This window comes from Halohasta litchfieldiae, from assembly GCF_002788215.1.
GTDB lineage: Archaea > Halobacteriota > Halobacteria > Halobacteriales > Haloferacaceae > Halohasta > Halohasta litchfieldiae.
This window is the reverse complement of the sequence record NZ_CP024845.1, coordinates 3039243-3092536: the sequence shown is the minus strand read 5'-3', so window position 1 is coordinate 3092536 and position 53294 is coordinate 3039243. Positions and strand designations below refer to the sequence as shown.

The following is a 53294-nucleotide window of genomic DNA, read 5'->3' as shown; positions in this document are numbered from 1 at the left end:
TCTATACTCTTGGTATGACTACAACACACATGCATATTTCTCGGAATATCGGTATGTGATTGTCTCCCACCAAAACGGGTGTCTCAGGCTACACAATTTTCATCATGCGGCGTTCGAACCGGCCGACGCGGACCTTCCGCCATCCTCTCAGTTCGTCGTCGAGTTCGGGATCATCGGTGTCGACGCGCAGCACCGAAAGTCCATCAAGCTTCGAGCGCGAGGCAACAATCTCCACGTCACAGCGGCGGATGACGGCGGGCGAGAGCTGTGGATTCCCCCGTCCGAAAACGAATCCCTGCCCACCAATCGGCGAGACGACGATGACGTTGTCTTCGCCCAAGGAGTCGAGGATTTCGGATTCGCTGGCATCCAACGCCACTACCTCCCCACCTCGCCAGACGTCGACGCCGATGGGCGACCCCTCGAAGCCGAGGGCCGCTTTGATCGCGCCCACGGTCGACCCCGGCCCAAGCACGTAGGTTCGATTGGGGTCGATGTTGTCGGCGATCCCCGCGGCCAGTGAGTCGACCGTGCCGCCGCCGAGCTGTTTCGAGGACTGAAGCTCGTCGGTGACCGGCACCCATGCAACCGCGCGCAGTTCGGGGTTGACTTCCCCCTCGCGGTAGTCGTCCTCGTCGATATCCATCACTTCGCGTCGCTCGGTGCGGTCGAAGCTGACGACGATGTCGGCGGCGTCCTCGGGCGAGACGGCGAACACCGAAGAATAGACTTTGACGCCCGCCGGAACGCCGAGCATCGGGATTTCGGTCCTACTGAGTGCCTCGGCAACGTCGGCCGCGGTACCGTCGCCACCGACGAACAGCACGAGGTCGACGGCTTCGCGTATACATGCTGCAACCGCGGCGCTCGTATCGTCGACCGTCGTTTCGTCGGTGTCGCGGTCGACAGCTGGGTTGTAAACAACCGTTGGCTCAAGGCCAGCCTCGCGAGCCAGTGAGTCGCCCAGTGGCTCACCGGCAGTCAGGAGTTCGGTGTCGGGCGCAAGCTCGGCCAGCCGGTCGAGTGCTCGGCGGGCGCGGTCGGGGGCTCGCGGCGTTGCACCGCGGTCGCGGGCTTCTCTCACCTTCCCGTCGGTGCCTTTGAGACCGACACGACCACCCATTCCGGCAATCGGATTGACGACGAGACCGATTCGCATAGCTATACACCGGTTTTGTGGAAAGAAAAACACCGCGACCGCACAGTGTCGTCCCACGACCCTCACTGCGACTGCACTGCAACCGCACCGTGACGTCAGCGATGCTACGTTCGGCCGCCGTCAGTCAGTGCGCGTCGACGGCGAAGGATGCTGGCAGCAAGAGTATCGATCTTTTCAGGTGCTGGTCGGTTACCCGCCTGAATCTCTCCCGTAAGCAGGTCTGCGAGCCGGCTTACGTCCGCTCCAGTTCCCTCCGCCGCGACCCGGCGGAACGTCGGTCTGTACATCGGTGCAACTCGGACTCCCTCTTGGTCGAGCGAGGCATCGGTGACACACTGGATCTGTTTGACGGCTTCTTCTGGCTGCATACACAGCTATACAGGAGATGGGTATAAGTATTTACTCCAATTCGGAACTGAGTAAATTATGGCAGATGTTGCAGGTTTATTGTCGGCTACCCACCACGTCGACCGACGGTTATAGGTCACATCGAGAGAGTGTAGGCATGTGACTGATACCGACGATACGCGGGCAGTCGTCGCCGAGCGTGCCGCAACCGCCGGAGCCGAACTCGCCTACGAGCAGTTCCGGACGGGGATTGCCTCCGAGACCAAGCGTTCAGCAACTGATCTCGTCACCGAGGCCGACCGCGCCGCCCAACGGCGCGTAATCGAGGTTATCGAGGAATCGTACCCCGACGATACCATCGTCGGCGAAGAGGAAGACGCGTTAAAAACGGTGCCCGACGAGGGCGCAGTCTGGATCATCGACCCAATCGACGGCACCAACAACTTCGTCGACGGGATTCGGATCTGGGGGACCGCCGTGGCGGCAGTTGTCGACGGCGAGCCGGTTGCGGCCGCAATCGTGCTTCCCGCCCTCGGCGACAGCTACACCGCTGACGAGTCGACCGCCTACCGGAACGGCACCGAGCTGAGCGTGAACGAGACCAGCGACCCGGAACTGTCGACGGTCGCGCCGATGCTCTGGTGGGATACCGACAGTCGGGACGCCTACGCCGCGGCGACCCGTGAGATCGTCACGCGGTTCGACGACCTCCGGCGGTTCGGTTCCGCACAGGCCACCCTCGCACTGGTCGCCGACGGCGCTATCGAGGGCGGGATCACGGATCTGCAGGCCCATCCGTGGGACAGCGTCGCTGGCGTCCATCTGGTTCGACTGGCCGGAGGGACCGTGACTGACGTCGACGGCGAGCGATGGCAACACGATTCGACGGGGATGGTGATCTCTAACGGCGAGGTTCACGAGGCGATGCAGGCGGCGACCAATGCGGTTGTCGACAGTACAGCCGAATAGCCTCGCCGACAGCGCTGGCCAGCAGCGTCGACTGACGGTCGGGCGACTGCAATACAGGAGACCGGAACCCTCAATTTACTGACCGCCCCACGGATACCCAATGGCTGCAGTCTCCGAGCGACTCGACACCTCATCAGAACGGCTCTGGATCGGTACGGGTAGCGTGGTCGCCCTTGTCCTCCTCGTCGGATCGCTGCTGTTTCGAGAACTCGTCTACGGTCGCTTCCTCTGGCAGTACTTCTGGGGCCCGGTCGTCGCCGACGGCAACGGGGCGAACTGTGCGATCCGCTCCGGCGGGACCGTCGACTTCGGCGGCAGTGCCAGTGCGTGTACCCAAGCCGAGACCGCCGGACATATCGTCGCTTACCCGGGCTACACGCTGGTTTCGGAGATTGGCTACATGCTCATGTTGCTGTTTACGCTGTTCGGCGTGATCCTCCTGCTTCGCAGGCTCGACATCGGGACCGACCGGCGGTTCTTCTACGCGCTGTTCCCGTTCATGCTGTTGGGCGGTGCCCTGCGGACCATCGAAGACGCGGGCATCTCGGCGATGCGGTTCGGTGCTGAACCACTGATTGACTTCCCGTGGAGCGCCGTAATCATCAGCCCGTTCATCTATTTCACGATGTTCGTCCTCACGCTGGTGGCCGTGCTGGTGGCCATTCGTCTGGAATCGAGTGGCTACGTCGACGACTACGCCTATCCGCTTGCCGGGATCGGGACCACGCTGCTGGTCGGTTCGCTCGGCTATCTGACGTATCTCGGCGCGACCACGGAATACGCGACGATCCATCCGCAGGTCTTGCTCGTGACGCTCGTCGGGGCGACCCTTTCGGCGTGGCTGACGTGGAAACTCATCGGCACCAGCTATCCGGAACTCAACGCCGGAACCGGCTTTATCGGCTTTGTCGTCATCTGGGCCCACGCGGTCGACGGGATGGCCAACGTCGTCGGCCTCAACTGGATGCCCGCACTCGGCGCAGGAGCGAATCTCATCCCGAAACATCCGGTCAACGCAGCTATCGTCGAGTACACGAGCCTGCTGCTCCCTGACTCGATTCTTGCGGTCACTGGTGATGCGTGGCCGTTCCTGCTGGTCAAACTGGTTGCCGCAACGTTCCTCGTGTGGATCTTCAACGATGAGCTGTTTGAGGAGAGTCCGCGGTATGCGATCCTGCTGCTCGTCGCAGTAGTTGCGGTCGGTCTCGGCCCCGGAACCCGCGACATGCTCCGGGCGACGTTCGGTGTTTAACTGGTAGACGGAGGCTACTCGTCAGTGCGGCCGTCGGCGTCGACCGTGATCACGGTGCAGTCGAGTTTCTCTCGGAGGTAGGCACCGATATCCGGATCAGAAAGCAGTTTCCGGACCATCCGTTTCCATTGGCTGGCCTGTCCGGAGCCAATGACGACGACATCGGCCTTTTCGGCCGCGATCTCTTCGAGAATCGTCTCCTCGACCAGAAACCCGCGCCGGACAACGTAGCGGGCCTGTTGGAGGTCGCCGAACTCACGTTCGACCGCTGTTTTGAGTTCGGTTCGACTGACGTGATTGGTGTCCTGATAGAGGTCGACGTGGAGTATTGACAACTCTGCCCCACGGTCGTTGCTGATACGGATCGCCTCGGCGAGTGTCGCCGTTGAGTGGGCCGAGAGCGGATACCGGACTGGAACCACGACAAGCGTCATCTGGCTTCGACTCGCCGTGCGGGAGCAAAGAGGCTATCGTTCCGTCCAGCGATTGATCCAACAGAAAAAACGAACCCGGCCGTGAGGCTACCCTTCGAGCTGGAAGGCGACTTCCACTTCCGCCTGATACTCTCGATCCTCGACGGTTGCGAGTTCGACGCCCAGCTCCTCGACTTCGATCCAGTGGACGTTGTCGAGGGTATCTTGGGCGCGGTCGATTGCGTCGTCGACTGCGCGATCAAAGCTCTCGGGACTCTTGCCGATCAGTGTTACCTTCTTATGTACCATTGCGGCAGTCCGTTCAACGCACACCCTCAAAAAGTACCCGACGCTGACAGTATCCAGAGAGTCGGCCCAACCGGCCGATGACGCTACGCTGGTGCCAGCGAACTGTCGGGGTGGACGACTTCGAACTCCGCGTCGTCGTCTTCTTCGATCCCAATGATTGCCCAGTCGTACGGCGGTTTTGTTGTCCGCAGATACTCACGTAACTCCCCTGTACACTGCATCCATGTGACGAAACACCGAAGCCGCAGCCCGGTTTCGGATTCATCTCCGAGTACGGGATCTGGCTGGGTGGCATCATCTGCACAGAGTGGTGTCACACGGACGCGACGCCACTTTCGTTCCGCGACGAACTCGCTACCCTCCTCGCTAATAGCGTAGCCGAGCCGTCGGAACACGGTCCTGGCCTCTTCAGTCGGTGGTATGGTAACAGGGGCCATCCACGTGAGCCTACGATAGCCTGTATGATAAACTTTGTCACACATGCCCTAGACTACCGTTAGCCGTCGACTACTCGTGGGCAGCGTCCCACTCTTCGGGTTTGCGGACGTTTGGACACTCGTTGCAGACGATCCGCCCCATCGTATCCATCGCGTTGTCGACGCTCTCACACGAACTACAGAAGTACCCCCACCGGTCGGTCGCAGCCTCGGTGGTATACACTGCATAAAATGGGCCTTCGGAGCCGCGTTCGGTATCCTCACGGTCGACGTAGACAGTGCCTTCCGACTCGACAGTCAGCGCTTCGAGATCCATGCCGGGAGAAAGAACAGCAAACGGTTTAGCTGTGGCCCTACGTCCGGAAACTCTCGCCACAGCCGCATTCGGAGACGACATTGGGGTTTTCGACGTGGAATCCCGCGGCCTGCAGGCCGTCTTCGTACTCGAGTCGACTGCCGCCGATATAGTCGAGACTTGCGGGGTCGACGAAGACACGAAGCCCGTGGTGGACCGTGATCGTGTCGTCGTCTTCCGGTTCGTCGTCGAACCGCATCCCGTAGGAGAGCCCCGCACAGCCGCCCTGCTGGACGAACAGCCGGAGCCCACCGATATCCCGATCCATTCCCTCGCTGTCCATCAACGCGAGCGCCTTCTCGGCGGCCAGTTCAGAGACCGCCACTGCGGATTCCGAACTGCCGTCGACGGTTCCCGTGCTCATACCATTGTCTTTCTCTCCAAGCTTGTTAACTGTGACGACGGGATGCAATCAGAACCGGTTCCGTGCCGAGAGCGTCGGCACTGGTAGTCGACGACTACTGACTACTCGAACCGCCGCCGGACGCTCTCGGCGTGGCCCTCCAGCCCCTCGGCTTCGGCGAGCGTGGTAATCGTCTCCGAGAGACCGCTCAAACTCTCCTCGTCGAGTCGCTGGACCGTCGTCGACCGGAGGAAGGCGTCGACCGAGAGCCCACCGAACCGCTTGGCCCCGCCGTTAGTCGGCAGTACGTGATTGGTACCGGACGCATAATCGCCTGCGGCGACCGGGGTATACGGACCCAAAAAGACACTGCCGGCCGAATCGATCCGGTCGAGCAGGGCCTCGTCGTCGTCAGCCTGAATCGAAAGGTGTTCGGCGGCATACTCCTCAGCAAAGAGGACTGCTTCGGACATCGACCGCGCCAGCAGGACGCCGCTGGCCTCGTTAGCCAGTGCCTTCTCGATGGTCTCGCTTCGCTCGCGGTCGTCGACCTGCTGGTTGAGTTCCTCGCCGATTGCCGCGGCAGTCCCCTCGTCAGCAGTCACCGCGACGACCGAGGAGTTGGGGTCGTGTTCGGCCTGTGCGATGAGGTCGCTGGCGACGAACTCCGGGTCGGCGGTCTCGTCACAGACCACGAGCAGTTCGCTCGGTCCGGCGAGGAAATCGATCTCGACATCGCCCCGAACGGCGGCCTTGGCTGCTGTGACCCACTTGTTTCCGGGACCGACGATCTTGTCGACCGCGTTCACGGTCTCAGTTCCGTAGGCAAGCGCGCCGACAGCCTGCGCGCCGCCGACCGCATAGATTCGATCCGCGCCGGCTTCGTGGGCCGCCGCGAGCGTCACGGGGTTCATCGGATCGGCAGGTGGTGTGGCGACCGCGATGTGGTCGACGCCTGCGATTTTCGCGGGGATGACACCCATCAGGACGCTGGATGGGTAGGCTGCGGTGCCGCCGGGGGCGTAGACGCCGACCCCTTCGAGCGGGCGGTAGCAACGGCCTAACTCCCGGCCGTCGAAATCCTCGCGCCAGTCGTCTGGGACCTGTCGCTCGTGGAACTCACGGATGTTGTCGGCTGCGGTCGAAATCGCATCGAGAATCTCGTCGTCGACCTCCTCGTGTGCTCGCTCGGCGAGATCAGTCACGTCAATGTTGCCGACCTCGACATCGTCGTGTTCGGCCGACAGCTGGCGGAGTGCAACATCGCCCTCAGTGCTAACGCGGTCGATGATCTCCTCGACATCCCCTCGGACGGCATCGATACCGGCGTCGCGTTCGAAAAATGCGACGCGCTCGTCCGGCGAGAGATCCGCAATAACTCGGTGGCTCATACGGAGCGTTGGATTGGCTGCTGAAAAACCGTTTCCATCGGTGAACGGCCACGGCGTCGACCGCTTAGACCAGCAGTAACACAGTGAGTGCGACTGCGACGAGCGCGGTCAGCACGAAGATGCTCCGCCCGATACCCGCCCGGAGCGGGATCGGGTTTTCTGGGCTACCCACTCCGAGCCGCTGTACGACAGCCTGTGGGTTCGACCCAGCCTGTTTCAGTCGGGCAATCGTTCGCATGACGACGCGGTCGACGCCCGCCCAGAGTTCGGTGACGCCCACAACCAGCCCGCGGCCACCGTAGAACATCGCGGGATTGTAGATCGCGTCGACATCGGGTACGCGACCCAGTTTCGACAACGGCTTTTTGACCAGCGCGAAGCCGATCAGTCCGAGGACGCCGAGGATCACACCCTCGATGATGTGAGGCACGGTGTAGGTCGTGTACACCTCGTCGACGACGGCCGGATCTGTAACGTCGAACGGCAGCAGTGCGAAAAGCGAGGCATCGGAGACGCCGTAGAAAACACAGAGTACCGCGACAGTTACCATCGCCATGGACTGCCCACGGTTGGCGTCCTCGACCTCCCACCCGGAGTCGCCGTGGAAGAAGGCGTAGTAGCCGAACTTGATGAACGACATGAACGTCCCGATCCCGCCGAGCAGCAACAGCCATTCGAGCGTGTGGAACTCCCCGATTGGAAGCGGCCCTTCCCCGAAGGTGTAGTGGGCTCCGTCAATGATGATTCCCTTGCTCACGAAGCCGTTGAAGTAGGGGAAGCCAGCAATCGAGAGAGCGGCCACCGTGAAGGAAGCCGCGGTAATCGGCATCTGTCGGGCCAGCCCACCGAGTTTCTTGAGATTCTCCTCGCCAGTGCGGTAGATGATGACGCCCGCCGTCATGAACAGCAGTCCCTTGTAGAGGATGTGGTTAAAGACGTGGGCAAAGGCCCCTGCTTGGGAGAGCGCGGTCCCGATACCGACCCCGGCGATCATGTAACCGACCTGCGACTGGATGTGGTAGGAGAGCAGTCGACGCATATCGTTCTGGAACAACGCGTAGGTCGCGCCGAAGATGGCCATCCCGCCACCCATGTAGGCGATAGCGAGACTTCCCTCCGGGAACGCTCGATACATGCCATACACGCCGGTCTTCGTGGTGAACACACAGAGGAAGACGCTGGCGGCGATATGCGGCCGCGGGTAGGTATCCGGTAACCACGTGTGGAGCCCGATAAAGCCGACATTAACGCCGATACCGATTGCCGCAAGCGCGGCCGGGAGTCCGGCTGTGATGCCAGCGATCTCCGGGCCGCCGGGCACGGAGGCAAACAGGAAGGTGCCTTTGTCGACGTAGGTCTGCAAGATTGCGGCCATCAGCAGCGTGCCGCCGATGCCGTGGAAGATCGCATACCGGTAGCCTGCTCGGATCGCTTTCCCCTTGTAATGCCAGACTAACAGCGTGCTGGTGACCGCCATCAGCTCCCAGAAGAAGAGGAGCGTCAGCCAGTCACCGGCGAAGACCGCGCCAAAGCTCGTCGCTACGTAGGACAGCGCGATGCCGGTCTGGGTCGACTCGGCCTCGCTGGCATACGAGTAGCCCACTGCGACGATGCCGATCAGCGCGAAGATGATCCCCATCAGCCGCGAGAACTCGTCGACGTTGAACAGCACGGCCTCAAAGCCGAGGAACTGCGTCTGGAGATAGGCTCCGGACGGGATGGTCCACACCCATGCGAGGGTCACCGCCGATGCGGCGACGCCGAGGGCGTGGCCAGCGCGTCGCGGGAGCAGTGCGACGAGGATGGCAACCGCCAACAGGACGACTCCCGGCGGCACCATCGTCAGCGCGCCCGCTGACGCGGTCGTCAGTACAGTCGTCATCAGATCATCACCCCCGGCAGATTACCGACAATCGTCTCGACGATCCGCAGGAAGACGATTGTGTGCGGAACGATCCCGAGCAGGAGCGAGAGCACTGCTGCGGTCAAGATTGGCCCCAGCATGAACCATGTACTCTCGCCGCCGCGCCAGTTGCTCTTGGCCCAGCCGCTCGCTGGCGGCCCGCCGTGGTGGTCTTCTCCTCCATGGCGCTCGTCGAGATGGTCGACGTGTTCTGGCTCTGTAATCTCGTCGCTCTCGTGGCTATCGCCACCGTCGGCCCGCATTGCCTCTCGTCCACCGAATGGGCCTTCGATGAGCGGTTTCTCGTCGTGGTCCTCGGGAGACTCAAAGAACGCCTGGTAGACGATGGGCCAAAAGTAGGCAATGTTGAGTATTCCCGAGGCCAACAGTACCGCCGCGAAGATCGCGTTGCCGCCATCTAACGCGCCAATGACGATATACCACTTGCTGACGAAGCCAGCTACGAGCGGAATCCCGGCCATCCCGGCGGCGGCCACCCCGAAGGCGACCATCGTCAGCGGCATCCGTCGACCGATCCCGGCCATATCGCTGATGTCGTCGGTATGGGTCTCCACGTGGATGATCCCTGCACAGAAGAACAGAGTGAGCTTCATGAACGCGTGGGCCGGGATGTGGAGCAGTCCACCGATGAGGGCATTGCCCTCCAGTAGCGCGAGTCCGAGGACGATGTAGGAAAGCTGGCTTATCGTCGAGTAGGCCAGCCTGCGTTTGAGGTTGTCCTGCCGCAGAGCGATGATGCTGGCGACCGTCAGGGTGATCGCTGCGATGACCGCAAGCGGGAACGCGATGCCGAGGTCGCCAAAGAGGTTCGAGCCGAGATTCGAGAGCGTCTCGGGACCGAATACGTCGAGGACGACGCGTGCAATGCCGAACACACCGCTTTTGACGACGGCGACCGCGTGGAGCAGCCCGGAGACCGGCGTCGGCGCGACCATCGCGCTCGGGAGCCACTGGTGGAGCGGCATCAGTCCGGCTTTGACACCGAAGCCGAGTGCGAGAACAATGAACGCCAGTGACGCGGCGGTCGGCTCGGCGTTAGCGAGCGCGGCAATCCCGCCCGGCGTGAAGTCGACCGTTGCACTCCCAGCGGGCCCGGCAATACTCGTGAGCCAGTAGACCATCACGGTCCCAGCGAGTACCAACACACCGCCACCGAAGAAGGTGTAGGCGAGGTATTTCCGGCCTGCGGCGCGGGCCTCTGGCGTCTCGTCGTGGGCGACCAGTGGGTAGGTCGCCACCGACAGTACCTCGTAGAAGATGAAGATCGTCAGCAAGTTACCCGAAAAGGCGATCCCGACCGCCGAGGCGACCGAGATGGCGAACGATGCGAAGTAGCGCGTCTGGTTGTCCTCGTCGAGCCCACGCATGTAGCCAATACTGTAGAAACTCGTGACGACCCACAGCAGGCTGGCGAGTGAGGCGAAGAGGACGCCGAGAGGGTCCGCACGAAGGACGAAGTCGACGTACGGCAGGATCGTCCCGAGATTGGTAACGTACACTTCTCCGGCGAGGACGCCGGGTACCATGCTGGCGACGATGCCGAACATCGAAACCGAGGCGAGGATCGTCCACGCCTCGCGGAGGTTCGGTCTGCGGCCCGACGCGAGGATAAGCGCGGCGGCAACGAACGATACGGCGACGGCAGCGAGTGGGCGAATAGCTGTGATTTCGTTCATGCGAAGAACCTCCCGAGGACGGGATCGAGCAGTATCTCAAACAGGTCGACCGACGCGAACAACACGACCGTGGAGACGGCGAGCACGACGACGACTGCCAGTCGCTCGGTGGCAACCGGACTGGCCGCCCGACCACCGTCGGCCACCGGCGAATCACTGAGTGCTGCGGTCTCAACGGTCTCGTTTTCGGCTGCTTCCGTCGGCTCTGCTTCGCGTGGCGCGTTGAAGTAGAGCTTCTCGATGATCTGGGCCACGTAGCCCAGCGTCAGCAGCGTGCTGACGAAGATGACAATCGCAACGCCCCATGATCCCTGTTCGATTGCGCCGAGGGCGATAAACCACTTGCCGAGCAGGCCAATCGATGGCGGAATCCCGACCAGCGCGAGACCGGTGACCGCCATCGCCCCGCCTGTCAGCGGTGCGCGCTTGGCGAGGCCAGCGTACTCCGCAATGGTGGTTGCACCATACGCGGTCGACAGAATCCCCGCGCCCATGAACAGCGTTGCCTTCATGAGACCGTGGCCGATGAGGTGGATCACCGCACCGAAGAGCGCGGTTTCGCTATTCAATCCGATGGCAACGACGATCATGCCGAACTGGGCAACCGAGGAGTAGGCGAACACGCGTTTGATCTCGGTTTGCATCGCTGCCAGCAGACTCCCGACGACGATACTGATAGAAGCGACGAGCACGACGGCGTCGGTGATCAACGGGTTGGCCACAAAGAAGTCGACCGTAAACACGTCGTAGGAGATCCGGATCAGTGCATACGCGGCGGTTGTCGAGACGAGCGCCGAAATGTAGGCGCTCACCGTATCCGGCGCGTAGGTGTAGGCGTCGGGCTGCCACGTGTGCAGCGGGAAGACGGCGATCTTCAACAGGAGACCGACGAGAATGAAGCCAAAGGACGCCTGAACGAGCGGATCGGTGTAGCTTCCGGCGAGCGTCGACTGGAGATCCAGCATGTTCAGCGTCCCCGTGGCGACGAGCATGTAGCCGACACCGATCAGGTAGAGCGACGCGCCCACAGTTCCCAGGAACAGGTATTTGAGTGCGCCGTAGGCGGCCATCCCGCTGTCGCCGCTGGCGACCAGCGCGTAGGTGATGAGGCCAACGATTTCCAAAAAGACGAACAGGTTGAACAGGTCGCCGGTGAGCGCCATCCCGAGTAGCCCACCCATCAGCAGGAGGAAGCCGCTGTAGAAGGCGTTGGTCTGTGGGCCGGTCGTCCGTCCGTAGATCAGGACCGCGACCGAGATGACACCGATCAGGAGGGTGATCAGCGCCGAGAGCCCATCGCCGACGAGTTCGATCCCGTATGGGCCGGGGTAGCCCGCCATCTCGTGGACCAACCGTTGGCCAGCCGCGGTGTCGGCGCTGTAAATATCCCAGGCAAACAGGCTCGACATCCCGGTTACCGCCAGCGAGCCAGCCAGTGCGATTGGCCAGCCGACGTTCTTGAACCGAAGTCCAAGCAGGAGCGGGAACACCGCAAGTGTGAGCGGAATCGTCACCAGCAGTGCGAGCAGGACGTCACTCATCGGCGATCACCTCCCGCAGCGCATCGGCACGGAGCGTCCCGTACTCCTTATAAAGGCGGATCGTCAGCGCGAGGCCGACGGCGGTCAGACTGATGCCGACGACAATCGCCGTCAGGACGATTACCTGCGGCAGCGGGCTGACGTAGGGACCGCCGCCATCGGTAATAATCGGTGCCTTCCCGCCGACCCGGTAGGCCGACGTAATGAAAAACAGGAAGATACCAGTCTGGAACATATTGAGGCCGATAATCTTCTTCACGAGGTTTTCGTTGGCGATGAGCATGTAGAGTCCAATCGTCGACAGCAGCACGAACAGCACGTAGGCGTGGCGAGTCGTCGCAAGCCCGACGAGATCGGTTGTCAGTAGCCCGGCGAAATCGGTCATCAGCGGTGTCGCAACATTAGTCATTGGTTTGGCCCTCCGTGCTGGCAGTGTCGCTACCGTCGCGGAGCTCGCTGGACGGTTCGAGATCGTCGACGCTCGGGGTATAGCCCGCCGCGAGGACGAAAAACAGCCCCATCATGATGCCCGAGACGATGAAGGCGATGCCGACGATTTCGACGGCCTCCATCCCGTATTTGACGAACTCGTACTCCTTGAGGCCGAGCGTCGACCCAAACACCGGGTAGTAGGCAGTGTATTCGAGGAAGTTCTCGCCGAGCAGTACCGGCCCGAAGCCAATGGCCGCAAACAGCAGTACACCGAGCGTGCCGAGGCCGACAACGGTGCTGTTGGCCAGCCACTCACGGGTCGACTCGATGCCGAAGGCGAAAGCGATCATCAGGACGACCGAGGCGATGATCGCTCCGCCCTGGAAGCCGCCACCGGGCGAGTCCGCACCGTGGAAGGTGATGAACAGCCCGTAGGTCATCACGAACGGAATAACGACTTTGACGGTCGTCATGATGACCTGACTTTCGGAGTACGCCGAACGTTGACGGGCGACGCCGTCTTGATCCAGTCGACCGTCCGTTCGCTCGTCCGTTCGCTCGTCCGTTCGCTCGTCAGGTCGACTGGATGAATCATCGCTCATGCGGTGAACACCTCCCGGCCGAGGACGAGCAGGCTTGCGACGCCTGCGGCGAAGACGACGATTGCCTCGCCGAAGGTATCGAATCCACGGTAGGCCGCCAACACTGAGGTGACGGCATTGTGGACTCCCGTTTCGTCGTAGGCGTTTGCGAGGTAGTAGCCCGTCACGTCCGGATTCGTCAGGATCGGCGAGTTCGGATCGCCGACTGCGGGGAACGCAGTCAGCGTCGACCCGACAACGAGCGCGAAGATCCCACAGACGGCGACCGCTGGCCAGTGAATCGACTCGAAGAGGTCGTCGGTCGGTGGTCGGGTCGTCTTGGCAATCGTTAACAGCAGGAACACGGTCGTTATGCCAGCCCCGATTGCGGCTTCGGTCAGCCCCACGTCGGGTGCGCGGTAGAAGGTGTAGACGACCGCCAGCCCGAGGCTGTAGGCCGCGAAGATGACAATCGACGCGAGGACATCCCGGAACAGCGCAGTCAGTACTGCGGTAATCAGTACGAAGACGAAAAGCGAGAGCTCTACCGGCGTAATGCCGACGCTTTGGATCACGGTCGACGGAGCGTCGAGACCAATCATCGGCGATCATCTCCCGTGGTCCACGGCTCGATACCCTCTTCGTACGCCGCACGCGCGATGGCGTGGGCCGCGGTCGGGTTCGTCACGAAAATGAATACGAGCAGGAGTACCGTCTTGACGGTCACCGGCTCCCAGCCGAACGTCAGCGCGACCGCGGCCAGCGCGAAGCCAGCGCCGAGGGTATCGGCCTGCGATGCTGTGTGGGCCCGCGAGAACACGTCCGGGAGCCGAATCACGCCCGTTGCCGAGACAAACGTGAAAAACAGCCCCAACGCAATCGCAACGACGATGAGGCCGATCCGAACTTGCTCGATCATATGACTCCCCCTCGCTCGACAGTGAACTTCGAGATTGCGATTGACATCATGAAATTAAGCAGCGCGTAGACGAGCGCGATATCCAGAAACCACGGCTCGCCCAGCGCCGCACCGAGCAGCGCAAGAATGACGACCGTGTTGGTTCCAAGGACGTTGACCGCAAGCACGCGGTCCTGGTTGGTCGGCCCCAAAATCGCACGGTAGAGCATCATCACTGCGAGGGTCACGAACAACGCGGTGGCGACGAGCAGGAGGTCACCGACACTGAACCCGGTGACGACGGCGGTGTCGACAAACATCATTGGTCGTTACCTCCCTGTGGCTCGTGGCCATCGCCCATCACGGCCGGGTCGACGGCGGTCGGCTCCTGAAGGACCTCGGTATCACCGCGCTCTCGCGGCGAGGGGAACCGGGCGGCCTCCCGGCCGTAGAAGACGAATCGGACCCAGCGTTCGAGCGCACCGTCGAACAGCCCTTCACGGGCGAACGGAACCAGCGAGTGGACGTACAGCTCTTGGTCGACGGCGGTCACCGTCAGCGTCCCCGGCGTCAGCGTAATGCTGTTTGCGAGGGTCGTCAGCGGGAACCCCGAGCCGACGAAAAAGCGCACTTTGGTCATTCGCGGGTCGATATCGAGCCGTGGATCGAGGATGACCCGGGCGACCACCAGATTCGAGACGATGATCTCGTAGAGCAGATAGGGGATATAAATCAGCCCGCGAACCATTCGTTTCGGTGACTCTCGCAGCGACGGATCTCGATAAAAACTCACGCTATCCAGCGTGATCGCAACGACACCGGCGGTTGCGATGCCGGTGACGAGATCGAACGTGCCGCTGAAGCCGCCGAGTACCTGATAAAACAGAAACGAGAGGCCGAACAGGGTCACGAACCGCGCCGTGTTCGGTCGACTCACCAGCCGCCCACGCTGTGTGGGTCGGTCGACGGGAGCTTCCTCGACGACGAGTTCGGTCTGTTCGAGTTCGAATTCGAGCGGTTGGAGCAGGGTCGTGTGGCCGACGAGCTGGTACTCCGGGTCGACGATGACTCGGGTCAGACCATTGTCCTCAGCGTACTCCGTCAGGAGCGCGGCGTAATCCTCGGGACTAAACAGGTACTCGTCGAGGCCGAGGAGGGTGGTTTCGACCGCCACCGTCTCGGGGTCGACGTCGGCCTCCTCACACTCGTAGCGCACCCAGATTTCGATCTGTTCGAGTAGCTCCTCGGCACGTGCGCTGTCGGCGTCGGTGCCCGGATCACCGGCTCGCCACGTCGCCAGAAAGACGAAGTGGACCGTCGACTCGCCGTCGGTGTCGGCGTTGAGGAGCCGTTGGACCGCGTAGTCGACTGTCTGCCGGAGCGTCGAGGAGCGCTTTACGGGGACAAGCAGCCGCTCGGCGTCGTTATCCGCCATCTGTCTCCCACCTCGGCTGCCGGTTGGGTTCTCTGAATATCATGGCGTCTCTTAATCCTACGAAACAACGGACGCCTCAAAACAATTTGTATCTCGGCTGCTGTGGCGGTTCTATCTTTATACTACCGCTCTTAATCGGCGCATTCTTGGGCTGAAATTCGGAACAGCGTGTCCCCACATACAGACCCCGAGAATTATTACGCGTCTGTCGACCCCGAGAGTCGTTCGGCGAGCTGTCGGGCAACCCGGTCGCCCAGCTGCTGTTTCGACCCTTCGACCGTCTCGCAGTCCGCCGGGCTCTCGGCTCCCGGACCGACCAGCAGTGCCCGTGTCTCCTCGCTGCCCATCACGCTGGCGTCGTTGGCGACGACGAACGCGAGGTCGACGCGATCACGGAGCGCGGCGGCTTGGTCGACCATCGCCTCCTCGTTGCCCGTGGTTTCGGCCTTGAACCCGACCATCATCAGGTTGGGGTGGGCCTGCCGGATCGAATCTAAGATCTTGGGCGTGGGTTCGAGGTCGAGCGTTCGCGGCTCGCCGGATCGGAGCTTGGTGTCGGCCTTTTTTACTGTGTAATCCGAAATCGCTGCCGCCGAGATCAGGGCGTCGGCGTCGGGTGCGGCTCCCTCGACTGCTGCCAGCATCTCGGCGGCGCTCTCGACGCTGACGGTGTTGGCATAATGGACCTCCGGGCCATCGTGAACGAGGGTCACCTCGGCACCACGAACGTGACACGCGCGAGCGATAGCTCGGCCAGTCGACCCCGAGGCCCGGTTCGTCAGGACCCGAATCGGATCGATTGCTTCGCTGGTCGCGCCGCTGGTAATGATGACGTGGTTGCCAGCGAGGCTCTGTTCGGTTGTCGCGCGTGCGACCCCGGTGACGATGGCCGCCTCAGTGGCGATTTTGGCCTTGCCTTCCTCGATTCTGGGGTCGACGAAGTCGACGCCCCACTCCTCGACACGAGCAATCGAATCCAGCACGCCGGGATGGTCGTACATCGGCTCGTGCATTGCAGGGGCGATGACGACCGGCACGCCGGCTCCGAGCGCGGTGGTCGCGGTGGTTGTCACGGGAGTATCGTCGACCGCGCCCGCGATTTTGCCGACGGTATTGGCGGTTGCGGGGGCGATCAGGAACACGTCGGCCCAGCCGTCGCGGCCACAGAGGTCGACGTGTTCGACTTGGCCCGTGATTTCGGTGACAACGTCGTGTTTGGTGGCGAACTCGACGGCCCACGGGTGGATGATGCCGCTGGCGCTGGGGCTCATCACGGCGCGAACCGATGCGCCCTGTCGACGGAGTTCGTGGGCGAGTTCGACGGTTGTGACCGCGGCGATGCTTCCCGTGACGCCCAGTGCGACATTTACCCCCTCAAGCATTCATCTCAGTTGACGGGCGGCGTATAAATAGTCGTTCGGGCTTCGGTGGCGTACCGCGGCGATACAGAACTGGTAGGGGTTATATTACATCGTCCAGTGGGGACTCCGGCTTGGTTACATCATCGGTCGAAGAAACGATTATCCAGTCGCGTGAGAAAGTCCAGTATGTGACTGAGAACATCGTCTATCCTTCTGTCGAAACGATCCTCGATCTCCACGAACAGATCGTTGCGGAAGGCGATGTGACAGAATCAGGAGTCCGATCAGAGAAACCGATTGAATCTGCGCTTCAGTACGTTTCGGAGGGGTTCTTTGGCGAACTCCCAGAAACGCTTCATGAAAAAGCGGTCCATCTGATGCGACTCCTCGTTGCGGATCATCCCTTCGTCGACGGCAATAAGCGAACAGCACTTCGAACGGTGGTCGTGTTTTATATGCTGAACGGCTATATGTTCGAGTACGGCGATGAGATTCGGGCATTACTCCATCGATTCGCCACCGATGAAGCCGCAGTCGACGTTGAGACAGCAGTTATCTACTTCCGTGCCTGTGCTCGCCGCAACCCATAAACCGACACAACGAGTAGGTTGAGACCACTAATGGCGTCCAGCACCGATTCCTCGACGGCGGTCGACGAAGAAGTCCGTCGGCTCTACGAGCGGTATCAGTCGGCCGACAGTGACAAAGAACGCCGCGAGATCGCCCTCGAAATGGGGCAACTGGATGGACGCCGTCACGCCGACATCTACGCGGCGCTTGAAGACGAGTAACTGTTATTTCTCCCAGTCGACCCGCCCTTTCTCGTCCTCAACAAGACTCGGATGGGTGCGCTGACGCTCCTCGTGGACTTCACTGAAGTACTCCTGCATGGCCGCCCGTGAAGCCGCCTGTCGGGCCTGCTGCTCGGCGGCATCGATCTCCTCGCAGCCCGGCGGGACCTCCCGACCACGATCAGTGAAATAGCCCTCGGGGACGACCCAGTCGTTATAAAAAGGCGTCTCGCTGTCGTGGATCAGCGTGATCGCGGCCTCCGCGCCGTTGCCCGCCGCGATGACCGCTTGGTGGTAGCGTTCGGCAGTCCGCCCCGCCGCGTAGATCCCTTTTATATTCGTTCGTCCGAGGCCGTCGTCCTCAATGTACTGCTTGCTCCCGGCATCGCGGCTGTCGACGCCGAGGTCGTCGAGATACGAAACGTCGCTCCACGAGGAAATCAGTACGCGCTCGGCGTGGATCTCGCGGCGCTCGGTTGCGTCGTCGACCGCCCCAACGGTGGCGACGAACCCCTCGTCGAGGCTCCCGAAGAGGCCATCCACCAAACCCTGCTGGTAGCCCGCGCCGTTGCGTGTCGCCTGCGCGTGGAGCATATCGGCGAACAGTCGAGGATTGACACCGGCCGGGAAGCCGGGGAAATTCTCCAGATGGGCATTCCGGCGGAGGATCGACTCGCCGTGGTCGACGACGAGCGTGGTGAGCCCTGCCCGTGCGGTGAACGTCGCCGCGGTGAGTCCGGCGACCCCGCCGCCGATAACGAGTAGTTCGTAGCTGTCACGGTCGCCGTCGGTTGCCGAATCGCTCATACGAGGCGTCGTTTCGGGGACTCCTTGGCTGTCGCGGTTCGATGATCCTGAAGTTCATAGGTGAGGACGACCTACGGCTCTGCAATGGCTCAGGCAGGGAATCAGGAACTCACTGATCGGTTTATTCAGTTCTACCGTAACTACTACCGCGACGACATCGGGACGCTCGCCCAGAAGTATCCCAACGAACAGCGTTCGCTGTACGTCGACTACGACGACCTCTACCAGTTCGACCGCGATCTCGCCGACGACTATCTCTCCCAACCCGACCAGATCCAGGAGTACGCCGAGGAGGCCCTCCGACTCTACGATCTGCCCGCCGACGTCAAACTCGGCAACGCCCACGTCCGACTACAGAACCTTCCAGACTCCGTGGACATCCGCGGCATCCGGGTCCACGACAACCACATCGGCAAACTCGTCTCCGTACAGGGAATCATCCGCAAAGCCACCGATGTCCGACCCAAAATAACGGATTCGGCGTTCGAATGCCAGCGCTGTGGGACGATGAACTACATTCCACAGGAGGACGGCGACTTCCAGGAACCCCACGACTGTCAGGGCTGCGAGCGCGAAGGCCCATTCAAGATCAACTTCGACCAGTCGGAGTTCGTCGACGCCCAGAAACTCCGCATTCAGGAGAGTCCCGAAGGACTCCGCGGGGGCGAAACCCCACAGAGCATCGATATCAATATCGAAGACGACGTGACCGGGAAAGTCACCGCGGGCGACCACGTCACCGTTGTCGGCGTCCTCCACATCGAGCAGATGGACGGCAACGACGGCAAATCCTCGCTGTTCGACCTCTATATGGACGGCGTCTCGGTCACCATCGAGGACGAGGTGTTCGAGGATATGGACATCACGCAGGAGGACAAAACCGAGATCATCGAACTCTCGAACTCACCGGATATCTACGAGAAGATGGTCGCCTCGGTCGCACCGTCGATCTACGGCTACGACGAAGAGAAACTAGCGATGATTTTGCAGTTGTTTTCGGGTGTGACGAAAAACCTCCCCGATGGCTCTCGGATTCGTGGCGATCTTCATATGCTGCTTATTGGTGACCCTGGTACTGGTAAGTGCGTTTCCGGGGAGACGCGGGTTACGCTCGCTGACGGCTCGGAAACGGAAATCGAGGAGCTTGTCGAATCGAATTTGGACGATCCAAAACCGGTCGACGACGGTGTGTGGGACGAAGTCGACATTACGATCCCGACACTCCAGCAGGACGGGACACTCGGGACTGGCCACGCAACGAAAGTCTGGAAACGTGAGGCCCCCGAGCAATTGTACCGGATCACGACTCAGACGGGGTCATCAGTAACGGTTACTCCATCACATCCGCTGTTCGTCCAGCAGAACGCCCAGTTCACACCAATCCGTGCTGAAGACCTTTCTGTCGGTGATTTTATTGGAGTTCCACAGACGATTCCAAGCGACGGTTCCGATGGACTCGAAGCTACGTATCGAGCATCCCAGTCATACAACGCAGTCGAATTATCATTGCCGGACAGATGGACCCCCGAGTTAGCCCGCTTGCTCGGATACATTGTCGCAGAGGGATACGTTGAGCAGCGCGAGGATAATACTGGCTTCGTCTCGATTACAAATAATGACGAGAAAGTCTTAGCCGATGCTACACAGACGCTTTCGGATCTTGGATTGAACACTACGATTCGAGAACCACACGATGGAAAGGATGCCGAGGAACTCATGTGCTCGTCAGGGGAGTTCGTAAGCTTCCTTGAGCACTGTGACAGCAAACTGCTCACTGGCTCGGACACACAGCGAGTACCACCCGCAATTCAGAGCGCGTCAGTCGAAATCAAAGCCGCATTCCTCAAAGCGTATATCGAGGGCGAAGGACACGTTTCAGCGACGCAACGAGAGATTTCAGTTGCCTCGATGAGTCGTGAGCTGTTGGCAAACGTCCGAAGCCTGCTGCTCTCGCTCGGTATCTCTTCGCAGCTTGCAGAACGACAGAACGGCAGTTACCGACTCCGAATCAGTGGAGACCAATTCAAACGGTACGTCGACGAGGTCGGATTTGTTACGGAACGGAAAACACAGGCTACACTGAAACACGGTAGTACAGCAAGCAATACAAACCGCGATGTAGTGCCGAATATCGGGGCCGAGCTCAAACGAATTCGGGAGGCGCTTGAGCTCCCACAGGCTTCGTGCAACCTTCCACGAAGCACGTATCAGCATTATGAGCGAAACCGACGAAATCCAAGCCGTGACGCGCTCTCACGCGTCGTATCTGCATTCGAAGATGCGATGACAGACACAACCGCTGAACAGACAGTCATTGCTTCTGACGGTGGTGTCGACAGCCTCACGCGAGATGTTGACGCGCTCCGACAGTTGGCTGATGGCGACGTTGGATGGGAGAAAATCGAGACGATTGAGACAGTCACCCCCGACGACGACTGGGTCTACGATCTGGAAGTCGAGGGAACTCACAACTACCTCACGAACAACGTCATCTCCCACAACTCCCAAATGCTATCATATATCGAGAATATTGCCCCGAGATCGGTGTACACCTCCGGGAAGGGCAGCAGTTCGGCCGGGCTTACTGCGGCAGCTGTAAGAGATGACTTCGGCGACGGCCAGCAGTGGACCCTCGAAGCCGGTGCGCTCGTGTTGGCCGACCAAGGGATCGCAGCGGTTGACGAGCTAGATAAAATGCGACCGGAAGACCGGTCGGCTATGCATGAAGCTCTTGAGCAGCAACAGATCAGTATCTCGAAAGCAGGGATCAACGCCACGCTCAAATCTCGGTGTTCACTGCTCGGCGCGGCGAATCCGAAGTACGGCCGGTTCGACCAGTACGAACCAATCGGCGAGCAGATCGATCTCGAACCCGCACTCGTCTCGCGGTTCGATCTCATCTTTACGGTTACTGACAAGCCCGACCCCGAACACGACGGCATGCTGGCCGACCACATCCTCAAGACAAACTACGCGGGTGAGTTGAACACGCAACGCGCCAACGTGCCGACCTCGGAGTTCACCCAGGAGCAGGTCGACGAGGTAACCGAACAGGTCGCCCCCGAGATCGACGCCGAACTCCTTCGGAAGTATATCGCCCACGCCAAACGCTCCTGTTTCCCGACGATGACCGACGAGGCCAAAGCCGCAATTCGGGAGTTCTACGTCGACCTGCGCTCGAAAGGGGCCGATGAGGACGCGCCGATTCCGGTCACGGCCCGAAAGCTGGAGGCACTCGTCAGGCTGGCGGAGGCCAGCGCACGGGTACGGCTCTCGGATACCGTCGACGAGGAGGACGCGACCCGATCCGTTGATATCGTTCGCTCCTGTCTGAAGGATATCGGTGTCGACCCCGAGACTGGCCAGTTCGATGCCGACGTGGTCGAGACGGGGACCTCGAAAACCCAACGGGACCGGATCAAGAACATCAAGCAGCTGATCGCCGAGATCGAAGACGAGTTCGAGGAGGGCGCACCGGTCGACGAAGTGCTTGAACGGGCTAGCGAGATCGGCATGGAGGCCACCAAAGCCGAAAAAGAAATCGAGAACCTCCGCCGGAAAGGCGAACTGTACGAACCGACCCAAGGTCACCTTCGGACGACATAGCTCGCAGGCTTCTTTTCAGTATCAAAAAGCCCCACCACGGAGCTGTCGACCCCAGTGGTTGGTCCCCTGAGGTCGTCAGGTCGTCGGGGTCGGTCGACACTGGCTATCCCGTGCCAGCTTAGGTCGAACACATATCGAGGGTATACTCGACGTGGTCGACGACTGCGGCAAGCGACTCACGATCACGAGCTGGGGCTGTGTCGTCATCCAGCCGCTGTTGACAGAGGTCAGCGAGCAGCGAGAGCTGATCTCGGGTCAGCCGCCCGTCCGTTTCAAGCCGTGACAGGAGCCGCGAGCCGACACGCAGCCGGTCGATACTGGTGTCGGAGTCGGGCGCTGATTCGGCGCGAAGCCAGCCTTCGACAGTCGCGTGGGCTGCCCACGCATCCGCACGTGGGAGCTCCAGACTGTCACACAGGCGTTTGATATGTGTTGACATGGATCACCCCTCCATTTGTGAGTACGTATCATGGGGTACTAATAGTTTCCTTGTTAGTATCAAATTGCGAGAATTAGCTTCTGCAGCCAGTCTCAGTTGTGGGCCGGGATGCCGTACTGGGCGAGTGTCCGGGCGAAGGTGTCGTCGGTCTGGCCAGCGCGGGTTGCCGCCTGCTTGAACGTGAGGGTTCCACAGCGGTACAGTGTCAATGCGGTCATGAGGCCGTTCGTTGCCATACTCTGTATACAGACACCAAGTATCTAAACCTTCTGTGAGTCTTAGTGCCACACCACTTGTAAGAATTAGCTATAACTGTGAAAAACAAAAGTAAATTTGGATTTTAGGTTGTTGATTGTCAATCTGTGTCTGGGCGGTACTGGTAGCGTCTCAGAGAGTCATAACCTCTAATATGTTCGAGGTTCGACCCGCTGTATGGACCGACAGCAGATCATGGCGATTTTCTTTACAGTCCTGATGATTGGCTCGATGCTCGCCTACGGCGCGGTGCTCATTTAAGCCGACTGCACCGTCTCACCCGTCGCCCCAGACGTCCGACAGCGGATGGTTCTTCCGACGGTCGGCGTCGGACTCAGTTCGTGTCTGTCCAGTAGTCTGTTTTCCTGAACGACTGGGCGATGCTGTCGCATTGATTCCAGCGAGCGCCGCCTGTGGATCGAACTCTGGGAGGGTCGGCTTCGAGAGTCGGTCGACCTGCTGTTTGAACCACGGCGGGGTGTCGCTCTCGGCGCGCTCAAAAAGGTCAAGCAGACTCGAATCCGCGAGATAGGTCGCGCCGTAATCATCCGGCGCGCGCACGACCCGCCCGCAGGCCTGAATCACCGTCCGGAGGGCGGTCCGGTGATACCACGCCCACTGGCCGTCTTCGAGCCGCTGGGCGACCCGTGAGTCGTTCGTATTTAAATACGGAGCTTTACACAGTACCTGCCAGCGTGCCAGATCGCCTTTTAAGTCGAGGGCCTCCTCCATTTTGACGGCGATGAACAGTTCCGGATCGTTGCTGGCCTTCCAGGCGTCGAGTTCGGCATCTCTGTTCTCCGTGTCATGGACCCGCACGCGCTGGCCGACGCCGAACTCGGTGAGCGTTTCGGCCAACTGCTCGGCAATCGCATACGAGTGGGCGTGAATGATCCCTTTCTCGTCGGGATGGTGGGCCATCAGCCGAACGATGAGGCGGGCGATTTTGGGGATCGTGTCGTCGCGGTGTTCGTAGGTCATTTTCCCCTGTGTCACGTCGTACAAGGGCCTGTTTTCGATTGGGAACGTGTGCTCTACGTCCACCAGCGCGACGCGGTCAGGATCGAGACCGACCTGTCGACAGAAGGCGTCCTTGTTGAGTATGGTTGCCGACAGCAGCGCGAACTTCTCGCCGCGGTCCCAGACCGTGTGATGCAGATAGCGGGCGGGATCGAGCGGTTTGATTGTAATCGCGGTGCCCGCTCCGCCGGGCTGGTCGACGACCCACGTCGTCGGGCTGTCTGGACTCCGGTAGTCCTCCATGAACCAGTCGAGTTCCGAGACCAGTTCGCCGAGTCGGTCCCGACGGGCGACCTCGTCGGGCGTTAGCTCCGGTTCGTTTGTCAGTTGGTCTTTGGCGGCCGAACAGACGTTCGAGAGTCGCTCGGCGAACCCAATCGCCACCTCGACCTGATCGTGGCCTCCGTTGATGTCGGGAATGTCGACATCGTCCCAGACTGGGACACGGTGGGGCGAGAGCTCGATTGTCGCGTACATTTCGGCCCACTCGGCGAGCCCGTGGGCCTCGTCGATGACGACCACGTCGCGCATCCCGAACACGTCGGAGCCGGCGGTCTGCATAAAATAGGCCAGCGTCATCGCGGCCATCGGCTGGCCGGAGGCGATAGCTCGGTCCGAATAGTAGGGACAGCGATGTTTGACAGTACAGTCAAACCCCTTCTCCCGGGCGCAGGGGGCCTGATTGACCGGCGTGTCGTGTTCGCCGGGGAGAATACAGTTGTAGTTGCTTTTGCCGCGGATGACTTCGAGGTCGTCCAGCAGGTCGTCGGCGTCGACGTCATCGAGTTGGGAGACCTGCGGGGTCGTGTAGTAGGCCCCCGTTACTTCGGCGGGTTTGGCGGTCTGGAGATCCCGCGCACAGCCCATGATCGAGCGGGCAAGGAGGGATTTGCCGCTGCCGGTGGGTGCGCGGATCAGCACCACGTCGTTGTCGGATTCAAATGCCTCGCGGATCTCAGTGAGTGCCTCCTGTTGGGTCGCACGGAAGCTGGGGGCGGGGAACTCCGCCAAAATACGCGAGGGCTTCACGGCAGGTGGTGGGGCGGCCTCGGTCAAAAACGTACGGATGGCTGTGTGATACGTTTGCTCACTCCTCGGTGTCGGTCGACAGTGCGGCCACGTCGTCGGCTCCCGGATCGTGGTCGTCGGGAAGCTTGTCGACGCAGTCCATACAGAGGAAATGCTCGCTGCCGTCGGCGAGTTCGAGGATCATCCCGCCGGTTGGCGTGAAGTCGAAACTCCAAAAATCACCGATCCCTCCGGCGATTTTTACCTTCGTCTCACAGCCATCACAGCGCCGTTTTGCCATTAGCGAGCCTATGAGTTGGGCCGTCTTTATGTCTCCGCTTGCTCGGAGACGACTACCCCAACGCGCCGGGAGGACAACGCTTAATTTCCGGGCCGAGCAACGATTCAGCACATGGGTTTATCGCTTGCAGATGCTTCTGTTATGCTCTCGGCGTTGCAGCTACCGGCTTTCGACACATCGACGCTCACGATTTTAGGCGTGGTGGGCATCGTCATCCTGATCGGTCTCTCGGCGTTTTTTTCGTCGTCGGAGATCGCTTTCTTCTCGCTGCCCCAACACCGGGTCGACTCGATGGTCGACGAGGGGATCAAAAACTCAAAGCTGGTCGAGGGGCTCAAAAATGACCCCCACCGATTGCTGGTAACGATTCTGGTCGGCAACAACATCGCCAACATCGCGATGTCCTCGATAGCAACCACACTGTTTGGCTTCTATCTCACACAAGGTCAGGCTGTCTTTGCGGCCACCTTCGGAATTACGGCCGTCGTGCTGCTGTTCGGCGAGAGCGCGCCGAAATCCTACGCGGTCGAAAACACCGAATCGTGGGCCCTGCGGATCGCCAAGCCACTGAAGTTCTCCGAATATCTCCTCTTTCCACTGATATTCGTCTTTGACCATCTGACACGAGTGATCAACAAGCTGCTTGGCAGTTCCTCGCAGATCGAATCACCCTACGTCACCCGCGATGAGATTCAGGACATCATCGAAACCGGTGAGCGTGAGGGCGTCATCGAGGAGGAGGAACGCGAGATGCTCGAACGCATTTTCACGTTCAACTCGACGATTGCCAAGGAGGTGATGACGCCCCGACTCGACGTGACTGCGGTCTCCCGTGAGTCGACCGTCGAGGAGGCGATTCAGGTCTGTATCAGCAACGATCACGTTCGGGTGCCCGTCTACGACGGCAACCTCGACAACATCATCGGCATCGTCAACATCCGAGATCTGGTCCGAGAACACCAGTACAGCGAGGGTGGCAGTAACCTCGGCGATGTCGTCCAGCCGACGCTCCACGTCCCCGAGTCGAAGAACGCCGACGACCTGCTGGCCGAAATGCAGGAAAACCGCCTCCAGATGGTGATCGTCCTCGACGAGTTCGGGACGACTGAAGGGATCATCACCCTCGAAGATATGGTCGAGGAGATCGTCGGCGATATTCTCGAAGGCGACGAAGAAGAGCCATTCGAGCGACTCGACGACCAGACGACGCTGGTCCGCGGCGAGGTCAACATCCACGAGGTCAACGATGCGCTGGATATCGAACTGCCGGAGGGCGAGGAGTTCGAAACCCTCGCTGGCTTCGTGTTTAATCGAGCCGGTCGACTCGTCGAGGAGGGCGAGACCTTCGAGTACGACGGCGTCGAGATCGAGATCGAAGAGGTCGACAACACCCGAATCCTGAAAGCACGGATCACCGTTACTGCGGAGTATCCTAAAACAGAGGTCGACGAGGAGCCGGAACTAACGTGAGTGACTCCGGTCGACTGACGTGAACTCCGACAGAACGTAGTGACGGATTATCTAGCGTAGGGACGGACTAACTGGCGTCTGTTTTCGGTATCATACTGCTCGATTATTGGTTGATGCGATCACCGAACGAGTGTAATCAGCGTGAAGATCCCGTAGGCCAACACGAACGACAACACGAGCGAGCCGACCCATGCGAGCACGGTGTAGATCATTTTCCGTCGACTCACCCCGGCGTTCCCCGCGGCGTAGCCGCTGCCAACAATGGCGCTGACGATGATCTCGTTAAACGAGACCGGAATCCCGAACGCGACCGCCGTCTGGGCGATAGCGAACGAGGGGATGAGCGCCGCGATTGAGCGCCGGGGGCCGAGCGCGGAGTAGTCTTGGGCCAGTGCTTTGATCATTCGCGGCGCGCCGGTCCACGAGCCAAGCAGGAGTCCGAACCCACCGCCGGTAAGAACAGCCCACAGTGGGATCTCGATACCGCTACCCAGCAACGGCACCAGCGGGCCAATCGCCAGCCCGACCTGACTGCCGCCGGCCGAGAACGCCACGAGCCCACCGAGCACGAGCAGGAACCGCCGCTGGCCGGCCGTCCGGTCCCGGTTGAGCGCGAACCAAAGCACCGCAACTGACAGCGCCGCCACGGCGAGTGCGGCGACTATCTGGCCGCCGTCGACGCCAGCCACCGTGGGAAGCGGCAACCCTGCACCGAGCGTCCCGGCAATCGAACCGGAGCCATCTGGTGGGCCGAGGAATGCGAAGCCGACGTTAGCGATGATAAAGCCGATAACGCCACCCAACAGCGCGATCAGATAATCCTCGTCGAACCGGTCGCCCCGGAGGAGGCGAGCGATGCCGTAGGCGATGCCGCCGCCAACAAACGGCGTCAGCACCCACAGCGTCATGATCTCGGCATACTTCGCCCACGCGGGCGCGCCGCCCATCGCCAATCCGACGCCGACGATAGCGCCAGTGACCGTAAAGGCGGTCGCAATCGGGTAGCCAGCGAAGACGCCGATAGCGACCAACACGGCGGCGGTGATGAGCCCGACAATCGCCGCGGTCGCGGTGAGTGGCTCACCGATGATGAGTTCGCTGCCGACTGCTTCGGTGACGTTCGCGCCCTGAAAGACGGCTCCAAAGAAGCCGAGGACGCCGACGATCAGCCCGGCCCGCATGACGGAGATCGCGTTGGCACCGACCGCGGGGGCGAACGGCGTAGAGCCCGAGGAGCCGGCCCCGATGGCCCACGCCATAAACAGGCTGGCGGCGGCCGCAACGCCGAACGTGAGTAGTGTGCCAGTTGCTACCATTGTGTGTGCTCCAGAACAGTAGCCATCTTACTCCCGCCGTTGGCCGTCTTCGTACCCTTCACGGAGCCCGAGCACGGTGCGACGCATTAACAGATAGCCGAAGAAGACGAACGCTACCAAGAGGACGATAAGCCCGATAACCACGGGATCGTCGAAGAACGAAACAACCATAGATTGGGTATTATCGGCCTGTTGAAAGGCGTTTCGACGTGTCGACGCCAGCATCCGAACTCACCGCGGCTGGATCTCGAACTGTTTGAACACCTCGCCATCCGGTGTCACGAGTCGACCCTGCAGTCCACCCGCAACCGGCTCCAGTTCGGCATGCGCCGGGCGATTGCCCCGCGGCTGGGCGTGGCTCCCCGGATTGATAAGGGGGAGCTCGCCGGACAACTCAGCTGTCGGGCGGTGGCTGTGGCCGAAGATGACCGCATCGGCTTCGCGTTCCTTGCCGAACAGTGTCAGGGCCGTGTTCCCCCCGCGAACCGTGTGGGTTACGGCGAACCGGACGCCCTCATACTCGATAGTTCGGGCTTTGGGGAGCCGCGAGCGGATCGCTTCGTCATCGTTGTTGCCGTAGACGCCTCGGAACGTCGACGATTCGTCCTCGAAGGCATCGAGGACGGGGTCGATCATGAAGTCGCCAGCGTGGACGACGAGGTCGGCCGTGCGAACCGCTTTGAGCGTGCGCCCGCGGAGACGGTGGCCATCGGTGCTGTGAGTATCGGAGACGATTGTAAGCATATCCAACCATTATGGGTCTGACTACTGAAAACTATTGTTCCGGGACGGACCGGTCGACAGTGGGACGAACCCACTCGGTCGACGCCGAGAGGGTGACGGAACCATTAAACGGCAGACACGTCAGCCATGACATATGGCAGGCAGTAAATCAGTCGTCCTCGCCGCGCTCGTCGCCAACGGAGCGATTGCGATCCTCAAGTTTTTCGCCTTCGTGCTCACCGGCAGCCCCTCCATGTTGTCGGAGGTTTACCATTCGATCTCGGACACCGGCAATCAGGTGTTCCTCTTGGTTGGGATTCGGTACAGCGACCGCGCGGCCGACCAGAGCCACCCCTTCGGCTACGGCAAGGCACAGTTCTTCTACAGCTTTTTGGTGTCGGTGCTGCTGTTCGGCATCGCGGGCTGGGAGTCGGTCAAACACGGTTACGAAGCGATCCTCAATCCCCACACCGTGACCGTCGACCCGATAACCCTCCTCGGAATCGGTCCGTTCCCGGCGTGGTACGTCAGCGTCGTTGTCCTGCTCGGAGCCATCGGCTTCGAGTTATACGCTTTCGCCAAAGCCAACGCCGAACTCCAGCGACAGATCACGAACTACGGCTGGTCCGGCATCCCGGAAGCATTTAAAAAGACCAGTGACGTGACGACGCTGACGGCCTACACCGAAGACACCATCGCGCTGCTCGGAGCCGCCCTCGCACTGGTCGGAATCGTCCTCACCCAACTCACGGGTAACCCGATCTACGACGCGGTAACCGCGCTCCTGATCGGTCTCATGCTGATGGGATTTGCCGTCGCGCTCGCGTGGGAGAACAAACGACTCCTGCTCGGTGAGAGTCTCCATCCCGATGTCGAATCCGATCTCAGGGACGTTATCGCGGCCCACGAAGGCGTTACGCACGTCGACGGGTTCCGAACGATGTTCGTCGGCCCCGCCGAGGCACTCGTCACTGCCGAGGTGAGCTTCGACAAATCGCTGATCACCGGTGACATCGACGAAGATATCACCCAGATCGAGACGGAACTCAAAGCAACCGACGACCGCGTGAAAATCGTCTATCTTGAACCCGAACTCTGAGGAACCCTCCTACTCGGTTCGGCCTACTGTTCGTTCATCGCTAGCGACGCCAGCAGTGCCTCAAGCTGGACCTGCTCGTTCGCACCCTCGGTAATCCGGTAATCCGTCTCGCCGATTCGCTCCATCAGTCGCACCGCATCACGCTCCGAGAGATCAAAGTCCCACACTGACCGGTGAAGTTGGTCGATAATATCGCCGCCAGCCATCCCGGTGTCGGTGAGCAGCGTGTCGAGTGTGGCACGGGATTTCGAGAAGTCGCCGGCGATTGCGTCGGTCACCATCGACTCGATTTCTTCGGGGCGCGCCGTCGACGTAATGAGATAGACCGCTTCCTCGTCGACGACCTCGCCGGTGGTTGCGGCGGCCTGCAGGGAGTTGATCGCCCGGCGCATATCGCCGCCCGCGGCGTAGACCAGCGCCTCACGGCCATCGTCAGTGACTTCGATTCCCTCGGCGGCAGCGATCTCGTCGACCTGTGCGGCGACTGCTTCGTCCGAAAGCGGCGAGTAGCGGAAGACGGCACACCGCGACTGGATCGGGTCGATGATCTTCGAGGAGTAGTTACAGGAGAGAATAAACCGGGTGTTGTCGGAGAACTGCTCCATCGTGCGGCGGAGCGCTGACTGTGCATCGGATGTAAGCGAGTCAGCCTCATCAAGAAAGATAATACGGTAGTCGTGACCGCCAAACGACGAGCGGGCGAAGTTCTTGATGCGGTCTCGAACCACGTCGATTCCGCGCTGATCGGAGGCGTTGAGTTCGAGGAAATTCCCCCGCCAGTCGTCGCCGTAGACCTCGCGGGCGATGGCGGTCGCGGCGGTCGTTTTGCCGATTCCAGCACGGCCCGAGAACAGCAGATGCGGCAGATCCCGCTGGTCGATGTAGCTCTGGAGCCGCTCGACGATGTCGTCTTGGCCCTTGATGTCGTCGAGCGTCTGGGGGCGGTATTTCTCGATCCAGATCTCCCGTCCCGGCTCCGGCTCGCTGTCGCTTTCGGCGTCGACGTCGCTCATACCGAAGCAAGCAGTCGATGGCTCATAAACGCCCCGAGACCAGTCGACGGCCGGACCCGACTGCTTTTATTAATTGATCGCCCTACCCTCTCGTATGAACGTTACCGTCGACGTCGTCGGCGAAGGCTCCCGCGAGGTGACCGTCGACGAGTCGGCTACCTACGCCGATCTGGTCAGGGAGGTCGACCGAAGTCCACAGGAGGTTTCGGTGCTCGTCGATGGCTCACCGGTTCCGGAAGACCAGCCCGTCGGGGTCGACCATGTGCAGGTGTTACGACTCATAAAGGGTGGATAGCCACCGGCGAGCAGGTCGGCAAACTGAGTATTTTTGTCAGTCGGCGACAGAAGGCTCGGTATGTACTCGAAGCCGACCGATCTCTCGATTGAACTGCCGAACGGCGGGGCCGGGCCGGACCCGCTTCGGCTCGACAGGTTGGATGCGGAGTTCGTCGTGCTGCTGTTCCAGCGGGATTATCTTTGTGGCAACTGTCGGAACCAAGTCCAGGATATCGCCGCCCGCTACGATGAGTTTCGCGAGCGAAACACCGTCGTCGTCTCGGTCCTGCCGGAGTCCAAAGAGCGGGCCGCCGAGTGGGCGACCAACTACGACCTCCCGTTCCCGGTCGTCGCCGATCCCGACACCGCCGTCGCCGACCGGTTCGGCCAACCGGTCCGGTTCGGGTTTCTCGGCTCGCTCCACAATCTCCTGGGCCGGATGCCGCTGGCGGTCATCATCGACCTCCGGGGTGACGAGCCACGGCTGGTCTACTCCTATGTCGGCAACTCCCCGTCCGACCGGCCCACAATCGAGGGACTCATTCTGGAACTCAACCACAAGCGCAAATCCAGCGCGTGACCTCGATCCGCCACGCCGCCCCCGAGGATCTGGTCGACGTCATGCGACTGTTCGATGGCGCGCTCCTCGACACCGACGCCGACCGGATTAGGGATCAACTAACCGGCGATAGGGGCTGTATACTGCTCGCAGAGGCGGCTGGTCGACCGGTCGGCGCAATCGCGCTTATACGTGCAGCGGAGGCAGTTGAAGATGTGCTGTGGCCCGACTCGAGTTATATATCAGCGATTGCAGTCAGCACGACACGTCGGGGTCAGGGCATCGGTCGGTCGCTGATCGAGGCGGCCGCCGAGTGGGCTGGCCCACAACCGCTGTCGGCGACGTTCGACGAGCGCGTCCGACCCTTTTATATGGCGTGTGGGTTCGCAATCGAGGAGCGTGAGGGTCGACTGTGGGGAATTCGACGGGTTGCGGGAGTCGACTAAATCGGCAGGGTTAGGCGGCCGGATCACTGAGGAGTATCCAATATGGGAAGCGGCAAAGACAAATACTACAACCGAGCCAAACAGCAGGGGTATCGCTCGCGGTCGGCGTTCAAACTCAAACAGCTCGACCAGCAGGTCGGCCTGTTCGGCCCCGGCAACACCGTCGTCGACCTTGGGGCAGCCCCCGGCGGCTGGCTCCAAGTCGCCGCCGAAGAGGTCGGCGACGATGGCACCGTGATCGGCGTCGACTTCCAGCGCATTCGGGATCTGGAGGACCACGACACCGTCGAGACGATCAAAGGCGACATGACCGACGACCGGACCAAAGACCGACTCCGCAAACTGGTCGGCGAGGATGGCGCGGACGTTGTCATCTCGGATATGGCCCCGAACATGACCGGCGAGTACTCGCTGGATCACGCCCGGTCGGTCCATCTCGGCCGGCAGGCCTTCGAGGTCGCCTGCGAACATCTCGGCACTGGCGGCGATTTCGTGGTGAAGGTGTTCCAAGGCCAGGATCTCGACGATTTACAGGACGAAATCGCCGAGGAGTTCCAGTACGTCCAGCGGAGCAGCCCGGATGCCTCCCGCGATAGCTCCTCGGAAATCTATCTCATCGGCAAACACCGTCTGACTGCTCCCCTCGGCGTCGACGACGAGTTCGAAGTCGAGATCGTCGACGTCGGCGAGGAAGGCGACGGGATCGCTAAAGTCGAGGATTTCACCGTCTTCGTTTCCGGGGCCGAAACCGGCGAGACGCTCGACATTCGGATCACGGACGTCAAACCGCAGTTCGCGTTCGCCGAGCGCGTCGACTGAGTCCGGTCGTCGCGCGTCCGTTTCTGACCGTCAGATCAATACTGCTTGCGGGCCTGTGGGTATCTATGAGTACGACATTCTCAGTCACTGGAATGAGCTGTACTGGTTGTGAATCAAACGTCGAGGCTGCGGTCTCGGAGTTACAGGGTATTCAGGGCGTTGAGGCCGACCACGAGGCGGGAACGGTCACAGTCGACGGCGATGTCGACGAAGGAACCGTCACCTCGGCTATCGAAGACAGCGGCTACGAGGTCGTGGCGTAGGGTTACTGACTCCCGTCGGTCGCTCCGGCGGTAACCCCACAGATCGATTTGAGGATGACGACGAGTTTGTTCGTTTCTCCAGCCCCCCAGATCGCCGTCTCGGCATCCGGGGTTGGGTTGCCGACCTGCACGCTCAGCAGCGTTCGACTCCCGTCGACCAACAGGAACCGACTGACCATCGGAATGGCTTGGGCGGCGGGTTCGAGTCGTTCGACCGCGGGGATCTCGGCCTGGAGGCGGTCCATCGCCTCGGCCGAGAGCCCACCGATGCTGACCGAGATGCCGCGGTCGACGGCCGCCGAGAGTCCATCGATGAGCCGCTCCGAGAGGAACCCATCGTCGGCGACGTAGACGATCTCCGAGTCGGCCTCGGTGAGAAACGTCAGCAGTCGGTCGACGATGGTTTCTTGGCCGCTGACTGTCCAGATACCCCGTTGTTCGGACCCATTGTCGACCGCTTCGAGCTGATCGAGCGCCGTCGTCAACTTCGTGAGGCGCTGTTGGAGATCTTGGTCGAGCTTTCGGCGCGTGGTCTCGGCCGAGATCGCAATGAATCGCTGTGGGCTGGACTGCTGGATGTCGACCAGCCCCCGGTCACGCAACTCCTCGACGGCGTCGTAGACGCGGGTTCGCGGAACCTCTGCAACCTGACTGACCTCCTTGGCGGTTCCGGAGCCGAGACTGGAGAGCGCGACAAACGTTCGGGCCGCATAGGTGCTGAGTCTGAACGCTTCGAGCTGTTCGATGGCTGTCGAGTGCTGATCTGTGCGGTGAGTAGTCATGCGAGGAGCTGACAGCGGTTGGCTACCGTCGACCACGACTGCGTGAGACGGCAGACGGTAGCGATTGTGCCAATCGTGATTGTCTCCTCCTCCTTAGACTCTGTAGGTATATTGCTTTTGTGATTAACTGAGTGAATGCTTTTAGAAAAGCAGTATTCGCTCCGTAGAAATATCAGCGTTGAATTCGCAGTATGTGACAGTAGCCGTCACAACAAATTTTCACTATTTGCGTGAAAAGTCTTTGAATGTCTGTTTGTCCAGATATCACCATTCAATTGGGAATTGATTTCACGAATCGAGTGACAATACCTATGAGTGTGGGACACCGAGTGTACTGCATGACCGGGTTCTCCGGAGAGATAGATTTATGTCCACATTAGAAAACGTAACCGAGGCTGTCGAAGTCCTCCAGCAGATCGGGCTCAAGGAGTACGAAGCCCGCTGTTTCGTCGGCCTCTCACGGCTGTCTACGGGCACCGCAAAGCAACTCAGCGAGATGACCGACGTGCCGCGAACCCGCGTCTACGATGCGGTTCGCATCTTAGAGGCCCAAGGGTTGGTCAAAATCCAGCATTCGAGTCCCCAGAAGTTCCGGGCCGTCTCGATGTCGGAGGCGACCGAAACGCTTCGCGGTCAGTACGAAAGTCGCGTCGACCGACTCCAGGCTGCGTTGGACGATGTGGAGATGGTCGAAGACCACGATGAATCGTCGATCCAGCAGGTGTGGGCACTGACCGGTTCGACGGCCATCGAAAGCCGGACGAACAAACTGCTCGACAAAGCCACCAACGAGATCGTGTTGGTCGTCGGCGACGAGTCGCTGTTGACCGACCGGCTGGTCGACAATCTCACCGAAATGAACCGGAGCGTCGACCTGCTGATCGGCGCGCCGACCGAACTGATTCGAACTGCGATCCAAGAGTCGATCCCCGAGGCAACCACGTTCGTTTCGGGGTTAGGGTGGCTCCGAGAGGAGGAACAAGATACCGGTGAGACGGCTATCGGTCGGCTGCTGTTGGTCGACCGCTCGAAGATCCTCGTGAGTACGATCCTTCCGTCGACCAACGAGGAACACGCGATCTACGGCGAGGGGTTCGGCAACGGCCTGGTCGTGATCGCGCGTCGACTGATGTCACAGGGCGAGTTCACAGGAGAATAAATAGGAAGGGGGGAGGGCCGAAACGTGGGGGAACAGGTAGGAAGGCGTAGCACGTTCGGGGAGGAAGGGGGGTGAAATGTCCCAGACTACGAATCTACCTAGTTTTATCAAGTCCTTCCAACCACATTAAGCGAAGACATTTTCACGGCTGTTCGATTTTTGATGAACTGGGTAACAGTCTTGTGTGAACACTGGTCATACAATTACGATCAGGAGCCACCCGTGAACATATATACGAGAGCTCACCAACCGCCAACCAGTGCGAATCACAGACAGTCGGGCAGTCGATACGGTCGGGACGCTGGGGGACAACCACGAGCTCTCCCGTCGGGCCCGTGGGTACGGCGAGGCCGTGGTTTGCGGCGAGGAGTGGCCGCTCGACGGCGTCGACCTCAGCAAAATCACGTGGTCGACCTCGACGCGCGCGAAGCGTCGACACGGGCGGTGTTCCTACGACGGCGATGGCCGCGCGACAATCACACTGACCGAACACACCTACGACCGAGCGGGGTTCGCGGCCTGCAAGATGACGATCCGCCACGAACTCGTCCACGCCTGGCAGTACCAACATCGTGGCGAGCGGGCAGTCGTCGGCGAGATGGGGATCGAACTCCGGGCTGACGGTGCGACTGCGACCCCCGATGGGGGCCACAGCGACCACGCCGACACCGGGCCCGCGACCGGTGGCCGGAACACGGCCGTCGACGCCGGGTTCACCATCGAGACGGGTCACGGCGACTCCTTTCGGGCGTGGGTCGACCCCCTCGAACTGCCGGGGCGGTGTTCGACCTACTACGAGCGTCGACAGTCGGATTTCAACTACGTGTATGGCTGTCCGAACTGCGAGCAATGGTGGGGCAAACACCGACTCTGTAAGAGTGTCCGGCAGGCCGCCCACGGTGGCGAGGGGTCGACGGGCTACCGCTACTGTACGGACTGCGAGGTACTCCTCCATCTGCAGGTTGGTGAGTGGTATCTCGGCCACGCAGACCACGACGACGAGTGTATCAAGACCTTCGTCGACGGCGAGTTCGAGGCGGCCGCAGACAGTGGGTTACCACTCGTTCACGCACACGACATCAACCCAACAGAGCGACCGGAGTAGTTGCGGAAAAACAGTCCCTTATCCGAGATGCAACGCGTACGAGCCGCGTTTCTCGCCCTCGTCGTGGTAGACGATTGGCTCTTCGACCATCGCCACTGCGCCGCCGTCGACCGCCGCCGCAGTCGAAATCCCGTCGACTGTCGTCGCCTCTTTTGGCCCGCCTGCGAGATTGAACTCCCGCAGAGCATGCGTCGACGAATCGCGCGTTCGGAAATTCTGGGCACAGGGGATGACGATTCGATCCCCGTCGACCGCCGTGCCGTGGACGAACCCTCCGAGGTCGGCGTCCCATAACTCAGCACCGTCGGCGTCGACCCCCACGATTCGGTGTTCGTTCGGGTGTCGACCCTCGGTTTCGCGGCCCTCCTCCGGGTAGGTATTCCCAGTTAGGAAGGCCACGCGGCCATCGTGGGCGTGGACGTGGTTCGGGTAGGCATACAGCGTTTCGTCTTCTATTTCGGTCGGGACCGCGAGGTCGACGCGCCACTGCTGTCGACCGCCCGGTCCGAGCAGATAGCCCCGTTTGTCGCCGTGGCTCGTGACCGCCAGCGAGTCGCCGTCGTAGGATACGTCGCCGACCCGGCGGTCGCCTTCGGTGCCGGGGTCCCACATCCACGCCGGTTGGCCACTGGCTGTGTCGAGGACGACGAGGCCATGGTTGTGGTCGCCCATACATCGGTTGTAGCCGACCGCGAGGCGGTCGCCCGCGGCATTGGGGGCGAGGGCGATTGGTGAAGCGTCGACCGAGTACTGCCAGTCGACGGTGCCCTCTGAACCGAAGGCGTACACCGCGCTGTGCCAGCGTCGGTCCTTGCCGTCGCGTTCGTAGCGTCGGGCCGCCGCAAACAGTCGGTCCTCACCCACCGCGAGGTCGACCACGTAGGGCTGTTCGAACACGCGGTCCGACGTCGGTGCGCCGATGTCGTCGGCGGTGGCATACGACCACTGTTGGTCGCCTGTTTTGGCGTCGTAGGCTGCGATGGTCCCCGTCTCGCCGCGACCAGCCGCGATGATTTGGTCGTCGGATTCGAGCAGGGAGGCGGGGCTGTCGACGTGGTCGACCGTCCACACAGTGTCGAGGGATTCGCGGTCGACCGCGGTGATCGTGCCGTCCCACTGGCCGACGACAGCCAGCGAGTCGGTGAGCGCGAGGCTCGACCGGGTCCACATATGGCGGCTTCGGGCCGGTTCGATTGCACCGAGGTCGACCGTTCGGAGCGCGTCGGTTGCGTCGGCCATGACTCAGTCTTCGACTGGGAACGTCTCGTGAAGCACGTCGTGTGCCTCGCCGAGTCCCGAGAGAACGCTTTCGCCTTGGGCGGTGATGCGGTGGACCGCGCGTTCGGCATCCCGGACGGCGACCAGTCGACCGCGGAGATAGTTGTACTCGGGGTCATCAGAGGAGGTGGTGGCGACTTCCTCTTCGAGGTCGACTAGCGCGGCGTCGAGATGGCGCTCGATTGCCGACAGCGAGTCGGCGTCGGCCAGCGCCTCGATTGGGCCGGTGAGGTGGCCCTCAAGTTCGGTTTCGGCGTGTTCGCGGGCCGCGGGATCTTCGGTTCCAAGGACGTTCATCAATCCGAGTCGGAGTGCTTCGATTTCGTAACAGCTCATAGATGTGTGTGGTTGGTCAGTGTGATTAAAGCGTCTGGTCGACCAGATCGCTCACGATGCGGTCGCGGTCGAGATGCGACGAGACGATGCGTTCGGCGTCTTCGGCTTGGACGCCGCCATACCAGACGTTCTCGGGGTAGACGGCGACCATCGGTCCTTCGCCACACCGCCCCAGACACGACGAGCGCGTAATCCGAGCATCGCATTCATCGGAGTCCCGTGCCTCCTGCCGGAGGCGTTCGAGCACCGCGGGCGCACCGTCTTCGGCGCAGGTCTGGTTCGTACAGACGGCGACGTGTTTTGCTGGCGCATCGTGCGTATGCGGATCATCGTCGACATCGCTCCGGTCGGCGTGAGTCTCCTGTTGGGTGAGCGCCCGCAGCATCGCTCGCGCACCGCCCGTATCCTCCTCGTAGCCGGTGAGGTCGACCTTGTACTTGCAGGTGTCACACGACATTTCGACGCTGTCGGTCCGAGCCTCCTGCCACCGATCACCCAGCACATCCAGCAGCCGTGAGTCGGTCCCAAGCGGATCGCCACAGCTGGCGTCGACGTAGGGATACTCCTCATCAAAGTCGTCAGTCCACTCCCGAATCCGCCCAGTCAACACACCGTCGCCGAGCATGTAGGGGACCACGACGATAGCGTCGGGCCGCTGTTTGGCGATGGTCGACAGCGAGTCGTCCAGCGTCGGCTCGGTGATCCCAATAAACGAGGCTTCGACGTGCGAGAACTCCCGGCCCTCGTACAGCAACCGCGAGAGTTTGTGGAGGTCGGCGTTGGCATCCGGATCACTCGATCCACGACCGCAGACGACCGCCGCCACGTCGTCTTCCTCGCGGTCGACGCCCAACTCTTCTTCGACCGCTTTTGCCCTATCATCCAGCAGGTCGACAATCGCGGGATGGATACCGAGATGCGCGCCGTTTTTGATCTCGGTTTCGTGGGCCGACCGCGCCTGCTGGACCGCGACCGGCACGTCGTTTTTGACGTGGCTCGCGGCGAACAGCGAGAGCTGGACGACCGTCACCGAGTCGACAGTCGCAGCCAACCCCTCGATAGCATCCGGAATCGCAGGCTCGGCCAGTTCGAGAAAGGCGGCGTCGACCGGAATCTCCAGTCGGTCTTCGAGCATCGCCGCCAGCTCGCGGACCTGCTCGTTGGATTTCTCGCGGCGCGAGCCATGCCCCACGAGCAGGACGGCCTCATTGTCGACCGAATCGATGGCGTTCCGAAGCTGGCCCTGACTCATTGTTCGAACTGTGAGCGGTCGAACTCGACGTCGGTTGCTTGATCGAGACTTTGCACCAGTTTCCGGCGTCGACTTGGCGCGAACAGGCCCGTATCCTCGGTGCCTTCGTAGAGCCAGATCCCGAAGTCGGCAGCCACGTCGTCGTCGACGCCGAACCAGTAGCCACCCGACGAGGTCGCCGAGAGGTCGCCGTAGGGCGCGTCGACTGGGCAGTCGTCGATGAGTTGTTGGACGAGTTCGAGCAGCTCGGCGTCATCGTGGACGAACGAGACACCCACAGTCCCGCTGGAGGATTTGAAACAGATCGTTCCACAGCCTTCCAGCAGGCCGCGAAGCAGATCACGCCGGAAGTCCGAGAAGGCTCCAAACCGGTAGTTGCCGCGCCCGTCGACCGGCAAGCCGAGCGAGCCACTCATTCCAAAGAGGTCGTCGCTCGTCACTTCCACCGTGTACTCGTCTTCGGTCTTGCTAATGTCGGTGTTATGGGCGTAGTCGCGGGTTTTCCGGTCGTGGTCGACCTCGCTGCCGACGATCTCGCTGATCGTCTCGGCCGATGCCTCGTCGTTGGTCGTCACAGTGAGGCTATTGCGGTCGACCTCGCCGTTGCCAGCCACGCGACCCCAAAAGTACGCCGTCGAGGGGTGGCCTGCCAGCAGATCGTCGGGGACGGCAATGCTCATTGGTCGACCTCCTCGACGGTGATTGCGTTCACGGGGCAGGCCGCCGCAGCCTGCCGGGCTTCCTCGATTCGTTCGTCGTCGAAGGAGGCGATGACGGTGCCGTTTTCCTCGCGGACCTCGCCGTCGCCGTCGTAGATCGGATCGCCGTCGGGGTCGATGGTCGCCAGTCCGTCGTCGTCTTCGACGAACCGCGGATCGCGGGTCAGACAGGCGAAGATGCCGTCACAGGGCTCCTTGTTGAGGGTGACTTCGTAGGCAGTCATGTTAGTAGTCGTATTTGGTTTCGTAGCCACGCGGGGTGACCATCCGGTCGTCCCAGACGTAGGTCTCCTCGTTGCCTACCAGAATCGTGGTCGTCATGTCGATGATCTCGCTCTCTCCGAGTTCCTCCAGTTGGTCCAGCGTGGTGATCATGACCTCCTCGTCGTCTCGGCCCGCGCCGTGGACGATGCCGACCGGCGTGTCAGGGCCACGGTGAGCCAGCAGGATCTCACAGCACTTCTGGAAGTTCTCCCGGCGCTTCCGGCTCCATGGATTATAGAGAACGATTGTAAAACTCTCACCCGCGGCGGCATGGAGGCGGGACTCGATCTCCGGCATCGGGACCAAGTGATCGGACAGCGAGATCGAAACGGTGTCGTTGACAAGCGGCGCGCCGAGCAGCGCACTACAGGACTGGGCAGCCGGGACGCCGGGGACGACTTCGTAATTGAGCATCGACGCCGTGGCTCCCTTCGATTCGATGATTTCGAGCGCCAATCCAGACAGCGCGTAGACGTTGGGGTCGCCGCTGCCGATGATCGCCACGTCGTGGCCCGCCAGCGTGCGGTCGATTGCCTCTTCGGTTCGTGAGACCTCGCCACACATCGGCGTATCGTACAGTTCGTCTGCCTCCTCGGTGATCTCCTCCGGAAGGAGTTCGATGTAGGTCGTGTAGCCGACGATGTGGTCGGCATCCAGCAGCGCGGCACGTGCGCGTTGGGTCATCCCCTCTGGGTGGCCGGGACCGAGACCCACAGCCGTCAACTGCCCCGGTTCGGCGTCGAAATCGTCGACCGTCGAGCCGATCTTCTCGTCGACCGACTGTTTTTTTGTTGACCCTGATTTGGCCGTACAGCCGCCAGTTGATCCGTCGTTTGCCGATTCATCCGTCTGATTCGTGTTTGTGTCCGTACTCATGGTTGAATTAGAAATTCTCGACGTCACGCCCACCGCGCGGGGTGACGAGGAACGTTCGGTAGTCGTTGCTCCACGTCTCTGTCTCGTGGTTGCCGATGATCAGCGATGTCCCCATCCCAGACACCTTTTGGTCGTGGTCGGTGGCCTCACCGAGTGTCGTAATAAAGTGGTCCTCACCGTTTCGCCCGGCGTCTTTCCTCCCGGCGTCGTTGACAATCGCGACGAGTGCATCGTCGGTCCGCTCCTCACGGACGATGTCGACTGCCTTCTCGTAGTTTCGCCAGCAGTTGTAGAGAACGATGACGAAATCGCTGATCGCTGCGGCCCGCAGTTTCTGTTCGATCTCCTCCCAGCCGCGCCACTTATCGGATAAGGAGATCGTACAGAAATCGTTGCACAGCGGCGCGCCGACCATCGCCCCGCCGCCGAGTGCGGCGGTGATGCCGGGGACGATCTCGATTGGAACGTCGGTGGCGTCTTCCTCCTCGGCCATCTTGAAAATCAGGTCGGATTTGCCGTACACTGAGGGATCGCCGCCCGAGACGTGGGCCACGTCGTCGCCCTCGCGGACGCGCTCAAAGGCCACTTTTGCGAGTTCGATCTGTCGACCCATCGTCGACCGGATGATCTCCTGTTGGTGGCCGTTGTCGCGGGTCACGAACCCATCGTCGTCGACCTCGTCTTTGGGTGGCAGGCTGCCGTCATCGCGGAGAAACGCCTGATAGAGGTCCGAGACGATCACGCAGTCGGCGGTCTCGATGACTCGTTTGGCGCGCTGGGTCATGTCGTCGGGCAGTCCTGGGCCGATGCCGACGACCGAGAGGGTGCCGAGGTCGTCGGGTTGGTCGACTGTACTGCTGTCGGTCGATTCGCTGCTCATCGGCCGATCGCCACCGTCACCTCGTTTTCGTAGCCGATTTTTTCGAGCAGGAGGTCCTGCTCGCGGCCGCCGGCAATCGCCGAGGCCTCCGAGACGCCGGGCCAGCCGATGAGTTCCTTCGATCTGGAGGGTGTCGGCCCCTCGTGTTCGAGGAGCGTTTCCTTGTCGAAAGCAACAACGCCGAGATCCAACTCTTCGGCGGCCTCCAACAGGCCTTCCTCGTCTTCCTTTCTGGTCGCGGTGGCAACGAAGTCGACATCCTCGAACCCGTACTCGGTCTCCGCAAGCGCAGTCTCCCACGCCGCGATGAACGACTCAGCCGACGCCCCCGAGACGCTGCCAGTCCCGATGACGACGCCGTCGTCTTTGTTTCGTTTGAGAACCGTCACATCATCGCCGACCAGCACGGCCTGCGGGCCGTCGAGTCGGGCGATTGGCCCAAGGTTGTCGTCGAGCACCGCGAGGTTGGTCTGAATCGTCGACCGACCATTCACCACGTGGGAGTCCATCGCCTTCGCGCGGGCCTCGACGCCCTGTTTGCCCGCTGCTTCGGAGGCTGTGGTCATCGCCGGGATCGCACCCATCGTGGCGAGGTCTTGGGCGACCTGATTCGCGCCGTGATGGCCGCCGGTGATCGGAATGGCCCACGTGAGCGCTTCGTCGACGACACAGATGGCGGGGTCGTCCCACTTGTCGTCGAGCAGGTGGGCGGTTTTCCGCATGGCGATCCCGCTGGCCATCAGGCCGATAAAGCAGTCGTACTCGCCCCAGTGGTCGTCGAAGACCTCGCCGTGGTACTCGATGATGTCGATTTTCTCGTAGCGGTCGGCGAGTTCAGCCTTGATCTCCTCGGCGGTCTCCATCTTTCGGCTGAAGGAGATGATCGCGATCTCTTCGGCGACCTCGCCGTCGCTGTCGGCTGTGCTACAGTGTCCGCCAGAGTCAGAACTGTCGTTGTCAGTACTCATTGTGTTGTTGTCTCCGTGGTTTCGTCTGCCGTCGACTCCTCGTCTTCCGCACCGTCGTCGCCCCGATTCGCCCAGCCATCGTAGAGGAAGGATCGCTCGTAGCCCGCCCCAGTTACGGCATCGCCGATAATGACCATCGCCGAGGCCCGATGCCCCGCCTCTTCGAGGATCTCGCCAATCGTGCCAATCGTCCCGATCATCATGTCCTCGTCGGGCCACGAGGCGTGATAGACCACAGCCACCGGAATGTCCTCGTCGTGGCCATCCTCGATGAGTCGGTCCATCGTGTCGGCCACGGCGTGGGTGCCGAGATAGATGCAGGTGGTCACATCACCCATCTCCACGAACTCGCTGATGTGGTCGTCCTCTTCGGTCAGAGTCTTGCCCTGCGGTCGGGTGAACGCGACGTGGTTCGAGACCTCGTTGAGCGTGAGTTGGGTCCGGAGCGACGCGCTGGCCGCAAACGCCGAGGTGACGCCCGGAACGATGTAGGTTGAGACTCCCTCATGCTCTAGGGCATCCATCTGTTCGAGCGCCGCGCCGTAGATCGCCGGATCGCCGCTGTGGAGTCGGACGACGTTCCGGCCCTCTCGGTGGGCGTCCCGCATCAGCGGGATCAACTCTTCGAGATCTTTTCCAATCGAGGTGACTGTCTTGGCGTGATCGCAGTACTCATCCAGCAGTTCGCTGTTGACCAGCGAGCCGGCATGGACGACCAGATCAGCCTCTTGGAGAAGTTCCATTCCGGCGACCGTCAGGAGTCGTGGATCACCGGGACCGGCACCCACGAAGGGGATGCCCTCCTGTTCGTCGCCCGCGTTGTGGTCGAAGATCCGGTCATCGAGTTCAGCCCGTCGACGCTCGCCTTGCGCATCGATGGCAGATTGCGGGTCTGTCTCCTCACCGGAGTCGGCCGCGGACTCGTCGCTCATGCTTCGCCCTCCTCGCTGTCGTGTTCGTCGACTGCGAACTTCGCGGTCGCTGGCTCTATGTTGAGGTCGCGTTTGACAGCATACGCAAGGGTGTAGTAGTCGCGCTCGTCGATCTCGCTTGGATCGTCGGTGATAATCGTCTCACCCTGCTTCATGTAGAGCCGTCGACCGTAGGTCACGTCGTAGCCAGCCTCGACAAGCCCTTCGTGGGTCGCGGGTGCGTCAGTCACTTTAAAAAGGATCATCCGATCCGGGCCAGTCGGCGCGTGGCCGTTGGCGGCCTCCCGAAGCGAGAGGCCTGCCCCGGCTTCGATTTCGACATCCAGCGCGGTGGCGAAGGCGGTCATCGCGCTGACGCCGGGGACAATTTCGACCTCAACTTCCGGATGGAAGGCATCCAGCGTCCGGCGCAGATGGCCGAACGTCGAGTAGATGTTCGGATCGCCAAGGGTGACAAAGGCCGCATCGCCCTCGCGGGCCTGCGGAGCGATTTCCTCGGCGGCGGCTTTCCATGCCGTGCGGAGTTTGTCTTCGTCGCGGGTCATCGGGAAATCGAGGTCCCCAATTTTGGACTCCTCAACGTGTTTCAGTGCGACCGTCCGCGAGAGTCGACCGGGCGAGTAGACCACGTCGACCGAGTCGAGGATCTCTTTCCCTCGCACGGTCACCAGATCACCCTCGCCGGGACCGAGGCCGATTCCGTACAGCGTCACTGTGTGGCCTCCGCCTTTTTGCCACCTTCATCGCTGTCCTCTGTTGCACTGCCGACGAGCATATACACTGGATTGTCGGAGTTGAAACTCGTCGCCCCGGCGAGTTCGTAGCCGTGGCTCACCTGAAACTGGACGACCTCCTCCAAGATGTCGCGGTCGCGGAACGCCTGCGTGGCGCGGCCTGCGACTTCCAGCCGCGAGACGTTCATCACGATCCGGTCGACCTCGGTGTCGACGGCGTGATCCAAGACGGCCTCGAAGTTCCGGCTCCCACCCAAAAAGAGGGCGTCGGCATCGTCGGGGAGTCCCTCGGGGGCCTCGGCGTTTCGGAGGTCGACCTCGGCAGTGACCGACTCCTCGTTGGCCGCGAGGTTCTTTTTCGTGACTTCAAGGCGTTTGGCCCTGCGTTCGAGGGCGGTCACGCGACCGGCCCGGCGGGCGGCCTCGATGGTTACTGCACCGGTACAGGAGCCGACCTCGGCGAAATGATCCGACTCACTCAGGTCGAGTTTACCGAGCAGTACCGACCGTACTTCCGACTTGGTCGGTCCGGCCTTGGCGTCGTGTGGCAGCGCAAGTGGCATTGGCACTGTCGACTGACCGTGCCAATAAAACAATTTTGCTTGTGGTAGCGAAACTTCGCTTGGATAACGAAGAAGGACTGATCGAGCGTCGCTCTCGGTTGTCAGGCGTTGCCCGGATCGAAGATCCAGATCATGTTGTGGTCGTGGCCCTCGTTCCCCGTGTCTTCGCCAATGACGACCCGCCCGTCGTCCATGACGACGATGTTGTCGGGTTCGGCAATCGTGTTTTCCGGATCAAGCGAGGTCTGGCCGCTCATCGCCATCGATTTGGCGAGGTTCATCGTTCCGACCAGTCGACCACGGTCTTCCTCGTCTCGGGTCGGGTTGAACGCACACGACTGGCAGGCCTTGTCGTTTGACTGGGGGGTGGCGTCGTAGGGGCAGCCACCGCAGATATTTGCGTCTGGACCGCCGGTGATGATGGGTTCCATCTCGCTGACATCGTAGTCGACTTCGAGTTCCATTCGGTACATTGCGCCCCAGTCCCCACCTTCCTCGTCGATCTGGATGTCGCCCTCGTCGTCGCTCATCGTCTCGTTGGTGTTCGACATGCCGACGTACATGTAGTCGCCCGGCTGGGCGTTTCTGCGGATATTGACGCCCTCCATTTTGCGGAACTCGGTCGTTGCGCCTTTGGCTTCGGCGGCCGCGGTCGTTTCGAGGAATGCAACACGGTCGTCAGGGGCCTCACCATCGCCCCACGTTTCGATCTCTGTCTCGGTGATGTAGGATGTCTCACCGTCTTCGTAGTCGGCTTGGGTGATGTCGTCGTACTCGGCGATCCACGATTCGATTTCTTCCTCGGTGGCGTGAGCGAGTTCGATCCACTCCAAGCCAAAGCTGACTGCCGCTACGTCGCCACCGTCTGGGCCACGCTGCGTTGCTTTGGCGGCATACAGCGTTCCTGCCGAAAGATCACCCGGCTGGTCGGCAACGAACTTGTAGAAGCCGCGTCCGGTGCCGTCGGAGGTGGTGTAGGCCGTCCGCTGGTCGGGCATCACGACCGCGTTTTCGTGGGCCGACCGACCGAGTCCGAACCGCTTGACTGGCTGAGGTTCTCGTTCCGGCTCTTCTAGTTCGACGATGTAGCCGTAGCGGTAGGGGTTCGGGAACGCTTCAGTGAATTCTCCATCATCCTCCTCGTGGCCGAGATGACGGGCGAGCCGGTCGACGTTCTCCCGTTCTTCATCGTCATCCCAGTCTGGATTGTTCCAGTCCGGGGTGTCGGTGATGAGATAGTTCTCCTCCGAGGTGAGTGGCGTTCCCCACGGCGAGACGGTTCCAAAACAGTTCTGCCACGTTCCTTCGATATCGATGAAATCGAGGTTCTCGGAGTTCAAGACTTCCCACTGGCCGTTTCGCCCGGTCTGCCTGAGATGGAGTCGACTCATCGTTCCCGGCCAGTGTTCCCAGTTGGTGAACAGATACCCCTCGCCGTCGACCTCGCTCGATGAAATAAACCCGTTAAAATCGGGGTGAGTCTGCCCGACGAGGAACTCACCGTCAGGAGTGTAGACCGAGCCGAGTTCCTCGCCATCGCCCGTCGACTCGCCGCCGCGGGCGAGCCGCTGGTAGTCGCCGACTGCGGTTCGGACCTCGGCATCGTCGTCTTCCGGGACCTGAACGCTCGGGAAGTCCTTCGGGAGCCGGTTCATGTCGACGCCGGTGACTGCGCCGACGATTCCGGGGTCGGCCTCGTCGTCGCCGTCGGTATCGGGGTGCTGGACGTTGAAGAAAAACTGGCCCTCGGCGGTAATAAACAGGCCCGTCATTTCGGCCCCAGTAAGGCCAGTTGCAAACCGGGTGAGCGTTGCACCCTCCTGTTCGATGCCGTGTCCCTCCGACTCTTGGGCTGCGGTCGCCGGGAGCTGTGTTGTGCCAGCCGCCGCCATGAGACTCAGCAGCACAGACCGTCGTGTAAATCGTCCAGTCATCAGCTACTGTCCGGGGAATCGATGTCTTAAGTGCTGACCACAAATCGATGTGCGATGGCGTTGGGTGCCTCTCAGTCTGTTCTCTGTATACGCTGGATGATAGCCAGCTACCCCATCGTTTGTCGTCGACAGTCGGGGTTTGTGATGGGACGCGGTCGACTGGCTGCGATGCCGTCTTGGCAGTGTGTTTAGGAGTCACATGAGTAGTTCGTGGTACTCAAACTCTCCGCTGAGAATGGCTCTTTCAGCGGGTGGTCCGAAGCTCTTTGCTGTGGTCGACCCACCATCTCTGCATGAGTGATGCAGTCATCGTTCTCGACATGGTCAACGACTTCGTGACTGGCGCAATCGCGGCCGAGCGTGCCGAAAACATCATTCCCACGCTCCGAGACGATCTGCTGCCAGCCGCCCGCGAACACGACGTTCCAGTCATTTACGCCAACGACGCTCACCGACCCGAGGACTTCGAGCTAGAGGTCTGGGGCGAACACGCGATGCGCGGAACTGAGGGTGCCGAGGTGATTCCGGATCTCGAACCCAAGGCCGGAGACCACGTCTTCGAGAAGCGGTTTTACGATGCCTTCTACGAAACGGGCCTCGATCAGCACCTCCGAAGTCTCGGCGTCGACCGACTCGTGATGACCGGTCTCCACACCAATATGTGTGTCCGCCACTCCTCGGCGACCGGCTTTTTCAATGGCTACGATATCGTCGTTCCCGCCGACTGTGTCGACGCTTTCAGCGCCGAGGAACACGAGCGAGGCCTCGACTACTTGGAGCGCGTCTACGCCGCCGAGATCACCGACACAGCAGAACTCATTGGCGAGTGGGACGAGGCTGCGTAGTCGACTGGGAGACAGTGCGGTCGACGAAACCCTGAATTGTCACTTGGAGTTATCCCAGCACGGCACATAGTACCAACTATGACAGATTCAAATCGACCGGATGACGATGAGCAGGATGAGGAGTACGAGGTCGACCACGTTGTGAGCCGCGAGACTGGTGCGGCGACGCTCCGTCGACTGGCCGACGGGATCGCAGCCGGGACGGTCGAACTCACTGGCGATGACGCAGTGACGGTGACTGTGCCGGACACCTTCGAGCTTGAGATGGAGTACGAGGAGGACGACGAGGCCGAACTGGAAGTCGAGTTGGAGTGGCCACTTGTCGACGGCAAGTCGGAAGGGGTCGTCGACAGTGACGACGCGGACGTCGGGGATGACGCGGACGTAGTTGCCGAGGATGAAGTAGAGGCAGACGGCGAAGCGGTCGAAGACGAGGTCGTCGGGATCGAAGCCCCAGCGAGCAAGGCCACGTTCGAACTGTTTCAGGATCGCGCCGACGAGTGGCGTTGGCGGCTTGTCCACAACAACGGGAATATCATCGCCGACAGCGGCGAGGGGTACAGTCGGAAGGCAACGGCGAGGAAAGGATTGGAGAGCGTGATGCGAAACGCAGCCGGGGCAGCTGTGGTCGAAGACGTCGACTGATCGTTGGCTACTGTGTTTCTGTCGAGTGAAACAGAGAGGCCCCTCGTCCCACCAACACGCTTTTGATTTTGTACCCACAACGTATGTACAACTATGAGTACAAAACGGGTCAACTTTCGTCTCCCCGAGGAGTTGCTCACGCAGGCAGACGTTACGGCGGAGGTGACGCACAAAAATCGGACTGAGGTGGTCATTGAGGCGTTACGGCAGTATTTGGCCGACAAGGAGTCCGACGAGAAGTTTCGGGAAGCTGTGGTTGAGCTCTTCCTGGCCGAGGAAATCGAGTACGAGACGCTCGTTGCTGTGATTGGTCGACAGGATGCCGAGGCGGTCAGAGCCTCGAAAGACGTGCTTGATCGCGGTGAGAAGCTTGCTGACAAGCTTGCAGACCTCTAATGCTCGTTGTTGATACGAGCGCGTTCATCTCTCTTGCCGTTGGTGGTGTTCTCGATTCTGTTCTTGGGGAGTACGAAATCGTCACTACACAGGCAGTGTGGTCGGAACTCGAAGACACAGCCGCGTATGATGATGTTCACGGAGCGGGTGCAGCCAAGGTGCTGTCGGTGCAAGATCAGGTGGCTGTACTGGAGTCGACGGGCGAGGCCTTCGTTACGAGTCGGATCGACGACGGCGAGGCGAGTTGTGTGGCGGCGGCCGCTGAGACTGAGGCGGCGTTTCTGATTACTGATGACTACCGAGCATTGCCGGAGTTGCAGGAGCTTGTCGACTGTGAGGTCGCGCTGTCACCGATTGTGCTTCGGGCGTTAATCAAGCGAGAGGTGTTGACTGAAGACGAGGCAATGGAAGCATTTGAGACGATTGCCGAACAGCGGGACTGGCTTGGCGCACCGATCAATCGGTATGCGCGTCAGTTGTTCGAATAGATCGGTAATTGCGTTTCTCTGAGAAGAAAACAAATCAGAAAAACTGGATGGACTCGGCGGGATTCGAACCCGCGGCCTCCCCCGTGCCAGGGGGGTGATCTACCACTGATCTACGAGCCCTCGTTCGCAACAAATGCTTTCCCGGTTCTCTTATTAAGGCCTTCGACTCGTCGACACTGAGTCAGTCGACGGCACACCCATACGGAATAGAAAACCCTTAACGCCCACACCGTGGAGACACCATTGGGAACAGCACAGTCGTAACTCTGACTCGCCCCTCGGGGCTTGGGATTGCGACAGTGCGCTGCCAGCCCCCGGTGGCGGTCGACCCGACGGTCGACCCTGCCGCGGGACTGGCAGACACGTCGTTTTGCGGCCTGTGCCGTTCCAATTCAATAATGGCACGAATGCATACCCGTCGCCGTGGCTCGTCCGGATCGGACCGCCCGGCGACAGACGAACCCCCGGAGTGGAGTGACGTAGAGAGTGACGCAATCGAAGCCCGCGTCGTCGAACTCGCCGAAGCAGGCCATGACCCGAGCGTCATCGGCATGAAACTGCGCGACGAAGGCGTCAAAGGGACGCCGATTCCGAACGTCAAACTCGCGACTGGCAAGAAGGTCACCCAGATCCTCGAAGACAACGATGCAAGCCCTGAGCTGCCGGAAGACCTCCGGAACCTCATGGAGCGCGCCATCGGTCTCCGCGAGCACGTCGACGAGAACGGCCAAGACCATTCGAACAAACGCGCACTCCAGAACACGGAGTCGAAGATTCGCCGCCTCGTCAACTACTACCGAGGCGACGAGCTCGACGAGGACTTCAAATACAGCTACGACAACGCTGTCGAACTCCTCGAGTAATCGACTGACCACCTGACCACCAGATACCCGAACCCGAACGACCCACCCACCGAACGATCCAATGTCGGACACACAGACCCAACCCGTCGACCCCGAGGCCGCCGGAACGCTGGCTGCCGAGCTAGCGACCGCGCCGTTCGTCCGGCTCTACGGCCACGCCGACGGCGACTCGCTCGCCGCGGTTGGGCTGCTCGCGGTCGCACTCCGCAATCGCGGTGTGCCGTTCCAGACCCACGTCTCGGCGGACCCGGCCGGTGATCTCGCCACCGATCCCGAACCCGAGGAGGGCGACGACGAGAGTCGCACGCTCCTCGTAACACCCGGACGCGGCGAGGCGGCCGATCACACGCTGCCACCAGCTGGTGACAGTCGACCGGCCAGCGTCGTCGCGGCGGCAGTCAGCCGCGAACTCGGCGTCGACCCCGACCCACTGCTCGCCCTCGCGGGCGTCATCGCGTCGGGGTCGCTGCCCGGCACAGACGGCAGCGGCAGTCTCTTGGAGACGGCCGAACAGACCGGCCTCGTCGAACGCCGACCCGGCGTGGGAGTCCCAACTGCGGACCTCACCGACGGACTGGCCCACTCGACGCTGGTTGAGGCGCCGTTTTCGGCTGATACCGACGTCGTCGAGGCACTGCTGGCGGATCTCGATCTCCCGGCAGCGCCGACCGAGTTCGACGACGAGGACCACACGCGAGTGGCCTCAGTCGTCGCCCTTGAGACGTCGACCGCCGAGACGTCGACCCCGAAAGCCGCGGAGGCAGTTGAAACTGTACTGCGGCCGTACACCACGCCGAACGGGCCGTTCGCGACGCTGGGCGGCTACGCAGATGTGCTGTCGGCACTCGCCGCCGAGACGCCGGGGCTGGCGATCAGCCTCGCGCTTGGCGCACCCGACATCACCGCAGAGGCAGTCGACGTCTGGCGGGACCACGCGAGTGCCGTCCATAGCGCACTCGACGAGCCGATCACGGGACGCTATGAGGGCGTGTTCGTCCTCCGCGTCGACACTGATCGGCCCGCGGTCCTCTCGACGGTTGCCCGACTCGCCCAACGGTTCCGCTCGCCGGAGCCGGTTGCGCTCATCGTGACCGCCGAGGCAGTCGACGGCCAGCGGCACGCAGCCGCCGCGGCTGCAGCCGACGACCCACAGGGACTCGCCGACGCGCTCGCCTCGGTCGCCACCGAGTTCGGTGGCACCGCCGGCGGGACGCCGACGCAAGCGACCCTCAGGGTCGACGGCGATGTTTCGGATGGCGACCTCATCGCGGCAGTCAGGGAGGCGATCCAATGACCGACTCTCAGCCACGAACGGCAACGCTCCGAACCGACCACGCGACCCCGACTCACGCCGAGTGGGTCGCGGCCGCGGTCGGCCCGGACAACACCGATTCGATGGCAACCTCGGTTGATGGATCGACCGTGCAGACCGACATCACTCGGGAAACAACTGGTGGACTTCAGACGACAGTCGACGACTACGTCGTGAATCTCAGCGTCGCCCAAGCGGTTATCGAGGCCGTCGGCACGGAGTCGACAGCCGACGACCCACGCGACGCCGGGGATAGTACAGCAGCCGACCAACCGCAGACAGACGATACACTACATTATGAGTGAACGATCAGTAACCAAGCAGAAGCAAGGCAAGCGATGGTACACCATCTTCGCCCCCGAGCAGTTCGACCGGGCAGAGATCGGCTCGACCATTGCCGAAGAACCAGACCAGGTCATCGGTCGCACGATTGAGACCACCCTCGGCGACATCAACAATGACGCCGGCGCGAACAACACCAAGCTCACGTTCAAAATCACGGACGTGGGGTCGGACTCGGCGTACACCGAGTTCATCAAACACGAGCTCACGCGGGACTACCTGCGGAGTCTCGTCCGCCGCGGAGCCTCGAAGGCCTCCGCGACGATCACCGTCGTCACCACTGACGACTACCGTGTGAAAATCCAGCCCGTTGCCTTCACCACGAAGAAGGCCGACAACAGCCAGGAACACGCCATCCGTCGCGTGATGATCGATCTCGTCAAAGAGGCCGCCAAAGAGCGTACCTTCGAAGAGCTGGGCGACAGCGTCATCGAGGGTCGACTCTCCTCGGCGATCTACGGCGAGGCCAAAACGATCTATCCGCTGCGACGCGTGGAGATCCAGAAGTTCGAACTCGAAGCCCGCCCCGAAGAGCTGGCCGAAGAGGAAGCGACCGCCGTCGACGTCGACGAAGACGACGTTGCCGACGACGTCGCAGACGAATAACTGCCACGCAGAATCCGCTTTTCTTTTGCTACACTCGGGAGCGACAGCTACTCAGTGACTTCGATGGTACCAACCATCCCACCCGTTTCGTGGGGGAGACAGACATAGGGGTAGTCGCCGGGAATCTCGAACGTGTGTTCGAACGTCCCGCTGGTGGTGGCGATGATCCCTTCGCCGTCGGATTCCCACGCTTCGCGGGCGGCTGTCTCCGACTCGTAGCCGCCGCTTGCGAAAAAGGCGGCACCCTCCGGGAGCGATCCCTCGTAGGCGGTGACCGTGTGGCCTCGGGTGCTGGTGTTCCTCCAGACGACAGTCGTTCCCACTGGCACACTGAACGTCGGTGGGTTGAACGCGGTGGCGGTCATGCCGATATCGAACGGCTCACGCTCGAACAGTCCGAGACAGCCGGTCAACCCGGCGGTTGCTGTCGACCCAACGACGGCGAGAAACGACCGACGGGAGACGCCCTTCTGCATACGTATTCGTAGCCACTACCGGCATATAGACGTGCGGTTTCCGGGGTATGCGTTGGCCGTGTCAACGAGTGACCGAACCGAGTCGGTGAATATAAAAGGGTGAACCGCTCCCCTCTGACCGAGTAGTATGAAACCCCGGTTCGTCGGTCGTCTGGGGCTTGCCGATGCCGTGACGGTGTCGAACGCCGCACTCGGCTTTTTAGCGGCTGCGCTCGCGTTGGTGAACGTCGACCTCGCAGCGCGGCTCATCCTCCTTGCTGCGATGACCGACGCACTCGACGGCGTCGTCGCTCGCTACCGCGGTGGAACACCGGTCGGCCCGTATCTCGACTCGCTGGCCGACGTGGCCTCCTTCGGGGTGGCACCGGCTATCGTCGTTGCCGCGGTCGTCATCGAGGAGTGGATGCCCACTGCCGACCCCACAGCACTCGGCGTCGACCCGCTGGTGTTCGGTGCCGGGTTCGTCATCCCGGCGGTGTTCGTGGCGATGGCCGTCACTCGACT

General features: G+C 61.3%; 64 protein-coding genes and 1 tRNA gene (1 of these 65 only partly in view). 23 read left to right on the top strand and 42 right to left on the bottom strand.

The genetic code is table 11. From position 1 onward, the window contains the following. Window positions 1–88: 88 nt before the first annotated feature. Window positions 89–1159: an ATP-NAD kinase family protein gene (locus HALTADL_RS15685; protein WP_089671380.1), complete on the bottom strand. Its 1071-nt coding sequence runs from the start codon at window positions 1157–1159 to the stop codon at window positions 89–91. A gap of 104 nt (window positions 1160–1263) precedes the next feature. Then, window positions 1264–1527 carry a hypothetical protein gene (locus tag HALTADL_RS15680; protein WP_089671381.1) on the bottom strand — a complete coding sequence of 88 codons (264 nt, stop codon included), beginning with the start codon at window positions 1525–1527 and terminating at the stop codon, window positions 1264–1266. 139 nt (window positions 1528–1666) lie between these two features. On the opposite strand from HALTADL_RS15680, the gene HALTADL_RS15675 reads away from it, so the two are divergent. Together HALTADL_RS15675 and HALTADL_RS15670 are read left to right on the top strand one after the other, a co-directional pair. Then, complete coding sequence (locus HALTADL_RS15675) at window positions 1667–2476, top strand: inositol monophosphatase family protein (RefSeq protein WP_089671382.1); 810 nt, start codon at window positions 1667–1669, stop codon at window positions 2474–2476. A 100-nt stretch (window positions 2477–2576) separates the two neighbouring features. Then, window positions 2577–3728, top strand: coding sequence for a DUF63 family protein (locus HALTADL_RS15670; protein WP_089671383.1), 1152 nt, complete (start codon window positions 2577–2579; stop codon window positions 3726–3728). A gap of 14 nt (window positions 3729–3742) precedes the next feature. Here the strand turns inward: HALTADL_RS15670 and HALTADL_RS15665 are convergent, their stop codons facing one another. The 16 genes from HALTADL_RS15665 to coaBC all read right to left on the bottom strand — a co-directional run bounded on the left by HALTADL_RS15665 (window position 3743) and on the right by coaBC (window position 16845). Then, window positions 3743–4162, bottom strand: a complete 420-nt coding sequence (locus HALTADL_RS15665) for a universal stress protein (protein ID WP_089671384.1) — start codon at window positions 4160–4162, stop codon at window positions 3743–3745. 87 nt (window positions 4163–4249) lie between these two features. Beyond that, entirely contained in the window at window positions 4250–4450 is a 201-nt protein-coding gene (locus HALTADL_RS15660) for a dodecin (protein ID WP_089671385.1), read from the bottom strand. Between the two features lie 83 nt (window positions 4451–4533). Beyond that, complete coding sequence (locus tag HALTADL_RS15655; RefSeq protein ID WP_089671386.1) at window positions 4534–4887, bottom strand: DUF7116 family protein; 354 nt, start codon at window positions 4885–4887, stop codon at window positions 4534–4536. Between the two features lie 70 nt (window positions 4888–4957). Next, on the bottom strand, window positions 4958–5203 hold the full coding sequence (locus HALTADL_RS15650) for a DUF5816 domain-containing protein (RefSeq protein WP_089671387.1): 246 nt from the start codon (window positions 5201–5203) through the stop codon (window positions 4958–4960). A gap of 37 nt (window positions 5204–5240) precedes the next feature. Then, on the bottom strand, window positions 5241–5606 hold the full coding sequence (locus HALTADL_RS15645) for a HesB/IscA family protein (protein WP_089671388.1): 366 nt from the start codon (window positions 5604–5606) through the stop codon (window positions 5241–5243). Window positions 5607–5707: 101 nt separating this feature from the next. Then, window positions 5708–6976 carry a histidinol dehydrogenase gene (gene hisD / locus HALTADL_RS15640; protein ID WP_089671389.1) on the bottom strand — a complete coding sequence of 423 codons (1269 nt, stop codon included), beginning with the start codon at window positions 6974–6976 and terminating at the stop codon, window positions 5708–5710. 64 nt (window positions 6977–7040) lie between these two features. After that, window positions 7041–8858: a Na(+)/H(+) antiporter subunit D gene (locus HALTADL_RS15635; RefSeq protein ID WP_089671390.1), complete on the bottom strand. Its 1818-nt coding sequence runs from the start codon at window positions 8856–8858 to the stop codon at window positions 7041–7043. Then, window positions 8858–10576: a cation:proton antiporter gene (locus tag HALTADL_RS15630; RefSeq protein WP_089671391.1), complete on the bottom strand. Its 1719-nt coding sequence runs from the start codon at window positions 10574–10576 to the stop codon at window positions 8858–8860. Before HALTADL_RS15630 ends, HALTADL_RS15635 begins: the two co-directional genes overlap by 1 nt. Then, the gene (locus HALTADL_RS15625) at window positions 10573–12117 is read right to left on the bottom strand and encodes a monovalent cation/H+ antiporter subunit D family protein (RefSeq protein ID WP_089671392.1); all 1545 of its coding nucleotides are present in this window, start codon (window positions 12115–12117) and stop codon (window positions 10573–10575) included. The genes HALTADL_RS15630 and HALTADL_RS15625 overlap by 4 nt, the downstream gene beginning before the upstream one ends. After that, window positions 12110–12502, bottom strand: a complete 393-nt coding sequence (locus HALTADL_RS15620) for a cation:proton antiporter subunit C (RefSeq protein WP_089671459.1) — start codon at window positions 12500–12502, stop codon at window positions 12110–12112. The genes HALTADL_RS15625 and HALTADL_RS15620 overlap by 8 nt, the downstream gene beginning before the upstream one ends. A 16-nt stretch (window positions 12503–12518) precedes the next feature. Continuing rightward, complete coding sequence (locus HALTADL_RS15615; protein ID WP_089671393.1) at window positions 12519–13151, bottom strand: MnhB domain-containing protein; 633 nt, start codon at window positions 13149–13151, stop codon at window positions 12519–12521. Beyond that, window positions 13148–13732 (bottom strand): DUF4040 domain-containing protein, encoded by a 585-nt coding sequence (locus HALTADL_RS15610; protein WP_089671394.1) that lies wholly within the window; start codon window positions 13730–13732, stop codon window positions 13148–13150. The genes HALTADL_RS15615 and HALTADL_RS15610 overlap by 4 nt, the downstream gene beginning before the upstream one ends. After that, the gene (mnhG, locus tag HALTADL_RS15605) at window positions 13729–14049 is read right to left on the bottom strand and encodes a monovalent cation/H(+) antiporter subunit G (RefSeq protein ID WP_089671395.1); all 321 of its coding nucleotides are present in this window, start codon (window positions 14047–14049) and stop codon (window positions 13729–13731) included. The genes HALTADL_RS15610 and mnhG overlap by 4 nt, the downstream gene beginning before the upstream one ends. Next, window positions 14046–14351, bottom strand: coding sequence for a cation:proton antiporter (locus HALTADL_RS15600; protein ID WP_089671396.1), 306 nt, complete (start codon window positions 14349–14351; stop codon window positions 14046–14048). The genes mnhG and HALTADL_RS15600 overlap by 4 nt, the downstream gene beginning before the upstream one ends. Then, window positions 14348–15463, bottom strand: coding sequence for a monovalent cation/H+ antiporter subunit E (locus tag HALTADL_RS15595; protein ID WP_089671397.1), 1116 nt, complete (start codon window positions 15461–15463; stop codon window positions 14348–14350). Before HALTADL_RS15595 ends, HALTADL_RS15600 begins: the two co-directional genes overlap by 4 nt. A 197-nt stretch (window positions 15464–15660) precedes the next feature. Beyond that, a complete protein-coding gene (gene coaBC / locus HALTADL_RS15590; RefSeq protein WP_089671398.1) occupies window positions 15661–16845 on the bottom strand; it encodes a bifunctional phosphopantothenoylcysteine decarboxylase/phosphopantothenate--cysteine ligase CoaBC in 1185 nt (394 codons plus the stop codon). A 167-nt stretch (window positions 16846–17012) separates the two neighbouring features. On the opposite strand from coaBC, the gene HALTADL_RS15585 reads away from it, so the two are divergent. Together HALTADL_RS15585 and HALTADL_RS17905 are read left to right on the top strand one after the other, a co-directional pair. After that, on the top strand, window positions 17013–17414 hold the full coding sequence (locus tag HALTADL_RS15585; protein WP_100190901.1) for a type II toxin-antitoxin system death-on-curing family toxin: 402 nt from the start codon (window positions 17013–17015) through the stop codon (window positions 17412–17414). 30 nt (window positions 17415–17444) lie between these two features. Beyond that, window positions 17445–17615 (top strand): hypothetical protein, encoded by a 171-nt coding sequence (locus HALTADL_RS17905; RefSeq protein WP_177171903.1) that lies wholly within the window; start codon window positions 17445–17447, stop codon window positions 17613–17615. A 3-nt stretch (window positions 17616–17618) separates the two neighbouring features. On the opposite strand, the gene HALTADL_RS15580 is transcribed toward HALTADL_RS17905, so the two are convergent. Next, complete coding sequence (locus tag HALTADL_RS15580) at window positions 17619–18422, bottom strand: FAD-binding protein (RefSeq protein ID WP_089671399.1); 804 nt, start codon at window positions 18420–18422, stop codon at window positions 17619–17621. Between the two features lie 84 nt (window positions 18423–18506). Between HALTADL_RS15580 and HALTADL_RS15575 the strand changes: the two genes are divergently transcribed. Continuing rightward, the gene (locus HALTADL_RS15575) at window positions 18507–22028 is read left to right on the top strand and encodes an LAGLIDADG family homing endonuclease (protein ID WP_089671400.1); all 3522 of its coding nucleotides are present in this window, start codon (window positions 18507–18509) and stop codon (window positions 22026–22028) included. A 118-nt stretch (window positions 22029–22146) separates the two neighbouring features. On the opposite strand, the gene HALTADL_RS15570 is transcribed toward HALTADL_RS15575, so the two are convergent. The 4 genes from HALTADL_RS15570 to HALTADL_RS15560 all read right to left on the bottom strand — a co-directional run bounded on the left by HALTADL_RS15570 (window position 22147) and on the right by HALTADL_RS15560 (window position 25051). After that, window positions 22147–22467, bottom strand: a complete 321-nt coding sequence (locus tag HALTADL_RS15570) for a DUF7853 family protein (RefSeq protein WP_089671401.1) — start codon at window positions 22465–22467, stop codon at window positions 22147–22149. Between the two features lie 92 nt (window positions 22468–22559). Continuing rightward, window positions 22560–22703, bottom strand: a complete 144-nt coding sequence (locus HALTADL_RS17060; protein WP_109561567.1) for a UPF0175 family protein — start codon at window positions 22701–22703, stop codon at window positions 22560–22562. Between the two features lie 295 nt (window positions 22704–22998). Further along, window positions 22999–24771 carry a helicase C-terminal domain-containing protein gene (locus tag HALTADL_RS15565; protein WP_089671402.1) on the bottom strand — a complete coding sequence of 591 codons (1773 nt, stop codon included), beginning with the start codon at window positions 24769–24771 and terminating at the stop codon, window positions 22999–23001. Window positions 24772–24829: 58 nt separating this feature from the next. Beyond that, window positions 24830–25051 (bottom strand): DUF7561 family protein, encoded by a 222-nt coding sequence (locus HALTADL_RS15560; RefSeq protein WP_089671403.1) that lies wholly within the window; start codon window positions 25049–25051, stop codon window positions 24830–24832. A 141-nt stretch (window positions 25052–25192) separates the two neighbouring features. Between HALTADL_RS15560 and HALTADL_RS15555 the strand changes: the two genes are divergently transcribed. After that, window positions 25193–26521 carry a hemolysin family protein gene (locus tag HALTADL_RS15555; RefSeq protein ID WP_177171907.1) on the top strand — a complete coding sequence of 443 codons (1329 nt, stop codon included), beginning with the start codon at window positions 25193–25195 and terminating at the stop codon, window positions 26519–26521. A 119-nt stretch (window positions 26522–26640) separates the two neighbouring features. Here the strand turns inward: HALTADL_RS15555 and HALTADL_RS15550 are convergent, their stop codons facing one another. Genes HALTADL_RS15550 through HALTADL_RS15540 form a run of 3 tightly spaced genes read right to left on the bottom strand, consistent with a single transcriptional unit; the run spans window position 26641 to window position 28581 of the window. Beyond that, window positions 26641–27837, bottom strand: a complete 1197-nt coding sequence (locus HALTADL_RS15550; protein ID WP_089671405.1) for an inorganic phosphate transporter — start codon at window positions 27835–27837, stop codon at window positions 26641–26643. 27 nt (window positions 27838–27864) lie between these two features. Then, window positions 27865–28008, bottom strand: coding sequence for a DUF7859 family protein (locus tag HALTADL_RS17900; protein WP_177171904.1), 144 nt, complete (start codon window positions 28006–28008; stop codon window positions 27865–27867). A gap of 60 nt (window positions 28009–28068) precedes the next feature. Further along, entirely contained in the window at window positions 28069–28581 is a 513-nt protein-coding gene (locus HALTADL_RS15540; RefSeq protein WP_089671407.1) for a metallophosphoesterase, read from the bottom strand. Between the two features lie 133 nt (window positions 28582–28714). On the opposite strand from HALTADL_RS15540, the gene HALTADL_RS15535 reads away from it, so the two are divergent. Further along, window positions 28715–29659 carry a cation diffusion facilitator family transporter gene (locus HALTADL_RS15535; RefSeq protein ID WP_089671408.1) on the top strand — a complete coding sequence of 315 codons (945 nt, stop codon included), beginning with the start codon at window positions 28715–28717 and terminating at the stop codon, window positions 29657–29659. A 23-nt stretch (window positions 29660–29682) separates the two neighbouring features. Here the strand turns inward: HALTADL_RS15535 and HALTADL_RS15530 are convergent, their stop codons facing one another. Continuing rightward, complete coding sequence (locus tag HALTADL_RS15530) at window positions 29683–30672, bottom strand: replication factor C small subunit (RefSeq protein WP_089671409.1); 990 nt, start codon at window positions 30670–30672, stop codon at window positions 29683–29685. Window positions 30673–30766: 94 nt separating this feature from the next. Here HALTADL_RS15530 and samp2 point away from each other — a divergent pair, with 94 nt between their 5' ends. The 5 genes from samp2 to HALTADL_RS15505 all read left to right on the top strand — a co-directional run bounded on the left by samp2 (window position 30767) and on the right by HALTADL_RS15505 (window position 33035). Further along, complete coding sequence (samp2, locus tag HALTADL_RS15525) at window positions 30767–30967, top strand: ubiquitin-like small modifier protein SAMP2 (protein ID WP_089671410.1); 201 nt, start codon at window positions 30767–30769, stop codon at window positions 30965–30967. A 60-nt stretch (window positions 30968–31027) separates the two neighbouring features. Next, window positions 31028–31528, top strand: a complete 501-nt coding sequence (locus HALTADL_RS15520; protein ID WP_089671411.1) for a peroxiredoxin family protein — start codon at window positions 31028–31030, stop codon at window positions 31526–31528. After that, on the top strand, window positions 31525–31953 hold the full coding sequence (locus HALTADL_RS15515) for a GNAT family N-acetyltransferase (protein WP_245708377.1): 429 nt from the start codon (window positions 31525–31527) through the stop codon (window positions 31951–31953). The genes HALTADL_RS15520 and HALTADL_RS15515 overlap by 4 nt, the downstream gene beginning before the upstream one ends. Window positions 31954–31995: 42 nt before the next feature. After that, window positions 31996–32772 (top strand): 23S rRNA (uridine(2552)-2'-O)-methyltransferase, encoded by a 777-nt coding sequence (locus HALTADL_RS15510; RefSeq protein ID WP_089671412.1) that lies wholly within the window; start codon window positions 31996–31998, stop codon window positions 32770–32772. A 65-nt stretch (window positions 32773–32837) separates the two neighbouring features. Next, entirely contained in the window at window positions 32838–33035 is a 198-nt protein-coding gene (locus tag HALTADL_RS15505; RefSeq protein WP_089671413.1) for a heavy-metal-associated domain-containing protein, read from the top strand. A gap of 2 nt (window positions 33036–33037) precedes the next feature. On the opposite strand, the gene HALTADL_RS15500 is transcribed toward HALTADL_RS15505, so the two are convergent. Further along, window positions 33038–33817, bottom strand: a complete 780-nt coding sequence (locus HALTADL_RS15500; protein ID WP_089671414.1) for a TrmB family transcriptional regulator — start codon at window positions 33815–33817, stop codon at window positions 33038–33040. Window positions 33818–34184: 367 nt separating this feature from the next. On the opposite strand from HALTADL_RS15500, the gene HALTADL_RS15495 reads away from it, so the two are divergent. Continuing rightward, entirely contained in the window at window positions 34185–34976 is a 792-nt protein-coding gene (locus HALTADL_RS15495; RefSeq protein ID WP_089671415.1) for a TrmB family transcriptional regulator, read from the top strand. A gap of 259 nt (window positions 34977–35235) precedes the next feature. Further along, complete coding sequence (locus HALTADL_RS15490; protein WP_162551742.1) at window positions 35236–36081, top strand: SprT-like domain-containing protein; 846 nt, start codon at window positions 35236–35238, stop codon at window positions 36079–36081. An 18-nt stretch (window positions 36082–36099) separates the two neighbouring features. Here HALTADL_RS15490 and HALTADL_RS15485 read toward each other — a convergent pair whose 3' ends face one another. The 12 genes from HALTADL_RS15485 to HALTADL_RS15430 all read right to left on the bottom strand — a co-directional run bounded on the left by HALTADL_RS15485 (window position 36100) and on the right by HALTADL_RS15430 (window position 46817). After that, a complete protein-coding gene (locus tag HALTADL_RS15485; protein WP_089671417.1) occupies window positions 36100–37320 on the bottom strand; it encodes an outer membrane protein assembly factor BamB family protein in 1221 nt (406 codons plus the stop codon). A 3-nt stretch (window positions 37321–37323) separates the two neighbouring features. Beyond that, window positions 37324–37695: a DUF3209 family protein gene (locus HALTADL_RS15480; protein WP_089671418.1), complete on the bottom strand. Its 372-nt coding sequence runs from the start codon at window positions 37693–37695 to the stop codon at window positions 37324–37326. A 25-nt stretch (window positions 37696–37720) separates the two neighbouring features. After that, window positions 37721–38947: a CbiX/SirB N-terminal domain-containing protein gene (locus HALTADL_RS15475; protein WP_089671419.1), complete on the bottom strand. Its 1227-nt coding sequence runs from the start codon at window positions 38945–38947 to the stop codon at window positions 37721–37723. Then, complete coding sequence (locus tag HALTADL_RS15470; protein WP_089671420.1) at window positions 38944–39627, bottom strand: cobalamin biosynthesis protein; 684 nt, start codon at window positions 39625–39627, stop codon at window positions 38944–38946. Before HALTADL_RS15470 ends, HALTADL_RS15475 begins: the two co-directional genes overlap by 4 nt. Further along, entirely contained in the window at window positions 39624–39890 is a 267-nt protein-coding gene (locus tag HALTADL_RS15465; RefSeq protein ID WP_089671421.1) for a ferredoxin, read from the bottom strand. The genes HALTADL_RS15470 and HALTADL_RS15465 overlap by 4 nt, the downstream gene beginning before the upstream one ends. A 1-nt stretch (window position 39891) precedes the next feature. After that, window positions 39892–40806, bottom strand: coding sequence for a precorrin-3B C(17)-methyltransferase (gene cobJ / locus HALTADL_RS15460; protein WP_089671422.1), 915 nt, complete (start codon window positions 40804–40806; stop codon window positions 39892–39894). A gap of 7 nt (window positions 40807–40813) precedes the next feature. After that, complete coding sequence (locus tag HALTADL_RS15455) at window positions 40814–41686, bottom strand: precorrin-3B C(17)-methyltransferase (RefSeq protein ID WP_089671423.1); 873 nt, start codon at window positions 41684–41686, stop codon at window positions 40814–40816. After that, window positions 41683–42654, bottom strand: a complete 972-nt coding sequence (cbiG, locus tag HALTADL_RS15450; protein WP_089671424.1) for a cobalt-precorrin 5A hydrolase — start codon at window positions 42652–42654, stop codon at window positions 41683–41685. The genes HALTADL_RS15455 and cbiG overlap by 4 nt, the downstream gene beginning before the upstream one ends. After that, a complete protein-coding gene (locus HALTADL_RS15445) occupies window positions 42651–43586 on the bottom strand; it encodes a cobalt-precorrin-4/precorrin-4 C(11)-methyltransferase (protein WP_089671425.1) in 936 nt (311 codons plus the stop codon). Before HALTADL_RS15445 ends, cbiG begins: the two co-directional genes overlap by 4 nt. Beyond that, window positions 43583–44299, bottom strand: coding sequence for a cobalt-factor II C(20)-methyltransferase (locus HALTADL_RS15440; RefSeq protein ID WP_089671426.1), 717 nt, complete (start codon window positions 44297–44299; stop codon window positions 43583–43585). Before HALTADL_RS15440 ends, HALTADL_RS15445 begins: the two co-directional genes overlap by 4 nt. Continuing rightward, on the bottom strand, window positions 44296–44883 hold the full coding sequence (gene cbiT, locus HALTADL_RS15435) for a precorrin-6Y C5,15-methyltransferase (decarboxylating) subunit CbiT (RefSeq protein ID WP_218143648.1): 588 nt from the start codon (window positions 44881–44883) through the stop codon (window positions 44296–44298). Before cbiT ends, HALTADL_RS15440 begins: the two co-directional genes overlap by 4 nt. Before the next feature lie 101 nt (window positions 44884–44984). Next, window positions 44985–46817 (bottom strand): alkaline phosphatase PhoX, encoded by a 1833-nt coding sequence (locus HALTADL_RS15430; protein WP_177171905.1) that lies wholly within the window; start codon window positions 46815–46817, stop codon window positions 44985–44987. Between the two features lie 293 nt (window positions 46818–47110). Between HALTADL_RS15430 and HALTADL_RS15425 the strand changes: the two genes are divergently transcribed. The 4 genes from HALTADL_RS15425 (at window position 47111) to HALTADL_RS15410 (ending at window position 49191) form a co-directional block, all read left to right on the top strand. Next, window positions 47111–47662, top strand: coding sequence for a cysteine hydrolase family protein (locus tag HALTADL_RS15425; RefSeq protein WP_089671428.1), 552 nt, complete (start codon window positions 47111–47113; stop codon window positions 47660–47662). Window positions 47663–47740: 78 nt separating this feature from the next. Then, window positions 47741–48307, top strand: a complete 567-nt coding sequence (locus HALTADL_RS15420; RefSeq protein WP_089671429.1) for an HVO_2922 family protein — start codon at window positions 47741–47743, stop codon at window positions 48305–48307. Window positions 48308–48400: 93 nt separating this feature from the next. Further along, window positions 48401–48703 carry a ribbon-helix-helix protein, CopG family gene (locus HALTADL_RS15415; RefSeq protein WP_089671430.1) on the top strand — a complete coding sequence of 101 codons (303 nt, stop codon included), beginning with the start codon at window positions 48401–48403 and terminating at the stop codon, window positions 48701–48703. Beyond that, complete coding sequence (locus tag HALTADL_RS15410; protein ID WP_089671431.1) at window positions 48703–49191, top strand: hypothetical protein; 489 nt, start codon at window positions 48703–48705, stop codon at window positions 49189–49191. Before HALTADL_RS15415 ends, HALTADL_RS15410 begins: the two co-directional genes overlap by 1 nt. A 48-nt stretch (window positions 49192–49239) precedes the next feature. Here the strand turns inward: HALTADL_RS15410 and HALTADL_RS15405 are convergent. After that, window positions 49240–49311 (bottom strand) — tRNA-Ala (locus HALTADL_RS15405). 278 nt (window positions 49312–49589) lie between these two features. Here HALTADL_RS15405 and HALTADL_RS15400 point away from each other — a divergent pair. The 4 genes from HALTADL_RS15400 to HALTADL_RS15385 all read left to right on the top strand — a co-directional run bounded on the left by HALTADL_RS15400 (window position 49590) and on the right by HALTADL_RS15385 (window position 52314). Further along, window positions 49590–50054, top strand: coding sequence for a 30S ribosomal protein S15 (locus tag HALTADL_RS15400; protein ID WP_089671432.1), 465 nt, complete (start codon window positions 49590–49592; stop codon window positions 50052–50054). Between the two features lie 61 nt (window positions 50055–50115). Further along, on the top strand, window positions 50116–51348 hold the full coding sequence (locus tag HALTADL_RS15395; protein WP_089671433.1) for a hypothetical protein: 1233 nt from the start codon (window positions 50116–50118) through the stop codon (window positions 51346–51348). Continuing rightward, window positions 51345–51671, top strand: a complete 327-nt coding sequence (locus tag HALTADL_RS15390) for a KEOPS complex subunit Pcc1 (protein WP_089671434.1) — start codon at window positions 51345–51347, stop codon at window positions 51669–51671. Before HALTADL_RS15395 ends, HALTADL_RS15390 begins: the two co-directional genes overlap by 4 nt. After that, window positions 51664–52314: a 30S ribosomal protein S3ae gene (locus HALTADL_RS15385; RefSeq protein ID WP_089671435.1), complete on the top strand. Its 651-nt coding sequence runs from the start codon at window positions 51664–51666 to the stop codon at window positions 52312–52314. The genes HALTADL_RS15390 and HALTADL_RS15385 overlap by 8 nt, the downstream gene beginning before the upstream one ends. A gap of 47 nt (window positions 52315–52361) precedes the next feature. Here HALTADL_RS15385 and HALTADL_RS15380 read toward each other — a convergent pair whose 3' ends face one another. Continuing rightward, window positions 52362–52790 carry a cupredoxin domain-containing protein gene (locus HALTADL_RS15380; protein ID WP_089671436.1) on the bottom strand — a complete coding sequence of 143 codons (429 nt, stop codon included), beginning with the start codon at window positions 52788–52790 and terminating at the stop codon, window positions 52362–52364. Between the two features lie 127 nt (window positions 52791–52917). Between HALTADL_RS15380 and HALTADL_RS15375 the strand changes: the two genes are divergently transcribed. Continuing rightward, on the top strand, window positions 52918–53294 hold the 5' portion of the coding sequence (locus HALTADL_RS15375; RefSeq protein ID WP_089671437.1) for a protein sorting system archaetidylserine synthase. 361 nt of this gene lie beyond the right edge of the window; the window shows 377 of its 738 coding nt (coding positions 1–377); it begins with the start codon at window positions 52918–52920; its stop codon lies beyond the right edge, outside the window.

Coding starts and splice junctions, on each gene's coding strand:
- HALTADL_RS15685 (WP_089671380.1), bottom strand. CDS start 1,159: ATGCGAATCGGTCTCGTCGTCAATCCGATTGCCGGAATGGGTGGTCGT.
- HALTADL_RS15680 (WP_089671381.1), bottom strand. CDS start 1,527: ATGCAGCCAGAAGAAGCCGTCAAACAGATCCAGTGTGTCACCGATGCC.
- HALTADL_RS15670 (WP_089671383.1), top strand. CDS start 2,577: ATGGCTGCAGTCTCCGAGCGACTCGACACCTCATCAGAACGGCTCTGG.
- HALTADL_RS15665 (WP_089671384.1), bottom strand. CDS start 4,162: ATGACGCTTGTCGTGGTTCCAGTCCGGTATCCGCTCTCGGCCCACTCA.
- HALTADL_RS15660 (WP_089671385.1), bottom strand. CDS start 4,450: ATGGTACATAAGAAGGTAACACTGATCGGCAAGAGTCCCGAGAGCTTT.
- HALTADL_RS15655 (WP_089671386.1), bottom strand. CDS start 4,887: ATGGCCCCTGTTACCATACCACCGACTGAAGAGGCCAGGACCGTGTTC.
- HALTADL_RS15650 (WP_089671387.1), bottom strand. CDS start 5,203: ATGGATCTCGAAGCGCTGACTGTCGAGTCGGAAGGCACTGTCTACGTC.
- HALTADL_RS15645 (WP_089671388.1), bottom strand. CDS start 5,606: ATGAGCACGGGAACCGTCGACGGCAGTTCGGAATCCGCAGTGGCGGTC.
- hisD (WP_089671389.1), bottom strand. CDS start 6,976: ATGAGCCACCGAGTTATTGCGGATCTCTCGCCGGACGAGCGCGTCGCA.
- HALTADL_RS15635 (WP_089671390.1), bottom strand. CDS start 8,858: ATGACGACTGTACTGACGACCGCGTCAGCGGGCGCGCTGACGATGGTG.
- HALTADL_RS15630 (WP_089671391.1), bottom strand. CDS start 10,576: ATGAACGAAATCACAGCTATTCGCCCACTCGCTGCCGTCGCCGTATCG.
- HALTADL_RS15625 (WP_089671392.1), bottom strand. CDS start 12,117: ATGAGTGACGTCCTGCTCGCACTGCTGGTGACGATTCCGCTCACACTT.
- HALTADL_RS15620 (WP_089671459.1), bottom strand. CDS start 12,502: ATGACCGATTTCGCCGGGCTACTGACAACCGATCTCGTCGGGCTTGCG.
- HALTADL_RS15615 (WP_089671393.1), bottom strand. CDS start 13,151: ATGAGCGATGATTCATCCAGTCGACCTGACGAGCGAACGGACGAGCGA.
- HALTADL_RS15610 (WP_089671394.1), bottom strand. CDS start 13,732: ATGATTGGTCTCGACGCTCCGTCGACCGTGATCCAAAGCGTCGGCATT.
- mnhG (WP_089671395.1), bottom strand. CDS start 14,049: ATGATCGAGCAAGTTCGGATCGGCCTCATCGTCGTTGCGATTGCGTTG.
- HALTADL_RS15600 (WP_089671396.1), bottom strand. CDS start 14,351: ATGATGTTTGTCGACACCGCCGTCGTCACCGGGTTCAGTGTCGGTGAC.
- HALTADL_RS15595 (WP_089671397.1), bottom strand. CDS start 15,463: ATGGCGGATAACGACGCCGAGCGGCTGCTTGTCCCCGTAAAGCGCTCC.
- coaBC (WP_089671398.1), bottom strand. CDS start 16,845: ATGCTTGAGGGGGTAAATGTCGCACTGGGCGTCACGGGAAGCATCGCC.
- HALTADL_RS17905 (WP_177171903.1), top strand. CDS start 17,445: ATGGCGTCCAGCACCGATTCCTCGACGGCGGTCGACGAAGAAGTCCGT.
- HALTADL_RS15580 (WP_089671399.1), bottom strand. CDS start 18,422: ATGAGCGATTCGGCAACCGACGGCGACCGTGACAGCTACGAACTACTC.
- HALTADL_RS15575 (WP_089671400.1), top strand. CDS start 18,507: ATGGCTCAGGCAGGGAATCAGGAACTCACTGATCGGTTTATTCAGTTC.
- HALTADL_RS15570 (WP_089671401.1), bottom strand. CDS start 22,467: ATGTCAACACATATCAAACGCCTGTGTGACAGTCTGGAGCTCCCACGT.
- HALTADL_RS17060 (WP_109561567.1), bottom strand. CDS start 22,703: ATGGCAACGAACGGCCTCATGACCGCATTGACACTGTACCGCTGTGGA.
- HALTADL_RS15560 (WP_089671403.1), bottom strand. CDS start 25,051: ATGGCAAAACGGCGCTGTGATGGCTGTGAGACGAAGGTAAAAATCGCC.
- HALTADL_RS15555 (WP_177171907.1), top strand. CDS start 25,193: ATGCTCTCGGCGTTGCAGCTACCGGCTTTCGACACATCGACGCTCACG.
- HALTADL_RS15550 (WP_089671405.1), bottom strand. CDS start 27,837: ATGGTAGCAACTGGCACACTACTCACGTTCGGCGTTGCGGCCGCCGCC.
- HALTADL_RS17900 (WP_177171904.1), bottom strand. CDS start 28,008: ATGGTTGTTTCGTTCTTCGACGATCCCGTGGTTATCGGGCTTATCGTC.
- HALTADL_RS15540 (WP_089671407.1), bottom strand. CDS start 28,581: ATGCTTACAATCGTCTCCGATACTCACAGCACCGATGGCCACCGTCTC.
- HALTADL_RS15535 (WP_089671408.1), top strand. CDS start 28,715: ATGGCAGGCAGTAAATCAGTCGTCCTCGCCGCGCTCGTCGCCAACGGA.
- HALTADL_RS15530 (WP_089671409.1), bottom strand. CDS start 30,672: ATGAGCGACGTCGACGCCGAAAGCGACAGCGAGCCGGAGCCGGGACGG.
- samp2 (WP_089671410.1), top strand. CDS start 30,767: ATGAACGTTACCGTCGACGTCGTCGGCGAAGGCTCCCGCGAGGTGACC.
- HALTADL_RS15520 (WP_089671411.1), top strand. CDS start 31,028: ATGTACTCGAAGCCGACCGATCTCTCGATTGAACTGCCGAACGGCGGG.
- HALTADL_RS15510 (WP_089671412.1), top strand. CDS start 31,996: ATGGGAAGCGGCAAAGACAAATACTACAACCGAGCCAAACAGCAGGGG.
- HALTADL_RS15505 (WP_089671413.1), top strand. CDS start 32,838: ATGAGTACGACATTCTCAGTCACTGGAATGAGCTGTACTGGTTGTGAA.
- HALTADL_RS15500 (WP_089671414.1), bottom strand. CDS start 33,817: ATGACTACTCACCGCACAGATCAGCACTCGACAGCCATCGAACAGCTC.
- HALTADL_RS15495 (WP_089671415.1), top strand. CDS start 34,185: ATGTCCACATTAGAAAACGTAACCGAGGCTGTCGAAGTCCTCCAGCAG.
- HALTADL_RS15485 (WP_089671417.1), bottom strand. CDS start 37,320: ATGGCCGACGCAACCGACGCGCTCCGAACGGTCGACCTCGGTGCAATC.
- HALTADL_RS15480 (WP_089671418.1), bottom strand. CDS start 37,695: ATGAGCTGTTACGAAATCGAAGCACTCCGACTCGGATTGATGAACGTC.
- HALTADL_RS15475 (WP_089671419.1), bottom strand. CDS start 38,947: ATGAGTCAGGGCCAGCTTCGGAACGCCATCGATTCGGTCGACAATGAG.
- HALTADL_RS15470 (WP_089671420.1), bottom strand. CDS start 39,627: ATGAGCATTGCCGTCCCCGACGATCTGCTGGCAGGCCACCCCTCGACG.
- HALTADL_RS15465 (WP_089671421.1), bottom strand. CDS start 39,890: ATGACTGCCTACGAAGTCACCCTCAACAAGGAGCCCTGTGACGGCATC.
- cobJ (WP_089671422.1), bottom strand. CDS start 40,806: ATGAGTACGGACACAAACACGAATCAGACGGATGAATCGGCAAACGAC.
- HALTADL_RS15455 (WP_089671423.1), bottom strand. CDS start 41,686: ATGAGCAGCGAATCGACCGACAGCAGTACAGTCGACCAACCCGACGAC.
- cbiG (WP_089671424.1), bottom strand. CDS start 42,654: ATGAGTACTGACAACGACAGTTCTGACTCTGGCGGACACTGTAGCACA.
- HALTADL_RS15445 (WP_089671425.1), bottom strand. CDS start 43,586: ATGAGCGACGAGTCCGCGGCCGACTCCGGTGAGGAGACAGACCCGCAA.
- cbiT (WP_218143648.1), bottom strand. CDS start 44,883: ATGCCACTTGCGCTGCCACACGACGCCAAGGCCGGACCGACCAAGTCG.
- HALTADL_RS15430 (WP_177171905.1), bottom strand. CDS start 46,817: ATGACTGGACGATTTACACGACGGTCTGTGCTGCTGAGTCTCATGGCG.
- HALTADL_RS15425 (WP_089671428.1), top strand. CDS start 47,111: ATGAGTGATGCAGTCATCGTTCTCGACATGGTCAACGACTTCGTGACT.
- HALTADL_RS15420 (WP_089671429.1), top strand. CDS start 47,741: ATGACAGATTCAAATCGACCGGATGACGATGAGCAGGATGAGGAGTAC.
- HALTADL_RS15415 (WP_089671430.1), top strand. CDS start 48,401: ATGAGTACAAAACGGGTCAACTTTCGTCTCCCCGAGGAGTTGCTCACG.
- HALTADL_RS15410 (WP_089671431.1), top strand. CDS start 48,703: ATGCTCGTTGTTGATACGAGCGCGTTCATCTCTCTTGCCGTTGGTGGT.
- HALTADL_RS15400 (WP_089671432.1), top strand. CDS start 49,590: ATGGCACGAATGCATACCCGTCGCCGTGGCTCGTCCGGATCGGACCGC.
- HALTADL_RS15395 (WP_089671433.1), top strand. CDS start 50,116: ATGTCGGACACACAGACCCAACCCGTCGACCCCGAGGCCGCCGGAACG.
- HALTADL_RS15390 (WP_089671434.1), top strand. CDS start 51,345: ATGACCGACTCTCAGCCACGAACGGCAACGCTCCGAACCGACCACGCG.
- HALTADL_RS15385 (WP_089671435.1), top strand. CDS start 51,664: ATGAGTGAACGATCAGTAACCAAGCAGAAGCAAGGCAAGCGATGGTAC.
- HALTADL_RS15380 (WP_089671436.1), bottom strand. CDS start 52,790: ATGCAGAAGGGCGTCTCCCGTCGGTCGTTTCTCGCCGTCGTTGGGTCG.